The organism is Pantoea sp. ICBG 985, from assembly GCF_002928365.1.
GTDB classification, from domain to species: domain Bacteria; phylum Pseudomonadota; class Gammaproteobacteria; order Enterobacterales; family Enterobacteriaceae; genus Pantoea; species Pantoea dispersa.
Map to the genome: position 1 here is coordinate 1 of NZ_POWM01000007.1, position 52,089 is coordinate 52,089.

Below are 52,089 nucleotides of genomic sequence, written 5' to 3' on the forward strand. Positions count from 1 at the left end.
TCAATCTGAGCCATGATCAAACTCTTCAATTTAAAGTTTGATTTGCTGCAACGAGTGCAGCGATGCTCTGTGAATTAAACTTCGTAATGAATTACGTGTTCACTCAGCAAAGACTTGATATTTTTTACGTCCGGAGACGCTGATATCAATCCTGCGAGTGCCCACACAGATTGTCTGATAAATTGTTAAAGAGCGGTGCGACGCGGCGTTCGGCCTTCTGTCGCGAGGTGGCGTATATTACGCTTTCCTCCTTCAGAGTCAAACACTTTTTTCAGCGTTTTTCTCCGGCGGGGTGAATCACTTCACGCCCTGCTGAGCCGCCTGCGTTGCCGCTTTGCCGTCTCAGTGGTGGCGCATTATAGGGATCCGGATTTTTTGCACAACCCCTTTTTTCGATCTTTTTTATCGACTGGCGAGTTTTCACTCTTTTCGCTGCGATCGCGAGCGATCCGCGCAAAAATCAGCTTGTTTACCCGCACCGGAAGCCGCAGGCTAGCGGGAAACATCAGAAAAGGAGAAATAGAATGTCTGTAGCCCTGCGCCCTTATAAGCAACATATTCCTCATACCGGCGAGCGTGTGATGGTGGATAGCAGTAGCGTGGTCGTTGGCGAAGTCGAGCTGGCTGATGATGTCAGCATCTGGCCACTGGTAGCAATCCGCGGTGACGTGAATAAAGTGGTGATTGGTAAACGCAGCAATATCCAGGATGGCAGCGTGCTGCACGTTACGCATAAATCCAGCAGTAATCCCGATGGCTTTCCATTGATCATCGGTGAAGACGTGACGGTGGGCCATAAAGCAATTCTGCACGGCTGCACCATTGGCAACCGCGTGCTGGTGGGTATGGGCTCGATCCTGCTGGATGGCGCGATCGTCGAAGATGAGGTGATGATTGGCGCCGGCAGCCTGGTGCCACCCGGTAAACGCCTGCAAAGCGGCTATCTCTATTTAGGCAGCCCGGTGAAGCAGATTCGGCCGCTAAGCGAAGCGGAAATAGCCGGACTGCTTTATTCGGCCAGTAATTATGTCGGCTGGAAAGATGAATATCTGGCTCAGGGCAGCCACAGCCAGCCCTGATCGTCGGCCTGCTCCGCCCGGAGCAGCTGCTCGGCCTCTTCCTCCAGATCCCAGCGATGCGCGCTAAACAGCGCCATCGCCTCTCCGGCACCAAAGCGCTGCTGCAGCGCCGGCAGCGATATTGCGCAGGTTAGTCCCATACCATTCACTAATACCGGGAACAGCACCGCCTGCCGGACTGCGTCCCAGCTTTCCCGATCGGGAAACTGGATAGCCTGATTCATGCCTGCATCGCCTGTTTAAGTTGATCGATGACCGGCGCGATCTCCGGCATAACGCCATGCCACAGCTGAAACGCATGCGCCGCCTGACCCACCAGCATGCCGAGTCCATCCGCCAGCTGCTGTGTGCCGTGCTGCTGGCACCACGCCAGAAATGGCGTCAGCCCCTGCTGATAAAACATGTCGTAACAGCGCACCTGCGCATCAATCAGCGTAACCGGCAGCGGCGGCACGTCGCCCGCTACGCCGCTGGAGGTGGCATTGATGATCAGATCAAAACGTTCGCCGGCCAGTTGATCAAAGCTCATCGCCTGGATCGCCCCACTGTGCTGGAATAGCTCAGCCAGCTGTTGCGCGCGTTCCGGCGTGCGGTTAACCACCACCAGCGCGCAGCCCGTCGAGAGCAGCGGCAGGATCACCCCACGCGCCGCGCCGCCCGCGCCCACCAGCAGAATACGATCGCCCGGCCGGATCAGCTGCAGCCGTTGCAGATCGCTCAGCAGGCCGATGCCGTCCGTGTTATCACCCAGAATCGAACCATCGGCTCGCTTCTTTAAGGTATTTACCGCGCCGGATAATGCCGCGCGTTCGCTGAGCTCATCCGCGAACTCCCATGCCTGCTGTTTAAACGGCAGCGTAACATTGGCGCCTTTGCCACCGGCCGCAAAAAACGCCTCTATCGCCTGCGGGAACCCTTCCAGCGGTGCGCAGATGCGTCCGTAAGGATGTTCAATACCGGTCTGCTCAGCAAAAGCGGCGTGAATAAACGGAGATTTGCTGTGGGCGATGGGATGACCAAAAACGGCAAACTTTTCCATAATCAGCCCTGACGAATGAGTTCACCGCTGATGGCATCGCGGATTTCAGAAGGATTCAGGCGACCGCCGGTGGCCGCCTGCAACACCGGGAACTGCGAGCCAAACTGCTCTGCCACTTCGGCGGCGCTGCGGCACGGCGGCTGACCGGTTAAATTCGCGCTGGTTGAGACCAGCGGCTTGCCAAACCCGCGGCACAGCGCCTGAACCTGCGGATGATCGCTGACGCGAATCGCCAGCGAATCAAAGCGGCCGGTTAACCAGCGCGGCGTATGCGGCGAAGCAGGCACCACATAGGTGACCGGACCCGGCCAGCTGGCAAACATACGTTCGCGCTGCAGCACGGTGAGTTCGCGATCGGCAATATAAGGCTCGAGCTGCGCATAATCAGCGGCGATCAGGATCAGCCCCTTTTCTACCGGGCGCTGTTTCAGCTCCAGCAGGGCCATCACCGCGCTTTCGCTGTCCGGATCGCAGCCAAGGCCGAATACGGCTTCGGTAGGGTAAGCAATCACTTGCTGTTGCTGAAGTTGTTCGATGCAGAAGTCGAGGCTTCCGGGTGCATGCTGGCTCTGGTTCATGATCACTCTTCATCCTGGGCGATGGGCTTGCCGCAGCGTTTGCTGGCGCAGAAGCGCTTCATGCCCTGTGCGGTTTTCTTTTCTATTAATAACGGGAACTGGCAATGGGGGCAGACACCTTCCAGCGGCGTGGCGTTGATCGCGAACTGGCAGTCGGGATATCGATCGCAGGCATGGAAGGTTTTGCCATAGCGTGAACGGCGCTGCACCAGCTTGCCGCTGGCGCACTGCGGGCAGGCAATTGCGGTTTCGTCCGGCTTATCGATGGTTTCCGTGTAATCACACTCCGGATAGTGGCTACAGCCGACAAACATGCCGAATCGCCCCTGGCGCAGCACTTTGTCCGCACCACACTGCGGGCAGGCATGGCCTTCCAGCACTTTGACAATATGGCCATCACCCTGACTTTTCAGCGGGCGGATATAGTCACAGGTTGGATAATTCACACAGCCGAGAAAAGGCCCGTGTTTGCCGGCACGTATCACTAATTCTGCCCCGCAGGCGGGGCAGGGATCGTGTTTACGCACGGTAAATAGTGCTGATTTACTCATATTACCGAATGCATTAATCGCAAATTAATGCAGCATACCTTCATTGACGTCGAATAACAGTTCTTCCATCTGCTGATAGGCATTTTCACACCCGGGGATGTTAAACAGCACCATCAGCACCACCCATTTGAGATCTTCCAGATCGAATTCCAGCGTATCAAGCGCCATAACCCGTTCGATGACCATTTCGCGCGTTTCCATATTCAGCACCTGGATTTGTTCCAGGAACAGAATAAAACCACGACACTCGGCATCTAAACGCTGGCTCTCTTCTTCCGTGTAGATTCGCATGGAGAGCGGATCGTTAGCCAGCAACACTGGCGCGACCAGGCCATCCTGATAATCCGCTAACCGCTCAAGCCAATTCAACGCATTGTAGATATCTTCGCGATGAAAACCGGCATCGGTTAAGTCATCGGTCAATTTATCCTGGTCAACGCGCATTTCAGCCTCGTTGTGGATATACGTCTCAAACAAGTACATAAGTACGTCGAACATGGCATGCCCTCCTCAATCGGACATAGCCGCCGGGTACAGCTGCGATCCATCCTGCTAACTCCAGCTCCAGCAATTGCGCTGCGATAACTGGCACAGGTTGGCCGGCACGTTCAGCGACGACGTCAACAGGTGTAACCTCATCACCTACGTTAGCCAACACGCTGGGAAATGGCAATGGCACATCATCACTGAGTTGTGAATATATTGTTTCTGAGATGCTGGCCGGCAACCATTGCAGGGCAGAATGCAGATCCTCAAGGATATTGTTGGGATGCGCCACCAGTAGCGCCCCCTGCTGAATCAGCCAGTGCGTGCCTTCACAGCCAGGATTACCCAGCGCGCCAGGCAACGCATACACGTTACGGTTTTGTTCCAGCGCATACCGCGCCGTTACCAGCGAGCCACTCTTCAGTGACGCTTCAACCACCAGCACGCCATGACTCAGGCCGCTGATAATACGATTACGCCGCGGAAAATTTACCGCATGGGGCGCCATCGACAGCGGCAGTTCTGAAACCAGCGCGCCGCCGCTGGCGATGATCTCCTGTGCCAGCGGCTGATGGCTTTTCGGATAGAGATGATTCAGCCCGCTGCCCAGCACGGCCAGAGTTTTGCCCTGCACTTCCAGCGCGGCACGATGCGCCACGCCATCAATACCGCGCGCCAGCCCGCTGGTGATGGTCAAACCGCTTAGCGCCAGCTGCTGGGTAAACCAGCTGCCCCATTCTCTGCCATACGGCGAACAGTGACGACTGCCGACCACCGCCAGCTGCGGTGTCGCGAGTGCAGAGAGGTCACCCGCTATATAAAGGGCAGCCGGATAGCGGCTGATTTCCCGCAGCCGGGCGGGATAATGTGCATCGGCGCAGGCAATCAGATGATGTTGCGCCTGTTGCAGCCAACGCTGCGTTTTTTCCAGCTGGCGTGGACAGAGGGCGAGAAACTGCTGCCGCTGCGTGTCGTCCAGCCCGTGCTGCTGCAGCCACGCGTCGTCAACGTGGCTGGCGGCCAGAAGCGCCATGATGAACTGATGGGCGCGCTCACCGCTTAAACCCCAGACGTAAGTCAGCCTGATAATCCTTTCACTGCGTTCCATGCTGCGCTCCCTGTCAGCCGTGCTCTGATGCGGCACAATGCTGTCAATCAGGCCCCAAAAAGTCTACAATATGAGGCAGTAATCTTTTCTTTAACGCATACAGATCTGGATATTTATGTCAGTTTTGCAGGTATTACATTTCCCTGACGATCGCCTTCGCAAAATTGCTGCACCCGTTGCGGCTGTGAATGCTGACGTTCAGCGTATTGTCGACGATATGTTTGAGACCATGTACGCCGAAGAAGGCATTGGTCTGGCGGCGACGCAGGTGGATATTCACCAGCGCATCATCGTGATTGATGTTTCTGAAAGCCGCGAAGAGCGCCTGGTGCTGATTAACCCGGAGCTGCTGGAAAAAAGCGGCGAAACTGGTATCGAAGAGGGTTGCCTGTCGATCCCGGAACAGCGGGCGTTTGTGCCGCGTGCCGAGCGGGTCAAAGTGCGCGCGCTGGATCGCGACGGTAACAGCTTCGAGCTGGAAACCGATGGTCTGCTGGCGATCTGCATTCAGCATGAGATCGACCATCTCGACGGTAAACTGTTTATTGATTATCTGTCGCCGCTGAAGCGTCAGCGTATTAAACAGAAACTGGAAAAACTGGCCCGCCAGAATGCGCGCGCATCCTGAGAGCGAACAGAAGGTTGAACTGTGTCTGCACCGTTAAAAATCATCTTTGCCGGTACTCCTGACTTCGCAGCGCGTCATCTCGACGCGCTGCTTGCTTCTGAGCATCAGGTGGTTGGCGTCTTTACTCAGCCCGACCGCCCTGCCGGACGTGGCAATAAACTCACGCCGGGCCCGGTAAAAGTGCTGGCTCAGGCGCATGATATCCCCGTGTTTCAGCCAAAGTCCCTGAAGCCGGAAGAGAATCAGCAGCTGGTTGCCGGGCTACAGGCCGATGTGATGGTAGTGGTCGCTTATGGTCTGATCCTGCCTCAGGCGGTGCTGACGATGCCGCGTCTTGGCTGCATCAACGTACACGGCTCGCTGCTGCCGCGCTGGCGCGGTGCGGCACCGATTCAGCGCTCACTGTGGGCCGGCGATAACGAAACCGGTGTGACCATCATGCAGATGGACGTGGGTCTGGATACCGGCGATATGCTGCACAAAATAACCTGCCCGATTAATGCCGACGATACCAGCGCATCGCTGTACGACAAGCTGGCGCAGCTGGGCCCGCAGGGGATGCTGACCACGCTCAGTCTGCTGGCCGCCGGCAGCGCGCAGCCCGAAGTGCAGGATGAGACCCTGGTAACTTACGCGGAAAAGCTCAGCAAAGAAGAGGCACGTCTTGACTGGTCGCTCTCTGCTGTTCAGCTGGAACGGTGCATTCGCGCCTTCAATCCGTGGCCGGTAAGTTATTTCCTTATCGACGATCAGCCGGTCAAAGTCTGGCAGGCCAGCGTGTTACCGCACCGCAGCGCCCAGCCGGGAGAAATTCTGCAGGCTGACAAACACGGCATCCAGATCGCGACCGCTGATGGCGTGCTGAATCTGCTCTCATTGCAGCCTGCCGGCAAAAAAGCCATGGCGGCGCAGGATCTGCTCAATTCGCGTCGTGAATGGTTTACACCCGGCACCGTTCTGGCCTGATTCTCCAGCCCGGTCTTCGCCGGGCTTTTTGTTTGATGAATGAATATGAAAAAAGCGACCAACCTGCGCAGCCTTGCCGCGCAACTGATTGAACGCGTAGTGGATAAAGGGGAATCGCTGAGCGCGATTCTGCCCGCTGCGCAAAAAACGCTGGCAAACAACGATGGCGCGCTGCTGCAGGAGTTGTGTTTTGGCGTGACGCGCACGCTGCCGCAGCTGGAAGCGTTAATTAACAAGCTGATGGCGCGGCCGTTAACCGGCAAACAGCGCGTGCTGCACTATCTGATCATGGTGGGCCTGTATCAGCTGCTGTATACCCGCGTTCCGCCGCACGCCGCGCTGGCCGAAACCGTGGCCGGGGCTGAAGCACTGAAGCGGGCAAATCTGAAAGGCTTACTTAACGGCGTGCTGCGTCAGTTCCAGCGTCAGCAGGACGCACTGCTGGCAGAGGTCAATCAGGGCCCGCAGCGCTACTGGCATCCGGGCTGGCTGCTGAAACGGTTGCAGACCGCGTGGCCGGAGCAGTGGCAGCAGATTGTGGAAGCAAACAATCAGCGACCGCCAATGTGGCTGCGCGTGAATCGTCAGCATCACAGCCGTGACGCCTGGCTGGCGTTATTAACCCAGCAGAATCAAAATGCGTTTAGTGCTGACGCGCCGGATGCGCTGCGTCTTGAAGCACCGGCTCCGGTCAGTCAGCTGCCAGGCTTTGAGCAGGGCTGGGTGACGGTGCAGGATCTCTCTGCTCAGCGTTGTGCCCTGCTGCTGGCGCCGGAAAACGGCGAAACCATTCTCGACCTGTGCGCTGCGCCCGGCGGCAAAACCACCCATATTCTCGAAATTGCGCCGCAGGCCCGCGTGATGGCGGTGGATATCGATGCGCAGCGCCTGTCGCGCGTGACGGAAAACCTGCAGCGTCTGGGGATGCAGGCTGATGTGCGTCAGGGCGATGGCCGCACGCCAGCGGCCTGGTGCGACGAGCAGCAATTCGACCGCATCCTGCTGGATGCGCCCTGCTCGGCCACCGGCGTTATTCGACGCCATCCGGATATCAAATGGCTACGCCGCGATTGTGATATAGACGAACTCGCCGCGCTACAGCGTGAGATTCTGGCGGCCATCTGGCCACGCCTGAAATCGGGCGGTACGCTGCTTTATGCCACCTGCTCAGTGCTGCCGCAGGAGAACCAGCAGCAGATCGATGCTTTCCTCGCGACGCATGACGATGCGGTGCCGCAGGCACTGCCACAGGGGCAACTTAACGGCTGGCAGGTTTTCCCTGCCATCGATGGCGGCGACGGTTTCTTCTACGCTAAGCTGATGAAAAAATAGTGCAGCGCACAGTGACAAGAGCAACGTATCCATGAAAATTATTATCCTCGGCGCCGGCCAGGTGGGCGGCACGCTTGCTGAAAACCTGGTGGGCGAAAATAATGACATCACCGTGGTTGATAGCGATCCCTCACGCTTACGCGTGCTGCAGGATAAGTTTGACCTGCGCGTGGTGCAGGGCCATGGTTCGCACCCGCGCGTGTTGCGTGAAGCCGGCGCCGAAGATGCGGATATGCTGGTGGCGGTCACCAGTTCTGACGAAACCAACATGATTGCCTGTCAGATTGCTTACTCGCTGTTTAACACGCCAAACCGCATTGCCCGTATCCGCGCCGCCGATTATCTGCGCGATGCGGAAAAGCTGTTCGTGCCGGAAGCGGTACCCATCGACCATTTGATCTCGCCTGAACAGCTGGTAATCGACAACATCTATCGGCTCATTCAGTACCCTGGCGCGTTACAGGTGGTGAATTTTGCCGAGGGCAAAGTCAGCCTGGCGGTGGTCAAAGCCTATTACGGCGGACCACTGGTGGGCAATCCGCTGTCGATCCTGCGTGAGCACATGCCGCATATCGATACCCGCGTAGCCGCGATTTTCCGTCAGGATCGCCCGATCCGCCCGCAGGGATCGACGATCGTCGAAGCTGGCGATGAAGTGTTTTTTATTGCCGCCAGTCAGCATATTCGTGCGGTGATGAGCGAGATGCAGCGGCTCGAAAAGCCCTATAAACGCATTATGCTGGTCGGCGGCGGTAATATCGGCTTTGGCCTGGCGCAGCGGCTGGAAAAGCAGTACAGCGTTAAGCTGATTGAGCGTAATCAGCAGCGCGCGGCTGAACTGGCTGAACATCTGCAGGATACCATCGTGTTCTATGGCGATGCCTCGGATCAGGAACTGCTGGCAGAAGAGCATGTCGATCAGGTCGATCTGTTTATCGCCGTCACTAACGACGATGAAGCCAATATCATGTCAGCGATGCTGGCCAAAAAGATGGGCGCGAAAAAGGTGATGGTGCTGATCCAGCGTCGCGCCTATGTCGATCTGGTGCAGGGCAGCGTGATCGACATTGCGATCTCTCCGCAGCAGGCCACAATTTCTGCGCTGCTTGGCCACGTGCGCAAAGCCGATATTGTCGGCGTCTCTTCACTGCGCCGCGGTATTGCGGAAGCCATCGAGGCCATTGCCCACGGTGATGAAACCACTTCGCGCGTGGTCGGCCGCCTGATTGAAGATATTAAACTGCCGCCGGGCACAATTATCGGCGCGGTGGTGCGTGGTGATGACGTGATCATCGCCAATGATAATGTGCGTATTGAGCAAGGCGACCACGTGATCATGTTCCTCACCGACAAAAAGTTTGTGCCGGACGTTGAGCGTCTGTTCCAGCCGAGCCCGTTCTTCCTGTAACGGGTTGTGATTGGGCTGCAGTGAGAGTGGTGTTTAATCCATTGTTATAATGGCAATTACACGAAGGTTTGTTAGACTTTAGCCACTGGCCAAGGCAAGGAGATAACAATGAGTTTATTCAAAGAGTTTCGTGATTTTGCGATGCGCGGCAACGTGGTGGACCTGGCGGTCGGTGTGATCATCGGTGCTGCGTTCGGTAAGATCGTATCGTCACTGGTTGCGAACATCATTATGCCACCGCTCGGTTTACTGATTGGCGGCGTCGACTTTAAGCAGTTTAAATGGGTACTCAAGCCAGCAGAGGGCGATATTCCAGCGGTGGTGATGGAGTACGGTAACTTTATTCAGACGGTATTTGACTTCATCATCGTGGCGTTTGCTATCTTCATTGCCATCAAAGTAATGAATAAACTGTATAAAAAGAAAGAAGTGGAAAAACCAGCGCCTAAACCGACTAATGAAGAAGTGCTGCTGACCGAGATTCGCGACCTGCTTAAGCAACAAAATAATAAAGTGTGATAAATAAAAGCCGCCAGTTTCAGGCGGCTTTTTTATCACTAAAGCAGAAGGCCAGAGGTAAACACTGTTGCTTACCGCTGGCCTCCTGATTCGCTCCCTTCGCGTGTTTATCTTTACGCCGGTAGCTGCCTTTCCCCTTCTGATTGCGCTCAACACGCTGGCGATACAGCGGATCGTGTAATAGGGCTTCCAGGGCGTTATCGTTAATTTTGCCTTTTCGATGCTGATAGTGACTCATATCGTCCTCCGGTTAGTGATGGCGCAACTATAGTCCCTGCGCGCCAGAATTCAATCCTTGCTACAACAAATTTCAGGATGCGGATCTTCACCGGTTTCCAGTGCCTCGAGGATCGAACAGCAGGCGCTACTGTGCCGGTCGCCACAACAGGTTTCCGCCAGCCGTTGCAGTGAGCGCTGAATGGTTTGCAGTTCGCCAATCATACTGTTCACCTCATCCAGCCGTTTCGCCACGATCGCTTTTGACTCTTCACAGGTATGATGCTCTGGATCGATGCGGATCGACAGCAGGTCGCGGATCGATTCCAGGCTGAAACCAAGCTGCCGGCCGTAACGGATAAAACGCAGGCGCTGCAGATCGTTATCGCTGTACAGGCGGAAGCCGCCCTCGGTGCGTACCTCATGATCCATCATCTGCTGCTTTTCATAAAAGCGGATGGTGTCCGGCGTCACGTCCGCCAGTTTTGCCAGCTGGCCAATGCGATACATACTATTTCTCCTGCTGTAGCCGCTGACCGATCGCCGGGCGGTATTCGCCACGCAGAAAATCGGTGCTCATGCCAGCCTGCTGCAGTTTCATCTCCAGCAGCGTCAGGCGTTTGGCCAGTTCGCGCGCCTCGCAGTCATCAGGATCGAGTTCGCGAAGCAGATCGCTCAGTGCCAGCGCGTCGCGGCGCATCTCCAGTTCCGGAGGGAGATAGCCGGCGTTTTTCAGCAGTCGCCAGGCACTGCGCAATTCCGCCGGCACACCACTGTCATCGTCCAGCGCGAGCGGCGCACCCTCACCAGGCAGATTGCTCAGCTCACCCTTTTCCTGAGCGGCGCGGATGTGTTGCTCAGCCAGCTGATCGATAAGCCACATAGAAACCTCCTGCAGGCATGTCTGCCAACAGCATAGCGAATGGAGGGGAAATAGGAAGAAATGACAGGCAATAAAAAACCCGCCGAAGCGGGTTTTTTACGTTACTGCAAATTACTCTGCAGCAGCTTCTGCTTGAGCTTCTGGACGATCAACCAGCTCGATGTATGCCATCGGAGCGTTGTCACCAGCACGGAAGCCACACTTCAGAATGCGAGTGTAACCACCGGCACGGCTCGCGAAACGCGGGCCCAGCTCGTTAAACAGTTTTGCCACGATCTCGTTATCACGAGTACGGGCGAATGCCAGACGACGATTAGCTACGCTGTCGGTCTTGGCAAGAGTAATCAGCGGCTCAACTACGCGACGCAGCTCTTTGGCTTTCGGCAGAGTCGTCTTAATGATCTCATGACGAACCAGAGAACCAGCCATGTTGCGGAACATAGCCTGACGATGGCTGCTGTTGCGGTTCAGTTGACGACCACTCTTACGATGGCGCATGACCTTATCCTTCTCAGTGAAACCTTAACCTGCGATCCGGTTATTCATCAGCAATGCTTGCCGGTGGCCAGTTTTCCAGGCGCATGCCCAGAGACAGACCACGTGATGCGAGCACGTCTTTAATCTCGGTAAGAGATTTTTTACCTAGGTTAGGCGTTTTAAGCAGCTCAACCTCGGTACGCTGTACCAGATCACCGATGTAGTGGATAGCTTCTGCCTTGAGGCAGTTAGCAGAGCGGACAGTCAATTCCAGATCGTCAACAGGGCGCAGCAGGATCGGATCGAATTCTGGTTTCTCTTCTTTGACTTCCGGCTGACGTACATCACGTAAGTCAACGAAAGCTTCCAGTTGTTCTGCCAGGATGGTCGCCGCACGACGAATCGCCTCTTCAGGATCGATTGTGCCGTTGGTTTCCATTTCGATGACCAGCTTGTCCAGGTCGGTGCGCTGTTCTACACGCGCTGCTTCAACATTGTAGGCGATACGGTCTACAGGGCTGTAGCAAGCGTCAACCAACAGACGGCCGATTGGGCGCTCATCTTCTTCCGAATGAATTCGGGCAGAAGCCGGCACATAACCACGACCACGCTGAACTTTGATACGCATGCTAATAGACGCGTTTTCATCGGTCAGATGGCAGATCACATGCTGCGGCTTGACGATTTCGACATCACCGTCGTGGGTAATGTCGGCTGCAGTCACAGGGCCAATGCCAGATTTATTCAGAGTGAGGATGACTTCATCTTTACCCTGAACTCTTACCGCCAGCCCTTTCAGATTGAGCAGGATTTCCAGGATATCTTCCTGTACGCCCTCTTTGGTGGAGTACTCGTGCAGCACGCCATCAATCTCAACCTCGGTCACCGCGCAACCCGGCATGGAAGAAAGCAGAATACGGCGCAGTGCGTTACCAAGAGTATGGCCAAAGCCACGCTCTAACGGCTCAAGGGTCACCTTGGCGTGCGTCGAACTCACTTGCTCGATATCTACCAGGCGCGGTTTTAGAAACTCTGTCACAGAACCCTGCATTGTGTCCTCTCTTTGGTACTAAGCTTTACTTAGAGTAAAGCTCGACGATCAGGTGTTCGTTAATGTCCGCAGACAGATCGGTACGCTCAGGAATACGCTTGAACACACCTTCCATCTTAGTCGCATCAACTTCCAGCCAGGTTGGCTTTTCACGCTGCTCAGCCAGCTCCAGAGCGGCCTTCACGCGAGATTGCTTTTTGGCTTTCTCACGGATGCTTACGACATCATTCGGAGATACCTGATAAGAAGCGATGTTAACAACGCGACCGTTTACCATTACAGATTTGTGGCTAACCAGCTGACGTGCTTCTGCACGAGTGGCACCAAAGCCCATACGGTAAACTACGTTATCCAGACGACCTTCCAGCAGAGCTAACAGGTTTTCACCGGTGTTGCCTTTCAGACGCGCTGCTTCTTTATAGTAGTTACGGAACTGACGCTCCAGCACGCCGTAGATACGACGAACTTTTTGCTTTTCACGTAACTGGCCGCCGTAATCAGACAGACGCGGTTTACGCGCACCATGCTGACCAGGGGCTTGTTCAATTTTGCACTTGGAATCAATCGCGCGAACGCCAGACTTAAGGAATAAGTCAGTGCCCTCACGACGGCTCAGCTTGAGCTTAGGACCCAAATATCTTGCCATTTTCTTTCTCCAACTAACCTAAAAAACGGAACGTTAAACGCGACGTTTTTTCGGCGGACGACAACCGTTGTGAGGGATCGGAGTCACATCAGTAATATTAGTGATGCGGAAACCAGCGGCGTTCAGAGCACGAATAGTAGATTCGCGGCCTGGACCCGGACCCTTAACCATAACTTCCAGGTTCTTAATACCGTAATCTTTCACCGCTTCTGCACAGCGCTCTGCAGCGACCTGAGCAGCAAACGGAGTAGATTTACGTGAACCGCGGAAACCGGAACCACCGGCGGTTGCCCAACCCAGTGCGTTACCCTGACGATCAGTAATAGTAACGATGGTGTTGTTAAAAGACGCATGGACATGAGCCACGCCATCTGAGACTTGTTTTCTTACACGCTTACGTGCACGAACTGGTGCCTTTGCCATTATTTACTCACCCCGATTATTTCTTGATCGGTTTACGCGGACCCTTACGGGTACGTGCGTTGGTCTTAGTACGCTGACCGCGCACCGGCAGACCACGACGATGGCGTAAACCACGGTAGCAACCAAGGTCCATCAGACGCTTGATGCTCAGGGTGATTTCACGGCGCAGATCACCTTCAACAACGAATTTACCAACTGCTTCACGCAGCTGATCAATTTGTTCTTCAGACAGCTCACTGATCTTAACATTTTCAGCGATGCCCGTTTCAGCACAGATGGCTTTAGAACGGGTTTTGCCGATACCGAAGATCGAAGTTAATGCGATAACGGTATGTTTTTGATCAGGAATGTTAATGCCTGCTATACGGGCCACTATGCACTCCTATAATTAAATAAATGCGTACCATGCTGAAAAGCCCGTTTTCAGGATACTCAAATGGAAACGCATCGACATACAAAAGATTGGCTGGCTAATCTAGCCAGCTCAACCCGACTTTGCAAGAAAAATATGTGACTTAATCAGCCCTGGCGCTGTTTATGCTTAGGCTCGGAGCTGCAGATCACACGTACGACACCGTCGCGACGAATGATTTTGCAGTTACGACATAATTTCTTGACGGAAGCACGAACTTTCATTTTTACTCTCCGTAACTTCTCAAGCTACTGAATTAACGGCCATAGCCTTTCAGGTTAGCTTTCTTCAATGCAGACTCGTACTGACTGGACATCATCAGAGTTTGCACTTGAGCCATAAAGTCCATGATGACAACCACTACAATCAGCAGCGAGGTGCCGCCAAAGTAGAAGGGAACCTTCATGGCATCACGCATGAACTCCGGGATCAGGCAGATAAAAGTAATATACAGTGCGCCGATTAAGGTCAGACGTGTCATTACTTTATCGATGTACTTCGCCGTTTGCTCTCCCGGACGAATTCCCGGTACGAATGCACCAGACTTCTTCAGGTTATCTGCTGTTTCACGCGGGTTGAAAACCAACGCCGTGTAGAAGAAACAGAAGAAGATGATTGCAGTCGCATAGAGTAGCACATAAAGCGGCTGTCCTGGCTGCAAATACAGCGAAATTGTTGTCAGCCAGTTCCAACCGGTACCGCCCCCGAACCAGGATGCTATCGTCGCCGGGAACAGGATAATGCTGGAAGCAAAGATGGCTGGGATTACGCCCGCCATGTTCACTTTCAACGGTAAATGTGTGCTCTGTGCAGCATATACACGACGACCTTGCTGACGTTTAGCGTAGTTGACCACAATGCGGCGCTGGCCACGCTCAACGAAAATAACAAAGAACGTCACTGCAAATACAAGAACTGCAACCAACAGCAACAGAAGGAAGTGCAGGTCGCCTTGCCGCGCTTGCTCGATGGTATGGCCAATGGCCGGCGGTAAACCCGCAACAATACCCGCGAAGATAATGATCGAAATACCGTTACCGATACCTCGTTCAGTAATCTGTTCGCCCAGCCACATCAGGAACATAGTTCCGGTAACCAGACTTACAACAGCGGTAAAGTAGAAAGCAAAGCCTGGATTTAATACCAGGCCCTGCATTCCAGGCATATTCGGCAGACCGGTAGCAATACCGATCGACTGGAATATAGCCAGAACCAGTGTGCCGTAGCGAGTGTACTGGCTGATCTTACGACGACCAGCTTCACCCTCTTTCTTAATCTCGGCCAACGCGGGATGAACCACCGTCAGCAGCTGGATAATAATAGAGGCCGAAATATACGGCATAATACCCAGCGCGAAGATTGAGGCACGACTGAGAGCACCACCAGAGAACATGTTAAACATTTCAATGATGGTGCCACGCTGTTGCTCAAGCAGTTTGGCAAGTACAGTGGCATCGATACCGGGGATTGGAATAAAAGAGCCAATACGGAAGACAATCAGTGCACCGATTACAAACAACAGTCTGCGCTTCAGTTCACCAAAGCCACCTTTGGCACTTTGAAAATCTAATCCCGGTTGCTTTGCCATCTGCTACTTATTCCTCGATTTTACCGCCAGCAGCTTCGATTGCAGCACGAGCACCTTTGGTGACACGCAGACCACGAATCGTAACAGGTGCAGATACTTCACCAGACAGGATCACTTTCGCGAACTCAATCTGTACACCGATGATGTTAGCTGCTTTCAGCGTGTTCAGGTCGACGATACCGCCTTCCACTTTCGCCAGATCAGACAGACGCACTTCTGCAGTCACGAATGATTTGCGCGAGGTGAAGCCGAACTTCGGCAGACGACGGTACAGAGGCATCTGACCACCCTCGAAACCACGACGTACGCCACCGCCAGAACGAGACTTCTGACCTTTGTGACCACGACCGCCGGTTTTACCGAGGCCAGAACCGATACCACGGCCCAGACGCTTGGAAGCGTGTTTAGACCCTTCGGCCGGAGACAGAGTGTTTAAACGCATCTCTTACTCCTCCACTTTCAGCATGTAAGAAATCGCGTTGATCATACCGCGTACAGCTGGCGTGTCTTCACGCTCAACGGTGTGACCAATACGACGCAGACCCAGACCAACCAGAGTGGCTTTGTGCTTAGGCAGGCGGCCGATTGAGCTACGGGTTTGTGTAATTTTGATTGTCTTAGCCATCGTGATTACCCCAGAATTTCTTCAACGGATTTACCACGCTTGGCAGCAACCATATCCGGAGACTTCATATTGCCCAGGCCGTCGATAGTTGCACGAACCACGTTGATCGGGTTGGTGGAACCATAGGCTTTAGCCAGAACGTTATGAACTCCAGCGACTTCCAGAACGGCGCGCATTGCACCGCCGGCGATGATACCGGTACCTTCAGAAGCCGGCTGCATGAACACACGAGAACCCGTGTGCGCACCTTTAACCGGGTGCTGCAGGGTGCCGTGAGTCAGCGCGACATTAACCATATTGCGACGAGCTTTTTCCATCGCTTTCTGGATCGCTGCTGGAACTTCACGCGCTTTACCGTAACCAAAACCAACGCGGCCGTTACCATCACCCACTACAGTCAGAGCGGTGAAGGAGAAAATACGACCACCTTTCACAGTTTTAGAGACACGGTTTACCGCGATCAGTTTTTCCTGCAGGTCGCCAGCTTGTTTCTCGATGTGTGCCATCTTAGACCTCTACCTTAGAACTGAAGGCCAGCTTCACGAGCAGCATCTGCAAGTGCCTGGACGCGACCATGATATTGGAAACCGGAACGGTCGAAAGAAACATCTTTGATGCCTTTTTCGATAGCGCGCTCAGCCAGAGCTTTACCTACAGCTGCAGCGGCGTCTTTGTTACCGGTATACTTCAGTTGTTCAGCGATAGCTTTTTCTACAGTAGAAGCAGCAACCAGAACTTCGGAACCGTTCGGGGCGATTACCTGTGCGTAAATGTGACGCGGGGTACGATGTACCACCAGGCGAGTAGCACCCAGCTCTTTGAGCTTGCGACGTGCACGGGTCGCACGACGGATACGAGCAGATTTCTTATCCATAGTGTTACCTTACTTCTTCTTAGCCTCTTTGGTACGCACGACTTCGTCGGCGTAACGAACACCCTTGCCTTTGTAAGGCTCAGGACGACGGTAGGCGCGCAGATCAGCTGCAACCTGACCAATCAGCTGTTTATCAGCGCCTTTCAGCACGATCTCAGTCTGAGTTGGACATTCAGCAGTGATGCCGGCCGGCAGTGCATGGTCAACCGGGTGAGAGAAGCCCAGGGCCAGACTCACAGAGTTGCCTTTAACAGCTGCACGATAACCAACACCAACCAGTTGCAGCTTCTTGGTGAAGCCTTCGGTAACACCGATAACCATGCCGTTCAGCAGCGCACGGGCAGTACCTGCCTGTGCCCAACCATCCGCATAACCTTCGCGTGGAGCGAAAGTCAGGGCGTTGTCTGCATGCTTAACTTCTACAGCACTGTTAATAGTACGAGTCAGCTCGCCGTTTTTGCCTTTGATCGAAACTTCCTGACCGTTGAGTTTTACCTCTACGCCGGCAGGAACAACGACAGGTGCTTTTGCAACACGAGACATTTTATCCTCCGATTACGCTACGTAGCAGATAATTTCGCCACCAAGACCAGCCTGGCGCGCTGCACGATCAGTCATGACACCTTTAGAGGTAGAAATTACAGCAATGCCCAGACCGGCCATAACTTTTGGCAGCTCATCTTTTTTCTTATAGATGCGCAGACCTGGACGGCTAACACGCTGAATGCTTTCTACAACAGCTTTACCCTGGAAGTACTTAAGAGTCAGTTCCAGTTCCGGCTTGATGTCGCCTTCGATTTTAAAATCTTGAATATAGCCTTCTTCCTTCAGCACGTTGGCAATTGCCACTTTCAGCTTGGAGGAAGGCATAGAGACCGCAACTTTGTTCGCGGCCTGACCGTTACGGATACGGGTCAGCATATCCGCGATCGGATCTTGCATGCTCATCTGTGTTACTCCCGTGATTCAAATGGTGACAATTACCAGCTAGCCTTTTTCAGACCCGGGATTTCACCGCGCATTGCGGCTTCACGGACCTTGATACGGCTCAACCCAAACTTCCGCAGGAAACCGTGCGGACGACCTGTCTGACGGCAGCGGTTACGCTGACGTGAAGGGCTGGAATCACGCGGCAGACTCTGCAGCTTGAGAACGGCGTTCCAACGGTCTTCGTCGGATGCGTTCACATCAGAAATGATCGCTTTCAGTTCAGCGCGTTTTGCGAAGAACTTGTCTGCTAATTTCACACGCTTAACTTCGCGTGCTTTCATAGATTGCTTAGCCATTAAGTAACCCTACCTTACTTGCGGAACGGGAAGTCAAAGGCAGCCAGCAGAGCACGGCCTTCATCATCAGATTTCGCAGTAGTGGTAATGGTGATATCCAAACCACGAACGCGATCGACTTTGTCGTAGTCGATTTCTGGGAAGATGATCTGCTCACGAACGCCCATGCTGTAGTTACCACGACCGTCGAAAGACTTCGCGGACAGACCACGGAAGTCACGGATACGCGGTACAGCAATAGTGATCAGACGCTCAAAGAACTCCCACATGCGCTCGCCACGCAGAGTTACTTTACAGCCGATCGGATAGCCCTGACGGATTTTGAAGCCTGCAACTGATTTGCGTGCTTTGGTGATCAGCGGTTTTTGACCGGAGATTGCTGCCAGGTCAGCTGCTGCGTTATCCAGCAGTTTCTTGTCAGCGATCGCTTCACCAACACCCATGTTCAGGGTGATCTTCTCGACCCGAGGGACTTGCATGACAGAATTGTAGCCAAACTCTGTCATGAGTTTCTGGACTACTTCGTCTTTGTAGTAATCATGCAGTTTCGCCATCGTACTACTCCAAATTACTTGATAGTTTCGCTGTTAGACTTGAAGAAACGGACTTTTTTACCGTCTTCGAATCTAAAGCCTACACGGTCAGCCTTGCCGGTTGCCGCATTGAAGATTGCAACGTTAGAAACCTGAATAGCAGCTTCTTTTTCAACGATGCCGCCTGGTTGGTTCAGAGCCGGAACCGGCTTCTGGTGTTTCTTAACCAGGTTGATACCTTCAACGATGACCTTACCAGAAGTCAGGACATTCTTTACTTTACCGCGTTTACCTTTGTCTTTACCGGTAAGCACGATAACTTCGTCGTTACGACGGATTTTCGCTGCCATTGTTCGCTCCTTAGAGTACTTCTGGTGCCAGAGAGATAATTTTCATGAACTTTTCAGTACGAAGTTCACGAGTTACCGGCCCAAAAATACGCGTTCCGATAGGCTGCTCGCTGTTATTGTTCAGAATAACGCATGCATTACCATCGAAGCGAATGACAGAACCGTCCGGGCGACGAACACCCTTCCTGGTGCGCACCACTACCGCTTTCAGGACATCACCTTTTTTCACCTTGCCACGCGGAATTGCTTCCTTGATGGTCACTTTGATGATATCGCCGACGCCTGCGTAGCGACGGTGCGAGCCACCCAGAACCTTGATACACATTACGCGACGTGCACCGGAGTTGTCGGCGACGTTCAGCATAGTCTGTTCTTGGATCATTTTAGTGCTCCGCTAATGTCAACTACTACTTCGGGACCCAAACCTCAGGTCGTTAAAAAGCCCCATAATTGAGGGCGCGGCATTATAACACCGGTTCTCGCAGATGGGTAGAAAAAATGAACGGCTCCATAGAGCCGTTCATTTTGTTTTTAGAGGAAGCGGATTCTATTACAGAATCGCTTTCTCTACAACGCGAACCAGAGTCCAGGACTTAGTCTTGGACAGTGGACGGGTTTCGCGGATTTCAACCACGTCACCAATTCCACACTCGTTGTTCTCGTCATGGATGTGCAGCTTAGTCGTACGCTTAATGAATTTACCGTAGATCGGGTGCTTCACGAAACGCTCGATAGCAACAACAGCAGATTTCTGCATTTTGTCACTAACAACACGACCCTGCAGAGTACGGATTTTATCGGTCATTACGCCGCCTTCTCAGTCAGTAAAGTCTTAACGCGTGCAACATCACGGCGAACTTGCTTCAGCAGATGGGTCTGCTGCAGCTGGCCAGATGCTGCCTGCATGCGCAGGTTAAACTGCTCGCGCAGGAGGTTAAGCAGCTCAGTGTTCAGCTCTTCAACGCTTTTTTCACGCAGCTCAGTTGCTTTCATTACATCACCGTCTTAGTTACAAAGGTGGTTTTGATAGGCAGTTTTGCTGCTGCCAGCTTGAATGCTTCACGGGCCAGCTCTTCCGGTACACCGTCCATTTCATACAGGACTTTACCAGGCTGGATCAGGGCAACCCAATACTCCACGTTACCCTTACCTTTACCCATACGCACTTCCAGCGGCTTCTCGGTGATTGGTTTGTCCGGGAATACACGGATCCAAATCTTACCTTGACGCTTAACTGCACGGGTCATAGCACGACGTGCTGCTTCGATCTGACGAGCAGTCAGACGACCACGGCCAACAGCTTTCAGACCGAAAGTACCGAAGCTAACATCCGTACCCTGCGCCAGACCGCGGTTACGGCCTTTGTGCACTTTACGGAATTTCGTACGCTTTGGTTGTAACATCAGCGACTCTCCTTACTTACGGCCTTTACGCTGCTGCTTTTTAGGTTGAGCAGCCGGTTCCGGTTGTTCAACAGCAGCCATACCACCCAGGATCTCACCTTTGAAGATCCATACCTTAACGCCGATTACACCATAAGTGGTGTGCGCTTCAGAGGTGTTGTAGTCAATGTCAGCACGCAGAGTGTGCAGCGGTACACGACCTTCACGGTACCATTCGGTACGTGCGATCTCAGCACCGCCCAGACGGCCGCTAACTTCAACTTTGATACCTTTAGCGCCCAGACGCATTGCGTTCTGTACAGCACGCTTCATCGCACGACGGAACATCACACGACGCTCCAGCTGTGAAGTGATGCTGTCAGCAACCAGTTTTGCGTCCAGTTCCGGTTTACGGACTTCGGCGATATTGATCTGTGCAGGAACGCCAGCGATGTTCGCTACGACCGTGCGCAGTTTTTCAACGTCTTCACCTTTTTTACCGATAACGATACCCGGGCGAGCGGTGTGAATGGTCACACGGATGCTCTTAGCCGGACGCTCGATAACGATGCGAGATACAGACGCTTTTGCCAGTTCTTTGTTCAGGAACTGACGTACTTTAAAGTCGCTGTCCAGGTTGTCAGCGAATTCTTTGGTGTTCGCAAACCAGGTAGAGTTCCATGGTTTTACAATACCCAGGCGAATACCATTAGGATGTACTTTCTGACCCATTGCTAGTCTCCAGAGTCTCAGCGATCGGACACAACCACAGTAATGTGGCTGGTGCGCTTCAGGATGCGATCTGCACGACCTTTAGCACGCGGCATAATGCGCTTCATGCTAGGGCCTTCATCTACGAAAATTTTCGCAACTTTCAGATCGTCGATATCAGCGCCATCGTTGTGTTCGGCGTTAGCAATGGCAGATTCCAGGACTTTCTTAACCAGTACAGCCGCTTTCTTGTTGGTGTAAGTCAGAATATCCAGAGCCTGCGACACTTTCTTACCGCGAATCAGGTCAGCAACAAGGCGAACCTTCTGAGCAGAAGAACGAGCATGGCGATGTTGAGCAATAGTTTCCATCTCTTCCTCCTACTTATTTCTTCTTGGCTTTCTTATCAGCAGCGTGGCCGCGATAAGTACGTGTCGGTGCAAATTCACCCAGCTTGTGGCCGACCATTTCGTCGGAAACAAAGACAGGAACGTGCTGACGACCATTATGGACAGCGATGGTCAAACCGATCATGTTAGGGAAGATCGTTGAACGACGGGACCAAGTGCGCAGGGGCTTCTTGTCACCGCTTTCCACCGCTTTCTCTACCTTCTTCAGCAAGTGCAGGTCAATAAAAGGACCTTTCTTGAGAGAACGTGGCATGGCTTATCCTCTAAAATTATTTGCTACGGCGACGTACGATAAATTTATCAGTACGCTTGTTGCTACGGGTCTTCTTACCTTTGGTCTGAACGCCCCACGGAGTTACCGGGTGCTTACCAAAGTTACGACCTTCACCACCACCGTGCGGGTGATCGACTGGGTTCATCGCAGTACCGCGAACGGTAGGACGAACACCACGCCAACGGGTTGCACCGGCTTTACCCAGAACGCGCAGCATGTGCTCAGCGTTACCGACTTCGCCCAGGGTTGCGCGGCAGTCAGCTTCGACTTTACGCATTTCGCCTGAACGCAGACGCAGGGTAACGTAGGAACCTTCACGCGCAACGATCTGCACGTAAGCACCAGCAGAACGGGCAATCTGACCGCCTTTACCTGGTTTCATTTCTACGTTGTGCACGGTTGAACCAACCGGGATGTTACGCATCGGCAGGGTGTTACCTGCTTTGATCGCAGCATCAACGCCAGACTGAATCTGGTCGCCAGCTTTCAGGCCTTTAGGGGCCAGGATGTAACGGCGCTCGCCATCTTTGTACAGAACCAGTGCGATGTTCGCAGAACGGTTCGGATCGTACTCAAGACGCTCAACAACTGCCGGGATACCATCTTTGTTGCGTTTGAAGTCAACAATACGGTAAGCCTGCTTGTGACCACCACCGATATGACGGGTAGTGATACGACCATTGTTGTTACGACCACCGGATTTGCTGTTTTTTTCAACCAGCGCGGCAAAAGGCTTGCCTTTGTGCAGCTCAGGGTTCACCACTTTAACAACGTGACGACGACCCGGAGATGTCGGTTTACATTTAACAACTGCCATTGTCTTTCTCCTCCGACTTACTCAGCGCCGCCGACGAAGTCCAGGTTCTGGCCTTCTTTCAGGGTGACGTAAGCTTTTTTCCAGTCGCTACGACGACCGATACGCTGTCCGTGACGCTTAACTTTACCCTTAACAACCAGGGTGTTTACGTCTTTCACTTCTACTTCGAACAGTTTCTCAACAGCAGCAACGATCTCTGCTTTGGTCGCGTCTTTGGCAACTTTGAGAACGATGGTATTGGTTTTTTCCATCGCGGTTGATGCTTTTTCAGATACGTGCGGCGCGCGCAGTACTTTCAGCAGACGTTCTTCACGGATCATGCCAGCATCTCCTCAACTTGCTTAACTGCTTCTGCAGTCATAACGACTTTGTCGAAGGCGATCAGGCTAACTGGGTCGATACCCGCTGCATCACGCACGTCAACCTTGTACAGGTTACGCGCAGCCAGGAACAGATTCTCATCCAGTTCACCGGTGATGATCAGCACGTCTTCCAGCGCCATGTCTTTCAGTTTCTGTACCAGCAGCTTAGTTTTAGGCGCTTCAACAGAGAACGACTCGACAACGATCAGACGGTCCTGACGTACCAACTCGGACAGGATGCTTTTCAGCGCGCCGCGGTACATCTTTTTGTTAACTTTTTGACTGTGGTCCTGTGGACGCGCAGCGAAGGTCACGCCACCTGAACGCCAGATCGGGCTCTTGATAGAACCTGAACGCGCACGGCCGGTGCCTTTCTGACGCCATGGCTTTTTGCCTGAACCAGTTACTTCAGCACGAGTTTTCTGCGCGCGAGTACCCTGACGAGCACCTGCAGCGTAAGCAACAACAACCTGGTGAACCAGCGCTTCGTTGAAATCACGACCGAAGGTAGTTTCGGAAACAGTCAGCGCGCTCTGCGCGTCTTTCAGTACTAATTCCATTGCTATCCCCTTACGCCTTCACAGCTGGTTTAACAATCAGGTCGCTGCCGGTTGCACCCGGGACAGCACCTTTGACCAGCAGCAGGTTGCGCTCAGCGTCAACACGTACTACTTCCAGGCTCTGAACGGTTACGCGCTCATTACCCAGCTGACCAGCCATTTTCTTGCCTTTGAACACTTTGCCCGGAGTCTGGTTCTGACCGATAGAACCCGGAACGCGGTGAGACAAGGAGTTACCGTGTGTAGCGTCCTGGGTACGGAAGTTCCAGCGCTTAACGGTACCTGCGAAACCTTTACCTTTAGAGGTACCGGTAACGTCTACTTTTTTAACGTCAGCGAAAATTTCAACACTGATGCTCTGGCCAACAGAGTATTCTTCACCTTCGGTGCGGAATTCCCACAGACCACGGCCAGCTTCAACGCCAGCTTTAGCAAAATGACCTGCTTCCGGCTTACCAACACGGTTTGCTTTTTTCGCACCGGTGGTAACCTGGATCGCCTGGTAACCATCGTTTTCCAGACCTTTGACCTGGGTAACGCGGTTTGCTTCAACTTCGATTACGGTTACTGGGATTGAAACGCCTTCTTCAGTGAAGATGCGCGTCATGCCCACTTTTTTACCGACTAAACCAATCATTGTATCAACCTCTCAATCGCTCGATGACCTGATTAACCCAGGCTGATCTGCACGTCAACACCGGCAGCCAGATCCAGACGCATCAGAGCATCAACGGTTTTTTCAGTTGGCTCAACGATGTCTACCAGACGCTTGTGAGTGCGGATTTCGTACTGATCACGCGCATCTTTGTTAACGTGCGGAGAGATCAGAACGGTGAAGCGCTCTTTGCGAGTCGGCAGCGGGATCGGACCACGTACCTGCGCACCAGTGCGCTTGGCAGTCTCGACGATTTCCGCGGTTGATTGATCGATCAGGCGATGATCAAACGCTTTAAGACGGATACGGATTCTTTGGTTCGACATGAGACCAAGGCTCCAAACATTTTATAAACGAAAAAAATTACTACCCGCACCCATTACGATTGATGGGGGAGTGTAATCGTTCAGCATATAACTCCCCAATCGGGAGTATTGTCAGGCGATACACTAATCGCTATCGCCTGCGATTCTGCTCGAATCGCGCCACACCAATATCGGCAGGCCCGCGCATTATACGCAAATCTGTTCAGGAAGCAACCCATGCTGCGTTTTTAACCGCAAAAGCGCGCACCAGTAAAAAAGCCCGCACGGGGCGGGCTGCAATCAACAGGTGGAACGGCACGGCAAACGCTACTTATCGCCCTCTTCTTTCAGTTGGGCCTGCAGATAGTTTTGCAGACCCAATTTCTGAATCAGGTCGAGCTCAGTTTCCAGCCAGTCGATATGGTGCTCTTCATCCGCCAGAATCTCGATCATCATGTCGCGGCTGACGTAATCATGAACTTTATCGGCGTACGCAATCGCTTCGCGTAAGTCTTTCGCCCCTTCCAGTTCGAGCGTCAGGTCCGACTGCAGCATTTCCGGCACGTCTTCACCGATGCGCAGCCGGCCGAGATCCTGCAGATTAGGAATGCCTTCGAGAAACAAAATGCGTTCGATGTACTTGTCCGCATGTTTCATTTCATCAATGGATTCATGGTATTCAACATCGTTGAGGCGGATTAAGCCCCAGTTTTTGAACATGCGCGCATGTAGAAAGTACTGGTTGATTGCAACCAGTTCATTTCCCAGCAATTTATTGAGGTGAGTAATGATTTTGCCGTCGCCCTTCATTGTGCTTCCTCCGCTTGCAGATAAATAGAGCGTAGATGCGGATAAAAAGAAGTCAAAAAAACGCGACAGTTTTTGGGGTTATTCAGGCGAAGCGCATGCGCAGTTACGCTATCTCTTTGTAAAGAGGCACGTTTTGCATTTCATCATCCATAATTTCGCGCGCCACGCGAATACACTTGCCGCACTGCTTGCCGATAGGCACCAGCTGGCGCAGTTGCTGAATCGATTTGGGTTGATAACGGCGGACAACTTCACGCAGGGTTCGGTCGCTTACGGCATTACACAGACAGACGTACATTTACAGCCCACTCCAGTACAATTTCTGATCAAAGTGTAAATGAGAATGGTTTTTATTTCAACGTAGCTTTTGTGTGGGATTAGGCGTGCCGGTCAATGCAAAGCAAAAAAAAAGAGCACCGAAGTGCTCTTTTTCATGCTGCGGTGGCAACCGAAGTTACCACCGTTATTAACGCAATTAAGCGAGAACTTCAGCAACAACGCCCGCGCCAACGGTACGGCCGCCTTCGCGGATTGCGAAACGCAGACCCTGGTCCATCGCGATTGGGTGGATCAGCTCAACGGTCATTTTGATGTTGTCGCCTGGCATTACCATCTCAACGCCTTCTGGCAGTTCGATGTTGCCGGTCACATCAGTAGTACGGAAGTAGAACTGTGGACGGTAGCCTTTGAAGAACGGAGTATGACGGCCGCCTTCGTCTTTAGACAGTACGTACACTTCTGATACGAACTTGGTGTGTGGCTTGATGGTGCCTGGCTTAGCCAGAACCTGACCACGCTGGATCTCTTCACGCTTGATACCGCGCAGCAGAACACCACAGTTCTCGCCTGCCTGACCCTGGTCCAGCAGTTTGCGGAACATTTCAACACCGGTACAGGTAGACTTGGCAGTCGCTTTGATACCAACGATTTCTACTTCGTCGCCCACTTTCACGATGCCGCGCTCAACACGACCGGTAACAACGGTACCACGGCCAGAGATTGAGAATACGTCTTCGATTGGCAGCAGGAACGGCAGATCGATAGCACGTACTGGATCTGGAATGTAAGTATCCAGGTGACCAGCCAGCTCAACGACTTTCGCTTCCCACTCAGCGTCGCCTTCCAGCGCTTTCAGCGCAGAACCGCGTACGATTGGGGTATCGTCGCCTGGGAAGTCGTACTGAGACAGCAGATCGCGAACTTCCATCTCAACCAGTTCCAGCAGCTCTTCGTCATCAACCATGTCGCACTTGTTCAGGAACACGATGATGTAAGGAACGCCAACCTGACGGCCCAGCAGGATGTGCTCACGGGTCTGTGGCATTGGGCCATCAGTCGCAGCAACAACCAGGATCGCGCCGTCCATCTGCGCAGCACCGGTGATCATGTTTTTCACATAGTCGGCGTGGCCTGGGCAGTCAACGTGTGCGTAGTGACGGGTCGGGGTTTCATATTCAACGTGAGAGGTGTTGATGGTGATACCACGAGCCTTCTCTTCTGGCGCGTTATCGATCTGATCGAATGCACGAGCCTGGCCGCCGTAGGTTTTAGCCAGAACGGTGGTGATGGCTGCAGTCAGGGTGGTTTTACCGTGGTCAACGTGACCGATGGTGCCCACGTTTACGTGCAGTTTGTTACGTTGAAATTGCTCTTTCGCCATGGCGATAATCCTTACGTTATGCCTTCATCAGTGATGAAGGCATCAGTTCACAATTTTTAAACCGTAGCCTTATTTGCTACGAGCTTCAATAACGGCCTGAGCGACGTTGTTCGGCGCATCATCGTACTTCAGGAACTCCATGGAGTAAGAAGCACGGCCTTTGGTCAGAGAACGCAACTGAGTCGCGTATCCGAACATTTCAGACAGCGGAACTTCAGCGTGAATCTGAACGCCAGTCGCGTTAGATTCCTGACCTTTCAGCATACCACGACGGCGGCTCAGGTCACCGATAACGTCACCGGTGTTCTCTTCTGGGGTTTCTACTTCAACCTTCATGATTGGCTCAAGCAGAACCGGCTGTGCTTTCTTAAAGCCATCTTTGAAGGCGATAGAAGCGGCCAGTTTAAACGCCAGCTCAGAGGAGTCAACGTCATGGTAAGAACCGAAGTGCAGGCGCACGCCCAGATCAACTACCGGGTAACCGGCCAGTGGACCAGACTTCAGCTGCTCCTGGATACCTTTATCAACCGCAGGGATGTATTCACCAGGAATCACACCACCTTTGATATCGTTGACAAATTCGTAGCCTTTCGGATTCGAACCCGGCTCCAGTGGGTACATGTCGATAACAACATGACCGTACTGACCACGACCACCAGACTGCTTGGCGTGTTTACCTTCGATATCGGTAACTTTAGAGCGAATCGCTTCGCGGTAAGCAACCTGAGGTTTACCGACGTTCGCTTCAACGTTGAATTCACGCTTCATGCGGTCAACGATGATGTCGAGGTGCAGCTCACCCATACCAGCGATGATGGTCTGGTTAGACTCTTCGTCAGTCCATACGCGGAATGACGGGTCTTCTTTCGCCAGACGACCCAGAGCCAGACCCATTTTTTCCTGGTCAGCTTTGGTTTTCGGCTCAACGGCGATAGAAATTACCGGCTCAGGGAATTCCATACGCTCCAGAATGATCGGGTTAGATGGATCACACAGGGTATCACCGGTGATCACGTCTTTCAGACCGATTGCTGCAGCGATGTCGCCTGCGCGAACTTCGCTGATCTCTTCACGTTTGTTGGCGTGCATCTGAACGATACGACCGAAACGCTCACGTGCAGATTTCACGGAGTTCAGTACGGTATCGCCCGAGTTAACCACACCCGAGTAAACGCGGAAGAAGGTCAGGTTACCTACGAACGGGTCGTTGGCAATTTTGAACGCCAGCGCAGAGAACGGCTCGTCGTCAGTTGCGTGACGCTCAGCCGGGGTATCTTTACCGTCGTCCAGGATACCGTTGATCGCCGGAACGTCAGTTGGTGCTGGCAGATATTCAACGACTGCATCCAGCATCGCCTGAACACCTTTGTTCTTAAATGCAGAACCACAGGTCACGAGGATGATCTCGTTGTTCAGTACGCGCTTACGCAGAGCAGATTTGATCTCTTCTTCAGACAGTTCTTCACCGCTAAAGAATTTCTCCATCAGCTCTTCAGAAGCTTCAGCAGCTGCTTCAATCAGCTTGCCACGCCACTCTTCAGCCAGTTCCTGCAACTCAGCACGGATATCTTCGTAAACGAAGGTAGTACCCTGATCGGCGTCGTTCCAGTTGATCTCTTTCATCTTGATCAGGTCAACAACACCGGTGAAGTTCTCTTCTGCGCCGATAGCCAGCTGCAGTGGAACCGGAGTCGCGCCCAGACGTGATTCGATCTGACCAACAACTTTCAGGAAGTTCGCACCCATACGGTCCATTTTGTTAACGAACGCGATACGTGGAACTTTATATTTGTTTGCCTGACGCCATACGGTTTCAGACTGCGGCTGCACGCCACCTACTGCACAGTAAACCATTACTGCGCCGTCGAGCACACGCATAGAACGTTCTACTTCGATGGTGAAGTCAACGTGTCCCGGGGTGTCGATGATGTTGATGCGGTGCGGCTCAAACTGCTTCGCCATACCTGACCAGAACGCAGTGGTCGCTGCAGAGGTGATGGTAATACCACGCTCCTGCTCCTGCGCCATCCAGTCCATGGTTGCAGCGCCATCGTGCACTTCACCGATTTTGTGGTTAACACCGGTGTAGAATAGGATACGCTCGGTGGTAGTGGTTTTACCGGCGTCAATGTGTGCGCTGATACCGATGTTACGGTAGCGCGCAATGGGTGTTGTACGAGCCATTTGATTCCTCTGATTCTCGGACGTTCAATGTAAGTCGACCCCAGCGGGTTGGCTGAATGAGCGCCCGCTGGTTTAACAACAACTACGTGGCGATTACCAGCGGTAGTGTGCGAACGCCTTGTTGGCTTCAGCCATACGGTGAACGTCTTCACGTTTCTTCACTGCAGTACCTTTGTTTTCTGCAGCGTCAGAAAGTTCGTTCGCCAGGCGGAGAGCCATCGATTTATCACCGCGTTTACGAGCAGCTTCTACGATCCAACGCATTGCCAGGGCATTACGACGAACCGGACGGACTTCAACTGGAACCTGGTAGGTTGAACCACCAACGCGACGTGACTTAACTTCGACAGTCGGACGTACGTTTTCGAGTGCAACTTCGAAAGCTTCCAGACCATCTTTACCAGCACGTTGAGCCAGGGTATCAAGTGCGGTATAGACGATTGATTCAGCAGTAGATTTTTTACCATCTACCATCAGGATATTTACAAATTTAGCCAGCAGCTCTGATCCGAACTTAGGATCCGGCAGAATTTTACGCTGACCAATGACGCGACGACGTGGCATGGAAATACTCCGTTGTTAATTCAGGATTGTCCAAAACTCTACGAGTTTATTTTGACATTAAAGTTAAAACGTTTGGCCTTACTTAACGGAGAACCATTAAGCCTTTGGCTTCTTCACGCCGTACTTGGAGCGAGCCTGCTTACGGTCTTTAACACCTGAGCAGTCCAGCGCGCCACGAACGGTGTGGTAACGCACACCTGGCAGGTCTTTTACACGACCGCCACGGATCAGGATCACGGAGTGCTCCTGCAGGTTATGACCTTCACCGCCGATGTAGGAGGTGACTTCAAAACCGTTAGTCAAACGCACACGGCAGACTTTACGCAGTGCGGAGTTTGGTTTTTTCGGGGTAGTGGTGTAAACACGAGTACAAACACCACGTTTTTGCGGGCAAGCTTCCAGCGCCGGCACGTTGCTTTTAGCAACCTGACGAACGCGTGGTTTGCGAACCAGCTGGTTAACTGTTGCCATTAAATAGCTCCTGGATTTAGCTTTTGCTTCGTAAACACGTAATAAATCGCCTCGTATTACTACGAGGAGGCAGAATTTTAGGGCTGTGCCCATAGGGTGTCAAGAAATAACCAGGTTTTACCCTTCACCAGGCCACTTGTTGTGGATGCTTCGTCGTCAGCGTAACGAAACCAGTATAGTTCAGACGCGACACATTGGTCGAAATTTGCGCAGTCAGCCCGCGCGCCATCACGTCTTCTTCTAATACCCACAGCGTGGCGGGCGATGCCAGCAGCTGCTGCAGCTTCTCACTGCCTGCCAGCGCGGCCGTCACACCATCCTGTAACAGCAGCACGTCATCGCCCTCCTGCAACAGCAGCAGCAGGCTATCGAAATCGCATTGCCAGGGAGAGTGCAGCAGGGTGTAGAGCATGGTCAGTTCTCAGAAACGGAGGATACGGTCATAAGTTGCCAGCGTCTGACGCAACGCGGCAGGTTCCAGCAGCTGCGCATCCAGCACGCGCGCTGCCGTGAGGCTCAGGCCACGTGCCAGCAGTGACGCCTGACAGATATAGCAGCGATCGATGTCGTATAGCGCCAGCACGCCAAAGGTCGCAATATAGTCACGCGCCAGAATCTGCGCCGGCTGCTGATCGCGGTTGAGCTGCAGCACGCCGTCGCCAATAAAGAACAGGCCGATATCCTCACTCAGCGCGCCGGTCGCCAGCACGGCATCCAGCCCTTCCCGGCCAGCACTGCTGCCGTGCGGAGCCTGCGTAAACAGAAACGCCACACGGTTCATCAGAATTGCACCAGTCGATCGCAGCTCAGGGCGGCTTCCGCCAGCGCGCCCAGGCCGCTAAGGGTAAATCCGGGCTGCAGATTGCTGCCCGCCAGCTGCAGGCGCGCTGCCTCCTGCGCATCGGTCACGCCGCGCCGCAACGCGGCTGCCACACAGATATTCAGTGCCGCGCCACTGTCGTCGCGCAGCTGCTGCCAGGCGCGCACCATGTCCACTTCATCGCTGGCCGGCGCGCTGAGCTGGTTAGCATTCAGCACGCCTTCGCGGTAAAAGAACACGCTTTCCAGCTGATGTCCCTGTGCCAGCAGCGCACGGGCAAACAGCAGCGCGCTACTGGCGTGCTGTGTGCCGTAAGCCGGCCCGGTGACCAGCAGCGTGTAGCGCATTAGCGTTCCTGCCCCTGCAGATCGCCACTCTTAAACTGGCGGATATACAGATACACGGTGTGCTTAGAAATATTGAGGCGATCGGCCACCTGGTTAATGGCGTCCTTGATATCGAAAATGCCCTTCTCGTACAGATTGAGGACGATCTGGCGATTCTTGGCGTTATTCGACACGTTGCGATCGGCGCTCACCTCTTCAATAGTGAACTCCAGCGTCTGGGTGACCAGATCCTCTACCGAGCTGGCAAAGTTGACGTTGGAATCCACCTGCTGCGTCTCCGGCGGCATGAAAGTCGACATAATCTGCGAAAACGGTACGTCCAGGTTCATATTGATGCACAGCAGGCCAATCACCCGCTGCTGCCGGTTACGAATCGCAATGGTTACCGACTTCATCAGCACGCCACTTTTGGCTCGCGTGAAGTAGGCGCGGGACACATTGCTCTCCGCGCCGTGCATATCATGCAGCATGCGCAGCGCCAGATCGGTAATCGGGGAACCCACTTTGCGGCCGGTATGTTCGCCGTTGGCGATACGCACGGCGGAGCATTTAAGATCTTCCAGCGAGTGCAGCACGATTTCGCAGTGCGAGCCAATCAGCATCGCCAGACCGTCGACCACCGCTTCGTAGGATTTAAGAATATCGTAGTCTGCTTGTTCGAACGGACGCTGCTCCAGTAAATCGAAGTCAGTCAGTTCGCCGGGATTGAATGGATTAGACATCGAAGACATTACCCTAAATGGCTGGAGCCTGTCTCGACAGCATTGGGGCAGACTCATCTTATGATCATTGTGCAGGCGCTAGTCTGGCAAATGTCGCCGTTTTTAGCCAGAGCTTTACTCATCGCGCCGCAAATTCAGGATGAGCGAAAACAAAACCGCCGCCCGAAGGCGGCGGTGCAAGTCAGCTTACTGCGCTTTCTTGTCAGCAGCGGCCGGAGCCTGCGCTTTCTCATCGGCTTTCGGCGCCGGCTTGATGTCGAGCAGCTCAACATCGAACACCAGCGTTGAGTTGGCCGGAATACCCGGCACGCCGTTTTTGCCGTAAGCCAGGTTCGGTGGGATCACCAGCTTGATCTTACCGCCTTTCTTCACGTGCTTCAGACCTTCGGTCCAGCCCGGGATTACGCCGTCCAGACGGAACGACAGTGGCTCGCCGCGCGTGTAAGAGTTGTCGAACTCGGTGCCGTCAATCAGCGTACCTTTGTAGTTAACCACTACGGTATCGCTGTCTTTCGGGGTTTCACCGCTGCCCTCTTTCTCTACCTGATACAGCAGGCCAGATTCGGTTTTCTTCACGCCCTTCTCTTTGGCGAACTTGTCTGCGTAAGCGGTGCCTTTGTCGGCATTCTCTTTCGCGTCTTTTTCCATCTTCGCCTGAGCGGCCCCTTTCACGCGGCCTTCAAACGCCTGCAGCGTCTGCTCAATCTCTTCGTCAGACAGCTTGCTCTTGCCGCCAAACGCATCCTGAACACCGGCAATCAGCTGGTCTTTGTCCAGTTTGATACCCAGTTTCTCCTGCTCCTTCAGAGAGTTGTCCATGTAGCGACCCAGGGAGGCGCCCAGCGCATAGGCTGACTGCTGGTCTTCGTTTTTGAAGGCAGCATTTTTCGGCGCCTGTGGCGCAGCCTGCGCTGCGTCAGCCGGTGCCGCAGTGGTTTCTGCTGCCATTGCCAGCGGTGCATTCAGCGCGACGGCCATGGTGGTAGCTAACAATGTGACTTTAAACAGTGATTTCATCCTTTCTCCAAAACCGAAGCTTCAAAACCTCGGGAATCATTGCGGACAGTGGCCCACACTATAACTTTACGTGGCAGTGGCGAACACTCCCACAGTGTAATTACCCGGTCAACCTCCGACCTTTTTTGCTTCAGGAAGTTTCATCAGAGATATAGGCGCAACGCGGGAATTCAATGCATACGCCAGACCGAAGGTGAAATATCAGGTGATTCTGACACGAAAGACCGTAGAATCACGCCCGACAAGATCAACGCGCAGCACCGTGACAGGAGGAGTGATGATGCAACAACCAGAATGGGATCAACGCCTTGAGGCGCTGGAGAGCAAGCTGGCTTTCCAGGAACATACCATTGAGCAGCTCAATCAGACGGTGGTTCAGCACGAGCTGGAAATGAGTAAACTGCGTGAGCAGGTGCGTCTGCTGGTGGATAAAGTGAAGGCCGCCGCCCCGTCCATGGTCGCTTCGCAAGCGGAAGAGACCCCGCCGCCGCACTATTAATGTCGCGCGCTTTGCTGCCCAATAAAAAGGCCACCCGCAGGTGGCCTTTTTACGCTTAGTGGTTGCAGCCGCAACCACCGTGGCCGCCGCAGCCGCCATGACCGTGCTCATGATCGTGACCATGATCGTGATGATGGCCGTCAGCGCCATGAACGTGGCCGTGAGCGATCTCTTCTTCCGTGGCTTCACGGATAGCAACCACTTCCACATTGAAGTTCAGGTTCTGACCCGCCAGCATGTGGTTACCATCAACCACCACGTGCTCATCTTCCACTTCGGTGATCTCGACCGGCACCGGGCCCTGGTCGGTTTCTGCCAGGAAGCGCATGCCAACCTGCAGCTCGTCAACGCCCATGAACACGTCTTTCGGTACACGCTGCACCAGGTTGTCATCGTACTGGCCGTACGCGTCGTTTGCCGGGATATGCACGTCAAACTTGTCGCCGACCGCGTGATTTTCCAGCGCTTTTTCCAGACCAGAAATCAGGGAACCATGACCGTGCAGATAATCCAACGGCGCACTCACCGGTGACTCGTCAACCAACACACCGTCTTCGGTACGAACCTGATACGCCAGGCTCACCACCAGGTCTTTTGCTACTTTCATGATATCTCCTAACCGTTGAGAACAAAGAATCCCGTCTCATTGGTCTATTCTCGCGTGCAATAACCAACCAGAAAGGTTCAGTACTGAGGATGCCAACAGTGCTGTTGGACCATACTGCTCAGCGTTAATGGCGCCGATTGTAGCGGAATTCAATACCGCTGTAAGGCTAAGCTTAAAAAAAGCTGCGCCATCGCGCTACTCCGGATGAAAAATGCCAATCACTTGCTCAGTGCTGCGAACCTGATCGCGCGCCTGCTTGTCCGCCTCACGCATCTGGTGGCCGCACTTCACGCACTCCACCACATCGACATTGTTTTCACGCCACATCGCCAGCGTGTCTTTCTCCTGACAGTGCGGACAAACCGCACCGGCAATAAAACGTTTACGCATAGTGTTTCCTGCCCGTCATCAGAACGGATACGTTAAGTGTAGCCTTACTCATCATCCCAGCCGTCAAACTGCCGTTTTTCATGCTGCATTTCACGCTGGAAAATGTCCTCCAGCTCGCGTCGCGCCTCACGCACGCGTGAAACCTGCACGCTGTCGTCGTGGCTCGGCACCAGTTCACGCAGCATGCGCATATCCAGCCGGCGGAAGTGCTGCTGCGCGCGCTGCGCCTGATGCGGATGCATGCCCAGCGATATCAGCGCTTTGCGGCCTAACTCCAGCGCGCTGGAGAAGGTTTCACGCGAGAACAGCGTGACGCCCGCCTGCAGCAGCTCATGCGCCTCGACACGACCGCGCGCCCGCGCCAGAATCTCCAGCTGCGGGAAGTGCTGCTGGCACAAGTGCACGATGGTCATCGAATCTTCCGGATCGTTACAGGTGATGACGATCGACTGCGCATTCTCCGCCCCGGCGGCACGCAGCAGCTCGAGCTCGGTGGCATCGCCATAGTAAACCTTGTAGCCATATTTGCGCATCAGGCTGACCGCCGAGATATCGCGCTCCAGCACGGTGATGCGCTTGTTGTTGGCCATCAGCAAACGCCCGACCACCTGACCAAAACGGCCAAAGCCCACCACAATCACCTGGGGCTGATCGTCCTCGACAAACGGCTTTTCACCGTCCTCTTCCGGTTCGTTGAAGCGGCGCGCCAGAATCTTATCCACGCCCTGCATCAGCAGCGGCGTGGTCATCATCGACAGCGTCACCGTGACCAGCAGCAGCGGCAGCTGATCGCCACTGAACAGTTTTGCCGACGACGCCGCCGAAAACAGCACGAAGGCGAATTCACCGCCCTGACTCAGCACGCCGGCAAACTGCAGGCGCTCCGAACTGCGCAGACCATAAATGCGCGCCAGCACGTAGAGCACCAGCGTTTTCACCGCCACCAGCAGCACCACGCCAATCAGAATTTCGAGGATGTGGGTATAAAGCACGCCGAGGTTGAGCGCCATGCCCACCGAAATAAAGAACAGCCCGAGCAGCAGCCCTTTAAACGGTTCAATGGCGACTTCCAGTTCGTGGCGATACTCACTCTCTGCCAGCAGAATACCGGCGATGAACGTCCCCAGCGCCATCGACAGGCCCAGCGCATCCATAAACAGCGCCGAACCGAGCACCAGCAGCAGCGAGGCGGCGGTAAACACTTCCCGCACGCCGGACGCGGCGATGAAACGGAAAATCGGCCGCAGCAGATAGCGTCCGCCCACCAGCATACCGGCGAATGCCAGCACCTTCATGCCCACCTTGAGCCAGTCGACGTGGCCACTGTCGCTGCCGGCCAGTAGCGGCACCAGCGCCAGCGCCGGAATCACCGCCAGGTCCTGGAACAGCAGCACCGAGAAGCCCAGCTGGCCCGCTTCGCTGCGGTTCATGCCTTTGTCGCGCATCAGCTGCAGCGCCATGGCGGTCGAGGACATCGCCAGGCCGATACCGCCAATCACCGCGGCCTGCCAGCTGAAGTCGGTCAGCCACAGCAGTACGCCGAGGATCGCTGCCGAAACCAGCACCTGCGCGGCACCGACGCCAAAAATAGAGCGCCGCAGCGCCCACAGCTTGGCCGGGTTCAGCTCCAGCCCGATGATAAACATCAGGAACACCACGCCAAGCTCCGAGAAGTGCAGAATCTCGTCCACATCGCTGATGAAGCCCAGCCCCCACGGGCCGATGGCGATACCGGCCAGCAGATAGCCCAGCACCGCACCAATGCCGAGCCGGGCGGCAATCGGCACTACCAGCACCGCCGCCACCAGATAAATCACGCCGGCGGTGAGTAACGTTTCGCCTTGCATCACACTCCTCCGTTCGGCAGCGGTGACGCCAGCCAGTCGCCATAGGCGCGCGCAAAATTGCGCAGCACCTCGGGTGTCTGACGACGCGCCCAGTAAATTACCATCGGCGTCAGCCAGTGCATGCGACACATCTGCGCCGTCAGCTCAAACGGTCGCATAATGTCGCTCATCGGGTAGCGATTGAGGCCGCTGTGGTGATACGCCGTCTCCGGCTCACCGGTGGTTACCACGCTGCGCCAGTATTTACCTTCCAGCGCATTACCGTCCTGGCCGCTGGCAAAGCCGCGCGACAGCACGCGATCCAGCCACTCTTTCAGCAGTGCCGGACAGCTATAGGTATAAAGTGGATGCTGAAACACCACGATTTGATGGTCGCGCAGCAGTTGCTGCTCGTAATGAATATCAATAAAGAAATCCGGATAGTGGGCGTATAAATCGTGCACCGTGACGTGGTCCAGTTCCATAGCCGACTGCAGCAAAACCCGATTAGCAATCGAATCCTGTGATTCCGGATGGGCGTAAAGCAGCAATATTTTGGGCGGCTGCGACATCGTTCCCCTCCAAAGCGTCGTCACCGCGGCGGAATTCCGCTACCATGCTCGACGCAACAAACATTATCGAATTATGTTGCCGATAAATTAACATATTCTGACGATACGGCGCTTATGATTGTCTTTTCCGCATTACAAATCCGTCGCGGCACCAATGTGCTGCTGGATAACGCAACGGCCACCATTAACCCGGGGCAAAAAGTCGGCCTGGTGGGTAAAAACGGCTGCGGTAAATCCACGCTGCTGTCACTGCTGAAGGGTGAAATCAGCAGCGATGCCGGCAACGTCACCTTTCCCGGCAACTGGGCGCTGGCGTGGGTGAATCAGGAAACCCCGGCGCTGAGTAAAGCCGCGCTGGAATATGTTATCGACGGCGACCGCGAATATCGTCAGCTCGAATCCGAATTAGCGGCAGCCAATGCGCGCGACGATGGCAACGCCATTGCGCTGCTGCACGGCAAGCTGGACGCTATTCAGGCGTGGAGCATACACGCACGCGCCGCCAGTCTGCTGCACGGATTGGGCTTCAGCCAGGAACAATTAATGCGGCCGGTGAGCGATTTCTCCGGCGGCTGGCGCATGCGTCTCAATCTTGCTCAGGCACTGGTATGCCGTTCCGACCTGCTGCTGCTCGATGAACCGACCAACCACCTCGATCTCGACGCGGTGATCTGGCTGGAGCGCTGGCTGAAGAGCTATACCGGCACGCTGATCCTGATCTCGCACGACCGCGACTTCCTCGACCCGGTGGTGGACAAAATCATCCATATCGAACAGCAGACGATGTTCGAATACACCGGCAACTACAGCTCGTTCGAGCGTCAGCGTGTGGCCAAACTGGCGCAGCAGCAGGCGCTGTACCAGAGCCAGCAGGAAAAAGTCACGCACCTGCAAAAGTACATCGATCGCTTCCGCGCGCAGGCCACCAAAGCCAAACAGGCGCAGAGCCGCATCAAGATGCTGGAGCGCATGGAGCTGATTGCCCCGGCGCACGTCGATAACCCGTTCAGCTTCAGCTTCCGCGCGCCAGAAAGCTTGCCTAACCCAATCCTGAAAATGGAGCAGGTTTCGGCGGGGTACGGTGAGCGGGTGATTCTGGATGCCATCAAACTCAATCTGGTGCCGGGCTCACGCATCGGCCTGCTGGGGCGTAACGGCGCCGGTAAGTCCACGCTGATCAAACTGCTGGCGGGCGAGCTGGAGCCGCTGGCGGGCAAGGTGGGTCTGGCGAAAGGGATCAAGCTGGGTTACTTCGCGCAGCATCAGCTTGAGTATCTGCGCGCCGATGAGTCGCCGCTGCAGCATCTGGCGCGCATCGCCCCGAAAACGCTGGAGCAGCAGCTGCGTGACTACCTGGGTGGCTTTGGTTTTCAGGGCGATAAAGTCAGCGAAGCCACCGAGCGTTTCTCCGGCGGCGAGAAAGCGCGGCTGGTGCTGGCGCTGATCGTCTGGCAGCGGCCGAATCTGCTGCTGCTCGACGAACCGACCAACCACCTCGATTTGGATATGCGCCAGGCGCTGACCGAAGCGCTGATCGACTTTGAAGGCGCACTGGTGGTGGTGTCGCACGATCGTCATCTTCTGCGTTCAACCACCGACGATCTTTACCTGGTGCACGACCGCAAAGTGGATGTATTCGAGGGCGATCTGGATGATTATCAGCAGTGGCTGAGCGACCTGCAGAAGCAGGAAACGCAGCAGGATGCCGCGCCAAAGCAGGACAACGCCAACAGCGCGCAGTCCCGCAAAGATCAGAAGCGCCGCGACGCCGAGCTGCGCGCGCAGACGCAGCCGCTGCGCAAAGAGATCGAAAAGCTGGAGAAGCAGATGGCCAAATGGCAGACGCAGCTCAGCGAAGCCGAAGCACAGCTGGCCGACAGCGCCATTTACGAGCAAAACCGTAAGGCCGATTTAACCGCCGCCCTGCAGCGCCAGGCGGAGAGCAAATCGGCGCTGGAAGAGGTCGAAATGGCGTGGCTGGAGGCGCAGGAGCAGCTGGAGCAGATGCTCGCGGGGTAAAGGTGCGCGATGAGGTCATAGAGGGTGCGCGATGATGCCCTCACCCTGACCCTCTCCCATAGGGAGAGGGAATAAACCTTACTCCCGCGCTGGAACAGCCTCCTCCCACAGGAGAGGGAACAAACCTTAATCCGCCTTACCTGCTACGCACGGTCGGCCCCCTCTCCCGCTGGCGGGAGAGGGTTGGGGTGAGGGCAATCAACGCTCCGAAATCACACCGGCACATCCCCTAACACCGTCGCGCGATGCATCACGCGCCGCGCCGGATAATAATCCGCATTGGCATAATGCTGCGTCACGCGGTTATCCCAGATTGCCACGTCGTTCGGCTGCCAGCGCCAGCGCACCTGAAACTCCGGTTTGGTGGCGTGCGCAAACAGATAGCCCAGCAGCGCCTCGCTCTCCTTCTCGCTTACGCCGAGCAGCCTGGTGGTAAAACCTTCATTAACAAACAGCGCCTTGCGTCCGCTCACCGGATGGGTGCGGATCACCGGATGCTGCACCGGCGGATGCTTCGCCACGGCCTGCTGCCAGCGCTGATGCTCCTCTTCCGTCTTACGGTACTTATACTCCTGGAACGATTTCTTAAAGTCGTGCTCCGCCTGCAGGCCACTCAGCAGCTGTTTGAACGGCTCTGACAGCGCCTCGTAAGCGGCAATCCCGCTGGTCCACAGCGTATCGCCACCGCTCTCCGGCAGCAGCTTTGAGGCCAGAATGGCGATCGCCGGCGGCGTCTGAATAAAGGTGACGTCGGTATGCCAGTTATCGTTGTCAGGCGGATTATCCTGATGCGTATCCAGCACGATAATCTCTTCCACGCCTTCGGCATGCGGATAAACCGGATGAATGTGCAGATCGCCGAAGCGGATCGCCAGCGCGCGCTGCTGCTCCGGCGTAATGCGCTGATCGCGCAGAAACAGCACCTGATGACGCAGCAGACCGTGGTAAAGCTGCTCAAACTGCGCGTCACTCAGCGGACGGCTGAGATCAACATCGCTGACCTGCGCCCCGATATACGGACCCAGCGCGGTAAAATTCACTCGTTCGTTCATTGCTGTTCTCCATTCCAGGGCGTCAGTCGGCGCTGTAGCGCACGTAAACCCAGTTCTAAACTAAAGGCAATCAGGGCGATCACCGCGATGCCCGCCAGCACCACATCGGTGGCGAGAAACTCCCCAGCCGACTGCACCATAAAGCCCAGTCCGCGCGTCGCGGCAATCAGTTCGGCCGCCACCAGCGTGGACCAGCCCACACCAAGACCGATGCGCAGGCCGGTGAGAATCTCCGGCAATGCTCCGGGCAGAATGACAAAACGCAGCAGCTGCCCGCGCGTCGCCCCCAGCGCCTGAGCGGCACGGATCCGCACCTGCTGCGTATTCTTCACGCCGGCCAGGGTGGATAAAGTCACCGGCGCGAAAATTGCCAGATAAATCAGTAAAATCTTTGAGGTTTCGCCAATGCCAAACCAAATCACCATCAGCGGCAAATAGGCCAGCGGCGGCACTGGTCGATAGAGTTCAATCAGCGGATCGAGCAGCCCGCGCACCGCCGGACTAAGCCCCATGGCAATGCCCACCGGAATGCCGATCAGCGCGGCAAAGAACAGCGCCACCAGCATGCGCGTCAGGCTGGCACCAAGGTGCTGCCATAGCGTGGCATCCATAAAGCCCTGCGGACCAGCAATAACCAGCAGCTTATGTAGCACCTGCTGTGGCGGCGGCAGAAACAAGGGCGCAATCAGCCCCAGCGCGGTCACGCCCCACCACAGCAGCAGCAGCACGGCCACGCTCAGCAGGCTCAGCGACAGCTGGCGGGAAAACGGCCAGCGCAGGCGACGAACGCGGGACGTCCGGCGCTTGTCATCAATAACGGCACTCATACAAACGCCTCCCGCTGCGCGAACACCTGGTTCAGGACATACTCACGTCGTTCGATAAATGCCGGATCGGATTTGATGCTGCGGCACGGCTCGCCTGCGGCGAAGCGCTGGCCAAAGTCGAGCTTCAGGCGTTCCACTACGCGACCCGGACCCGGCGACAGCAGCACCAGTTCGCTGGCGAGAAAGACGGCTTCTTCGATGTCATGGGTGATCAGCAGAATCTGCTTGCCGGTATCGCGCCATAACGTCAGCAGCAGCGTCTGCATTTGCTCGCGCGTGAAGGCATCCAGCGCACCGAACGGCTCATCTAACAGCAGCAGCTGCGGATCAGCGGCCAGCGCACGGGCAATCCCCACGCGCTGACGCTGACCCCCAGAGAGCTGCCAGATAAAACGCTTTTCTGCGCCCTCGAGCCCGACCTTACGGATCAGACGGCGGGCGATCGCGTGCCGTTCAGCTTTTGCCATGCCCGCCAGCTGCAGGCCGAACGCCACGTTATCGATGACGTTACGCCACGGTAGTAGCCCTTCGTTCTGAAAGACCACGCCGCGCTCTGCGCCCGGTCCGCGTACCGGCTTGCCATCCAACGTGATACTGCCGGACTCCAGCGGCAGAAAGCCGGCGATCAAGTTCAGCAGCGTGGTTTTGCCACAGCCGGACGGCCCCAGCACCACCAGCAATTCGCGGCTGGCCAGCTGCAGATTGATATCCTGCAGCGCCGGTTGCCCGGCGTAACGTGCGTTGAGATGGGTGATGCTGAGCATAAGGCCTCCGTTATTTGGCTAAGGGGGCAACAAAGCGCGTGGTGACAAAGCTGCTGTAGTCACTGGCGGCATCCGGCACTTTGCCCTGCTCTTTCAGAAACTGTGCGGTATCGACAATCGCCTTGTTGACTGGTTTGCCCAGCTGTTCCACCTGCTGCTGCGCCGTCAGGTAGGTGTTGCCTTTCACCAGTCCGGGAACGTCACTTTCCGGCACGCCGCTCAGGCGCGACAGCTTGCTGAGGTTATCCGGCTGCTGCAGCCACTGTTCCGGATTGGCGATATAGGCCTGCTGCGCGGCAATCGCGCTGCGGGCGAAAGCGGTGACCACTTCAGGATGCTGCCGGGCAAAATCCTTGCGCACCACCCAGACGTCGAGCGTCGGTGAGCCCCACTGCCCGACCTGCGACGAGTCGGTCAGCACCTTGCCGTCTTTCTCCAGTTCATTGACGGCGGGTGCCCAGACATAGGCGCCGTCGATATCACCGCGCTGCCAGGCAGCAATGATCGCCGGTGGCTGCAGATTAACCAGTTGCACCTGGGTCGGTTTGATGCCCCAGTGTTTCAGCGCAGCCAGCAGGCTGTAATGGGTGGTGGAGATGAAGGGAACAGCAATGCGTTTGCCGATCAAATCTTTGGGTGAGCTGATGCCTTTTTTCACCACCAGCGCTTCAGAATTGCCCAGCTGTGAAGCCAGCAGGAAAGCTTCAATCGGCAGCTGTTGCGTGGCGGCCACCGCCAGCGGGCTGGAACCGATGTTGCCAATTTGCACATCGCCCGAGGCTAACGCGCGCAGGACGCTGGCGCCGCTGTCGAATTTGCGCCAGTCAACCGTGGCACCGCTCTCTTTGGCAAAGGTATTGTCAGCCTGCGCCACTTTGGCCGGTTCCGCCGACGTCTGATAAGCCACGGTCACATTGACCGCCTGCGCCTGAAAGGTCATCAGCGCTAACGCGGCTGCTACCGCGCTTATTGTTTTGGTTACTGCCATCATCATGCACCCCAATGTTGAGTCGTGACGGCAGTGTCGCCAGCAGCAATGATTTCATAAAGGAATTAAAAATTATCCCTAATAAAAATCGGTTCTTAGATCAACATCGGTTAACGCTATGCAAAAAGTGCAAATACAAAACCGCTGGTTCGGAACAAATATGTCAGGCGCTCACATGCCGACTGTGGTATTGATCTCGTCTTGATTTTTTCCCCCTTTTACAGCGGTACTGGCCTCCATGTCGATTGAGAAAGTTGCGCGCCTCGCGGGCGTGTCGAAAGCCACGGTTTCACGGGTGTTGAACCAGCATCCTGGCGTCCGGCCAGATACGCGTAAACGGGTGCTGGCCGCAATTAATGTGTGCGAATACCAGCCCAACCTGCTGGCGCGCCAGCTGCGTACCGCGCAAAGCAACATGTTGCTGGTGCTGATTTCCGATATCACCAATCCGTTCTGTTCACGGGTGGTGCAGGGCATTGAGGCGGAGGCCGAAGCGCACGGCTATCACATCCTGTTATGTAATTCCGCGTCACAGCTGCGGCGGGAAACCGCCTATCTGGCGCTGCTGGCCGGCAAAGTGGTGGATGGGGTGATCACCATGGACGCCGCGGCCTGTCTGCAGGGACTGAAAGAGTTGATTGGTGATGCGCCGTGGGTGCAGTGTGCGGAGTACGATCCCTCGGTGAACGCCTCCAGCGTCACCATCGATAACCGTCAGGCGGCCTATGACACGGTGCATTATCTGGCCGGCAAAGGGCGTCAGCGCATTGCGCTGGTCAACTGCGATATGCGCTATCTCTATTCGCACCAGCGCGAAAGCGGCTATCGCGACGCCATCACGCAGCTGGGGCTTGACTGGCACGGCGTCGCTTACGCCAGCGACATCTCCTGCGAAGCGGGCAGCGCGGCGCTGCGCGAACTGCTAACGCAGCCAGAGCGGCCGGATGCGGTGTTTGCGGTATCAGACGTGCTGGCGGTTGGCGTGATTCACGCTGCTCTGGAAGCCGGACTGCGCGTGCCAGAGGATCTGGCGGTGGTCGGCTTTGACGGCATTCCGTTCACCAGCAGCATCAACCCGCCGCTGACCACCATTGCCCAGCCGATGAACCAGATGGGTGCGCGCAGCGTGCAGCTGCTGCTGGCGCGCATCCGTCAGCGCCAGGCGGCCGTGGTGCATGAAGTGCTGCCGTGGACGCGCATTGAGCGCGCCTCCAGCTGACTCAGTGCCAGATCAACAGCACGCAGGCTGCGGTCAGCGCACCCATGGCGAGGTTGAAGATTTTCCACGCGCGCGGGCTGCGCAGCAGGCGGCCAATCAGCGAGCCGAAACCCATCCAGATCACGCCGGAAACCACGTTCACCAGCGCCATACCGATGCTGATCGCCACCACGGAATGCAGATAGGCGCTGCCGGCAAGGCTAAAGCTGGCGACCGCACCCAGCGCCATCAGCCACGCTTTCGGGTTGATCAGTTGCAGTAACCCGCCCTGCCAGAAAGGCATCTGCTTCACGCTGGCATCGTCGGTCTCCAGCGTTTCGTATTCGGCGGTGGCAATTTTCCACGCCAGCCACAGCAGGTAGAGGCTACCGGCCACTTTCAGTACCAGATGCAGTGAGGGATAGAGCAGAATCAGGCTGCCGATGCCAAACGCCACCATCAGCAACATCACCTGCATGCCAATCATGATACCAATCAGCAGTGGAAAGGTGCGCAGGAAGCCAAAATTAGCACCTGAGGCGGTAAGTAACATATTATTGGGCCCTGGCGTGATGGCCGCGACCCAGAGAAAGCCCAGCATTGATAAAAAAAGACTCAGTTCCATGTATATTCGGGTGCTCCTCACCCAGAAAAGCGAACAACCCATCGAAGCTATCAGCGAGTTATGCATCAGACAAGTACTATCCCAGGCTATTTTGATCGCCCGAGCGGCGAGCGCTTTACCCCGCTGCGCGGCTTCGGCAATGCGCATCTGCAAACGCTGCTGCCGCGCCTGCTGCGCCGGCGCGTCACGCTGCGCCCGCACTGGCAGCGCCTCGATCTGCCAGACGGCGACTTCGTCGATCTGGCGTGGAGCGAAGATCCGGCACAGGCACGTCACAAGCCGCGCATGGTGCTGTTCCACGGGCTGGAAGGCAGTTTCCGCAGCCCGTATGCCCATGGGCTGATGCAGGCGTGTCAGGCGCGCGGCTGGCTGGCGGTGATCATGCACTTCCGCGGCTGCAGCGGCGAGCCTAACCGTCTGCAGCGCATCTATCACTCCGGTGAAACTGAAGATGCGACCTATTTTCTGCACTGGCTGCAGCGCGAATGGGGCACGGTGCCGACTGCGGCGGTCGGCGTTTCGCTTGGCGGCAATATGCTGGCCTGTCTGCTGGGGCTGCAGGGCACGTCGGCCCCGCTGGATGCCGCGGTCGCCATTTCCGCGCCGCTGGCGCTGGAGCCGTGCAGCCAGAAGCTGGACGTGGGCTTTTCACGCTTTTATCAGCACTACCTGCTGACCCAGCTGAAGAAAAACGCCACGCGCAAACTGCGCGCCTGGCCAGGCACGCTGCCGGTCGATCTGACGCAGCTGCGCGCCTTCCGCCGGCTGCGTGAGTTTGATGATGCGATTACCGCCCGCGCCCACGGTTTTATTGATGCGCGCGACTATTATCAGCGCGCCAGCGCCATGCCATTGCTGACCGGCGTGCGCAAGCCGCTGCTGATCATCCATGCTAAAGACGATCCCTTCATGACCGATGCGGTGATCCCGCAGCCGCAGCAGTTGTCTGCCACAATTGAGTATCAGCTGACGCAGCAAGGCGGTCACGTCGGCTTCGTGGGCGGCAGCCTGCTGCGACCCAAAATGTGGCTGGAGCAGCGCGTGCCGGACTGGCTCTCAACTTATCTGGATATGTAATTGTGATTATTCCCTGGCAAGAACTCGACCCGACAACGCTGGAAAACCTGATAGAAAGTTTTGTGCTGCGTGAAGGCACCGATTATGGCGAGCAGGAGCGCAGCCTGACGCAGAAAGTGGCCGACGTGCGCCGCCAGCTCGAGCAGGGCGAAGTGGTACTGGTGTGGTCAGAATTGCATGAATCGGTCAATATTATGCCGCGGCGTGAATTTCGCGGCTGATGCGTCAGGCGGCAATTCGTGGTAACAATGCTCATCGCCGGACTTCACAGGGAGCGCTGTTATGTCAGCCAGGCATCCAGTCATAGCCGTTACCGGTTCCAGCGGCGCCGGAACCACCACCACCAGTCTCGCCTTCCGTAAAATTTTCCAGCAGCTGGATCTGCACGCGGCGGAAATAGAAGGCGACAGTTTCCATCGCTATACCCGTCCGGAAATGGACATGGCGATTCGTAAGGCGCGCGACCTCGGGCGTCACATCAGCTACTTTGGCCCGGAAGCCAACGACTTCGGCCTGCTGGAGCAGACTTTCCGCGACTATGGCCAGAGCGGACTCGGCCAGTCGCGCAAATATCTGCACACCTACGATGAAGCGGTGCCGTGGAATCAGGTGCCGGGCACGTTTACACCCTGGCAGCCGCTGCCGGAAAACACCGATGTGCTGTTCTATGAAGGCCTGCACGGCGGCGTGGTGACGCAGCAACATAACGTGGCGGAACACGTCGATCTGCTGGTTGGCGTGGTACCGATTGTTAATCTGGAGTGGATTCAGAAACTGGTGCGCGACACCAGTGAGCGCGGCCATTCGCGCGAAGCGGTGATGGATTCGGTGGTGCGTTCGATGGAAGACTACATCAACTACATCACGCCGCAGTTTTCCCGCACGCACCTCAACTTCCAGCGCGTGCCGACCGTGGATACCTCGAACCCGTTTGCCGCGCGCGAGATCCCGTCGCTGGATGAGAGCTTTGTGGTGATCCATTTTCGCGGCCTGGAGGGCATCGCTTTTCCTTATCTACTGGCGATGATCCAGGGCTCGTTTATTTCCCACATGAATACGCTGGTGGTGCCGGGCGGCAAGATGGGACTGGCGATGGAGTTGATCATGACGCCGCTGGTGCAGCGGTTGATTGAAGGAAAACGTATTGAATAGCGCAGGCTAACGCGCCAGTTTCGGCGAAAGGAACTGAGATCGGGAGCGCAGGGCCGCGCTCCCGGCTGGATTACAGCTCCACCACTTCGTAGCTGTGCGTTATCTCGACGCCCTTGCCCAGCATGATCGCCACCGAGCAGTACTTCTCCGCGGACAGATCCACCGCGCGCGCCACCGCTTTATCGCTCAGCGCTTTGCCGCTGACAATAAAATGCAGATTGATATGCGTAAAAATGCGTGGCGCTTCTTCGCGGCGTTCCGAGGTCAGTTTGACTTCACAATCGGCGACATCGTTGCGCCCCTTTTGCAGAATCGACACCACGTCAATCGCGCTGCAGCCGCCCGCAGCCATCAACACCATCTCCATCGGGCTGGGCGCTTTATCACCGGAATTGCCGTCCATTAATACCTGATGACCGGATGAGGATTCTCCGAGAAAGGTCAGCCCTTCCACCCATTTCACTCGTGCCTGCATTATTCTTTCTCCTGAAGCGGCGGTTTTGCCGCCAGAGTACGCTTTCACCTGACAAACAGCAATGCAGACGCATCCCCCACCTGCTGAAGCGAGACAACAGGAGACAGGTTGCAAAAGCTATGCTACAAACAGTGCTGAAAATATTTTCGTCACGAAAGACGAAAGCGGGACGAATCAAAAGCATCGCTTACGAATCCACCCCCGAATAACTGTCCCTCACGGGAAACGCTGGACGATTTCACCGCCTGACAGGGAAAACTGCCCCCTGTATTTTGGGCACGATTACAACAGAGGATAATAGCGAATGGTTCTCGGCAAACCGCAAACAGACCCTACACTCGAATGGTTCCTGTCCCATTGCCATATTCACAAATATCCATCCAAAAGCACCCTCATCCATCAGGGTGAGAAAGCGGAAACGCTGTACTACATCGTGAAAGGTTCCGTCGCGGTACTGATTAAAGATGAAGAAGGCAAAGAGATGATTCTCTCCTACCTCAATCAGGGGGATTTCATCGGTGAGCTCGGCCTGTTTGAAGAGGGCCAGGAGCGTAGCGCCTGGGTACGTGCGAAAACCGCCTGCGAAGTGGCTGAAATTTCCTACAAAAAATTCCGTCAGCTGATTCAGGTCAATCCGGATATTTTAATGCGCCTGTCGGCGCAGATGGCGCGTCGCCTGCAGGTAACATCTGAAAAAGTCGGCAACCTTGCCTTCCTCGATGTGACCGGCCGTATCGCGCAGACGCTGCTCAACCTGGCGAAACAGCCTGACGCCATGACGCACCCGGACGGTATGCAGATTAAAATCACCCGTCAGGAGATTGGTCAGATCGTGGGCTGCTCACGCGAAACCGTGGGTCGTATCCTGAAAATGCTGGAAGATCAGAACCTGATCTCCGCACACGGCAAAACCATCGTCGTTTACGGCACCCGCTGATTTCTTCTCACCCACGGCGTGATGGCAACATCGCGCCGTTTCTGTTTACGATGAGCTGATGTGGCGTCGAATCATCTATCATCCGGAAGTTAACTATGCGCTGCGGCAAACGCTGGTGCTGTGCCTGCCTGTGGCGCTCGGCTGGCTGTTTGGCGATCTGCAAAAAGGGCTGCTGTTCTCCCTGGTGCCGGCCTGCTGCAACATCGCCGGTCTGGATACGCCACACAAGCGGTTCTTCAAACGGCTGATTGTCGGCGGCGCACTGTTCGCCAGCGGCAGTTTTCTGATTCAGTACCTCACGGCTTACGCTGTGCCGCTGCCGCTGATTCTGCTGGTGTTGCCGCTGCTGGTGGGCGTGACCGGTGAAATCAGCCCGCTGCATGGCCGTTTGCTGCCCGGCACGCTCATCGCCGCCATCTTTACCTTAAGCCTCGTCGGCCGAATGCCGATGTGGGTCCCGCCGCTGCTGTATATCGGCGGGACGCTGTGGTACGGGCTATTTAACTGGTTGTGGTTCTGGCTGTGGAAAGAGCAGCCGATGCGCGAGACCCTCAGCCTGCTGTACCGCGAGCTGGCCGATTACTGCGACGCCAAATATACCCTGCTGACGCAGCTGACCGATCCGGAAAAAGCGCTGCCGCCGCTACTGGCGCGTCAGCAGAAAGCGGTCGATCTGATCACCACCTGCTACCAGCAGATGCATATGCTGTCGGCCAGCCGTGATAACAGCCATAAACGCCTGACGCGTGCCTTTCAGGTTGCGCTCGATCTGCAGGAGCACATCTCGGTCAGCCTGCACCAGCCGGAAGAGGTGCAAAAGCTGGTGGAGCAGAGCCACGCCGAGGCGGTGATCCGCTGGAACGCGAAAATCATTTCGGCACGGCTACGCGTGCTGGCCGATGCCATTCTCTATCACCAGCTGCCGGAACGCTTCCACATGGAGAAGCCGCTCGGCGCGCTGGAGAAAATTGCCCGGCAGCACCCGGATAATCCGGTCGGTAATTTCTGCCTCTACCATTTCAGCCGCATTGCGCGCGTGCTGCGCACGCAGAAGCCGCTGTACACCCGCGACCTGATGGCCGATCGCCAGCGCCGCCTGCCGCTGTTGCCGGCGCTGCGCAGCTACCTGTCGCTGAAATCTGCCGCGCTGCGGACGGCGGCGCGCTTCGCCGTGATGCTGATGTTCGGCAGCGCGCTGGCGCTGTTCTTCAATATTCCCAAGCCATACTGGATTCTGATGACCATCATGTTTGTCAGCCAGAACGGCTACAGCGCCACGCGCGTGCGCATTCAGCACCGCGCGCTCGGCACCTTCGCCGGCTTACTGATCGCCGCGGCGTCGCTGCGCTTTGCTGTTCCGGAGTCGATTGCCCTGCTGACCATGCTGGTCATCACGCTCGCCAGCTATCTGATCACGCGTAAATATTATGGCTGGTCGATGATTGGCTTTACGGTAACGGCGGTGTATTCGCTGCAGCTGCTGTCGCTGAACGGCGCACAGTTCCTGCTGCCGCGCATGATGGATACGCTGATGGGCTGCCTGATCGCCTTCGCCGGCATGATCTGGCTGTGGCCGCAGTGGCAGAGCGGGCTGCTGCGCAATAACGCGCACGATGCGCTGGAGGCGTATCAGGAGGCGCTGCGCCTGCTGCTCGGTCCGGAGCAGGCGCCGGAGAAGCTGGCGTATCAGCGCGTCAAGGTTAACCAGGCGCACAACGCGCTGTTTAACTCGCTCAACCAGGCGTCCACTGAGCCGGGCTTTAACTTCCAGTATCTGAAAGATATGCGCCTGTGGGTGACTCACAGCCAGTTTATCGTCGAGCACATCAACGCCATGACCATTCTGGCGCGCGAGCACACCATGCTGACGCCAAAGCTGGCAGAGCGCTATTTGCAGTCCTGTGAAATCGCGCTGCAGCGCTGTCAGCAGCGGCTGGCTTACGACGGGCCGGGCAACGACAGCAATATTCTGGAAGCGCCGGAGAATCTGAATGAGGGGCCGGTGACGATTGTCGAACAGCATGTGAAGCGCATTCTGCAGCACCTCAATGTGATGCACACCATTTCTTCACTGGCGTGGAGCCAGCGCCCGCATCACGGCCGCTGGCTCAGCGTGCTGAAGCCGAAAGGTTAGTTCAGGACTTTCGCGATCGCCCGGGCGAAGCGCGCCATGCCTTCTGCGATATCGGTCGACTCAATCACCAGCGACGGCACAAAGCGAATCACATCGCTGCCGGCGGTCAGTACCATCAGGCCTTCAGCGGCGGAAGCGTTGAGGATATCGCGCGCTTTGCTGGCGTGCTGCGCGTTGAGTACGGCACCCAGCAGCAGGCCTTTGCCCCGAATTTCACTGAAGATGTCGAACTGCTGATTGATCTTCTGCAGCGCCGAGACAAACTGCTCACGGCGCGCGTCGACACCATTCAGCACCTCGGGCGTATTGATGATATCCAGCGCGGTTTCGGCAATCGCACAGGCCAGCGGGTTGCCGCCGTAGGTGGTGCCGTGCACGCCTGGTGCCATCACCGAGGCGATTTCATGGGTGGTCAGCATCGCGCTCACCGGGAAACCGCCGCCCAGCGCTTTAGCGGTGGTGATGATATCTGGCTTGATACCATAGTGTTCGTAAGCAAACAGCTTACCGCTGCGGCCCATGCCGCTCTGCACTTCATCCAGCACCAGCAGCGCGTTGTGCTGATCGCACAGCGCACGCAATCCCTGCATGAATTCCGGCGTTGCCGGCATCACGCCGCCTTCCCCCTGAATCGGCTCCACCACAATCGCGCAGGTGTGGTCGTCAATTACCGCCTTCACCGCGGCCAGATCGTTAAACGGCACATGGACGATATCCGCCGGCTTCGGGCCAAAGCCATCGGAGTATTTTGGCTGACCGCCCACCGAGACGGTGAACAGCGTGCGGCCGTGGAAGGCGTTGTGGAAAGCGATAATTTTGCTTTTGAACGGGCTGTGCTTTTTGCAGGCGTAGTAGCGCGCCAGTTTGAACGCCGCTTCGTTCGCTTCGGCACCGGAGTTACCGAAGAATACCCGCTCGGCGAAGGTCGCCGCGATCAGTTTACTGGCGAGGCGCAGTGCCGGCTCATTGGTGAACACGTTACTGGTGTGCCACAGGGTTTCGCCCTGGCTTTTCAGCGTTTCCACCAGCACCGGATGACAATGGCCAAGCGCGGTGACCGCGATACCACCAGAGAAATCGATATACTCTTTGCCCTGCTGATCCCACACGCGGCTGCCTTTGCCTTTGACCGGCACAAACTGCGCAGGTGCATAAACAGGCAAAATAACGTTATCGAACGTTTCCCGGCTTACCGCTAGATTTTCCGCTGCCATTGATGACCTCATCGGGTTATTTGTTGAGCTGATGTGAAATTATAATCACAAAATATGCATAAAAAATCATGCGATGGCAAACGGAAGTTACGTATTGAGGAAATTCGCCAGCAGCTGATGTCCCTGCTCACTGAGAATGCTCTCCGGATGGAACTGCACGCCCTCCAGTGGCAGCGTACGATGGCGGAAGCCCATGATCTCATCGGCAACGCCATCGCGCAGGCTCCAGGCGGTGACTTCAAACTCCGGCGGCAGCGTGTCGCGCGCCACAATCAGCGAGTGATAGCGCGTGACGGTCAGCGGATTATTCAGGTTGCGGAATACGCCCTGGCCGGTGTGCTGCACCGCAGAGGTTTTGCCGTGCATCACCTGGCGCGCGCGCACCACCTGCGCACCGTAGGCCTGCGCAATCGCCTGATGGCCAAGACAGACACCAAGAATCGGCAGCCGTCCGGCAAAGTGGCGGATCGCTGCCAGCGAGATGCCGGACTGATCCGGCGTGCAGGGGCCCGGCGAGATCACCAGATGGCTCAGCGGCAGCGCCGTCATCTCTTCCAGCGTCATTGCATCGTTGCGCACCACACGCACCTGCGCGCCCAGTTCA

74 protein-coding genes (1 of these 74 only partly in view) are annotated in these 52,089 nt (G+C 55.5%); 14 read left to right on the forward strand and 60 right to left on the reverse strand.

Features of this window, described 5'->3' with window-relative positions:
- Positions 1-524: 524 nt before the first annotated feature.
- Positions 525-1,079 (forward strand): gamma carbonic anhydrase family protein, encoded by a 555-nt coding sequence (locus tag C1Y42_RS18865; protein WP_104094135.1) that lies wholly within the window; start codon positions 525-527, stop codon positions 1,077-1,079.
- On the opposite strand, the gene C1Y42_RS18870 is transcribed toward C1Y42_RS18865, so the two are convergent.
- Genes C1Y42_RS18870 through dprA form a run of 6 tightly spaced genes read right to left on the reverse strand, consistent with a single transcriptional unit; the run spans position 1,055 to position 4,841 of the window.
- Complete coding sequence (locus C1Y42_RS18870; RefSeq protein ID WP_058759902.1) at positions 1,055-1,303, reverse strand: DUF1488 domain-containing protein; 249 nt, start codon at positions 1,301-1,303, stop codon at positions 1,055-1,057. The genes C1Y42_RS18865 and C1Y42_RS18870 overlap by 25 nt on opposite strands.
- Positions 1,300-2,118 carry a shikimate dehydrogenase gene (gene aroE, locus C1Y42_RS18875; RefSeq protein ID WP_104094136.1) on the reverse strand — a complete coding sequence of 273 codons (819 nt, stop codon included), beginning with the start codon at positions 2,116-2,118 and terminating at the stop codon, positions 1,300-1,302. The genes C1Y42_RS18870 and aroE overlap by 4 nt, the downstream gene beginning before the upstream one ends.
- A 2-nt stretch (positions 2,119-2,120) precedes the next feature.
- A complete protein-coding gene (tsaC, locus tag C1Y42_RS18880) occupies positions 2,121-2,696 on the reverse strand; it encodes an L-threonylcarbamoyladenylate synthase type 1 TsaC (RefSeq protein WP_104094137.1) in 576 nt (191 codons plus the stop codon).
- 2 nt (positions 2,697-2,698) lie between these two features.
- On the reverse strand, positions 2,699-3,247 hold the full coding sequence (locus C1Y42_RS18885; protein WP_058782020.1) for a type I DNA topoisomerase: 549 nt from the start codon (positions 3,245-3,247) through the stop codon (positions 2,699-2,701).
- A 24-nt stretch (positions 3,248-3,271) separates the two neighbouring features.
- A complete protein-coding gene (gene smg / locus C1Y42_RS18890) occupies positions 3,272-3,745 on the reverse strand; it encodes a DUF494 family protein Smg (RefSeq protein ID WP_031279836.1) in 474 nt (157 codons plus the stop codon).
- Positions 3,717-4,841, reverse strand: a complete 1,125-nt coding sequence (dprA, locus tag C1Y42_RS18895) for a DNA-protecting protein DprA (protein ID WP_104094138.1) — start codon at positions 4,839-4,841, stop codon at positions 3,717-3,719. The genes smg and dprA overlap by 29 nt, the downstream gene beginning before the upstream one ends.
- A gap of 115 nt (positions 4,842-4,956) precedes the next feature.
- Here dprA and def point away from each other — a divergent pair, with 115 nt between their 5' ends.
- From def to mscL, 5 genes are all read left to right on the forward strand, one after another.
- Entirely contained in the window at positions 4,957-5,469 is a 513-nt protein-coding gene (def, locus tag C1Y42_RS18900; RefSeq protein ID WP_021508231.1) for a peptide deformylase, read from the forward strand.
- A gap of 21 nt (positions 5,470-5,490) precedes the next feature.
- Positions 5,491-6,435: a methionyl-tRNA formyltransferase gene (fmt, locus tag C1Y42_RS18905; RefSeq protein ID WP_058759898.1), complete on the forward strand. Its 945-nt coding sequence runs from the start codon at positions 5,491-5,493 to the stop codon at positions 6,433-6,435.
- Positions 6,436-6,480: 45 nt separating this feature from the next.
- A complete protein-coding gene (gene rsmB, locus C1Y42_RS18910; protein ID WP_104094139.1) occupies positions 6,481-7,767 on the forward strand; it encodes a 16S rRNA (cytosine(967)-C(5))-methyltransferase RsmB in 1,287 nt (428 codons plus the stop codon).
- Positions 7,768-7,798: 31 nt separating this feature from the next.
- Positions 7,799-9,175: a Trk system potassium transporter TrkA gene (gene trkA, locus C1Y42_RS18915; protein WP_021508228.1), complete on the forward strand. Its 1,377-nt coding sequence runs from the start codon at positions 7,799-7,801 to the stop codon at positions 9,173-9,175.
- A 108-nt stretch (positions 9,176-9,283) separates the two neighbouring features.
- Complete coding sequence (mscL, locus tag C1Y42_RS18920) at positions 9,284-9,694, forward strand: large-conductance mechanosensitive channel protein MscL (protein WP_021508227.1); 411 nt, start codon at positions 9,284-9,286, stop codon at positions 9,692-9,694.
- Between the two features lie 19 nt (positions 9,695-9,713).
- Here the strand turns inward: mscL and C1Y42_RS18925 are convergent, their stop codons facing one another.
- The 42 genes from C1Y42_RS18925 to fkpA all read right to left on the reverse strand — a co-directional run bounded on the left by C1Y42_RS18925 (position 9,714) and on the right by fkpA (position 33,129).
- Positions 9,714-9,932 (reverse strand): alternative ribosome-rescue factor A, encoded by a 219-nt coding sequence (locus C1Y42_RS18925; RefSeq protein ID WP_021508226.1) that lies wholly within the window; start codon positions 9,930-9,932, stop codon positions 9,714-9,716.
- 50 nt (positions 9,933-9,982) lie between these two features.
- Positions 9,983-10,420: a Zn(2+)-responsive transcriptional regulator gene (gene zntR / locus C1Y42_RS18930; RefSeq protein WP_021508225.1), complete on the reverse strand. Its 438-nt coding sequence runs from the start codon at positions 10,418-10,420 to the stop codon at positions 9,983-9,985.
- Position 10,421: 1 nt separating this feature from the next.
- Entirely contained in the window at positions 10,422-10,793 is a 372-nt protein-coding gene (locus C1Y42_RS18935; protein ID WP_104094140.1) for a DUF1992 domain-containing protein, read from the reverse strand.
- Between the two features lie 111 nt (positions 10,794-10,904).
- Positions 10,905-11,291, reverse strand: coding sequence for a 50S ribosomal protein L17 (gene rplQ / locus C1Y42_RS18940; RefSeq protein WP_003850180.1), 387 nt, complete (start codon positions 11,289-11,291; stop codon positions 10,905-10,907).
- Positions 11,292-11,331: 40 nt separating this feature from the next.
- Positions 11,332-12,321, reverse strand: coding sequence for a DNA-directed RNA polymerase subunit alpha (gene rpoA / locus C1Y42_RS18945; RefSeq protein WP_007891688.1), 990 nt, complete (start codon positions 12,319-12,321; stop codon positions 11,332-11,334).
- Positions 12,322-12,346: 25 nt separating this feature from the next.
- Positions 12,347-12,967 carry a 30S ribosomal protein S4 gene (gene rpsD, locus C1Y42_RS18950; protein ID WP_010618555.1) on the reverse strand — a complete coding sequence of 207 codons (621 nt, stop codon included), beginning with the start codon at positions 12,965-12,967 and terminating at the stop codon, positions 12,347-12,349.
- Between the two features lie 33 nt (positions 12,968-13,000).
- On the reverse strand, positions 13,001-13,390 hold the full coding sequence (rpsK, locus tag C1Y42_RS18955) for a 30S ribosomal protein S11 (protein WP_004160563.1): 390 nt from the start codon (positions 13,388-13,390) through the stop codon (positions 13,001-13,003).
- Positions 13,391-13,406: 16 nt separating this feature from the next.
- A complete protein-coding gene (rpsM, locus tag C1Y42_RS18960; protein ID WP_021508223.1) occupies positions 13,407-13,763 on the reverse strand; it encodes a 30S ribosomal protein S13 in 357 nt (118 codons plus the stop codon).
- A 146-nt stretch (positions 13,764-13,909) separates the two neighbouring features.
- Entirely contained in the window at positions 13,910-14,026 is a 117-nt protein-coding gene (gene rpmJ / locus C1Y42_RS18965) for a 50S ribosomal protein L36 (RefSeq protein ID WP_071813610.1), read from the reverse strand.
- A 32-nt stretch (positions 14,027-14,058) separates the two neighbouring features.
- Positions 14,059-15,390, reverse strand: coding sequence for a preprotein translocase subunit SecY (gene secY / locus C1Y42_RS18970; protein ID WP_021508222.1), 1,332 nt, complete (start codon positions 15,388-15,390; stop codon positions 14,059-14,061).
- Positions 15,391-15,397: 7 nt separating this feature from the next.
- The gene (gene rplO / locus C1Y42_RS18975) at positions 15,398-15,832 is read right to left on the reverse strand and encodes a 50S ribosomal protein L15 (RefSeq protein ID WP_021508221.1); all 435 of its coding nucleotides are present in this window, start codon (positions 15,830-15,832) and stop codon (positions 15,398-15,400) included.
- Between the two features lie 3 nt (positions 15,833-15,835).
- Positions 15,836-16,015, reverse strand: a complete 180-nt coding sequence (gene rpmD, locus C1Y42_RS18980) for a 50S ribosomal protein L30 (protein WP_013510758.1) — start codon at positions 16,013-16,015, stop codon at positions 15,836-15,838.
- A gap of 5 nt (positions 16,016-16,020) precedes the next feature.
- A complete protein-coding gene (gene rpsE / locus C1Y42_RS18985) occupies positions 16,021-16,521 on the reverse strand; it encodes a 30S ribosomal protein S5 (RefSeq protein WP_010618560.1) in 501 nt (166 codons plus the stop codon).
- A 14-nt stretch (positions 16,522-16,535) separates the two neighbouring features.
- Positions 16,536-16,889: a 50S ribosomal protein L18 gene (gene rplR, locus C1Y42_RS18990; protein ID WP_013510760.1), complete on the reverse strand. Its 354-nt coding sequence runs from the start codon at positions 16,887-16,889 to the stop codon at positions 16,536-16,538.
- Between the two features lie 9 nt (positions 16,890-16,898).
- Positions 16,899-17,432, reverse strand: a complete 534-nt coding sequence (gene rplF / locus C1Y42_RS18995; RefSeq protein ID WP_007891676.1) for a 50S ribosomal protein L6 — start codon at positions 17,430-17,432, stop codon at positions 16,899-16,901.
- Positions 17,433-17,444: 12 nt separating this feature from the next.
- Positions 17,445-17,837, reverse strand: a complete 393-nt coding sequence (rpsH, locus tag C1Y42_RS19000; RefSeq protein ID WP_021508220.1) for a 30S ribosomal protein S8 — start codon at positions 17,835-17,837, stop codon at positions 17,445-17,447.
- Between the two features lie 32 nt (positions 17,838-17,869).
- Complete coding sequence (gene rpsN, locus C1Y42_RS19005) at positions 17,870-18,175, reverse strand: 30S ribosomal protein S14 (RefSeq protein ID WP_010618564.1); 306 nt, start codon at positions 18,173-18,175, stop codon at positions 17,870-17,872.
- A 14-nt stretch (positions 18,176-18,189) separates the two neighbouring features.
- Positions 18,190-18,729, reverse strand: a complete 540-nt coding sequence (rplE, locus tag C1Y42_RS19010) for a 50S ribosomal protein L5 (protein ID WP_013510763.1) — start codon at positions 18,727-18,729, stop codon at positions 18,190-18,192.
- Between the two features lie 14 nt (positions 18,730-18,743).
- Positions 18,744-19,058, reverse strand: a complete 315-nt coding sequence (gene rplX / locus C1Y42_RS19015; RefSeq protein WP_021508218.1) for a 50S ribosomal protein L24 — start codon at positions 19,056-19,058, stop codon at positions 18,744-18,746.
- 10 nt (positions 19,059-19,068) lie between these two features.
- Positions 19,069-19,440: a 50S ribosomal protein L14 gene (gene rplN / locus C1Y42_RS19020; RefSeq protein WP_006120590.1), complete on the reverse strand. Its 372-nt coding sequence runs from the start codon at positions 19,438-19,440 to the stop codon at positions 19,069-19,071.
- A 168-nt stretch (positions 19,441-19,608) separates the two neighbouring features.
- A complete protein-coding gene (gene rpsQ, locus C1Y42_RS19025; protein ID WP_010618568.1) occupies positions 19,609-19,863 on the reverse strand; it encodes a 30S ribosomal protein S17 in 255 nt (84 codons plus the stop codon).
- Positions 19,863-20,051 (reverse strand): 50S ribosomal protein L29, encoded by a 189-nt coding sequence (gene rpmC / locus C1Y42_RS19030; protein ID WP_021508217.1) that lies wholly within the window; start codon positions 20,049-20,051, stop codon positions 19,863-19,865. The genes rpsQ and rpmC overlap by 1 nt, the downstream gene beginning before the upstream one ends.
- On the reverse strand, positions 20,051-20,461 hold the full coding sequence (gene rplP / locus C1Y42_RS19035) for a 50S ribosomal protein L16 (RefSeq protein WP_002438716.1): 411 nt from the start codon (positions 20,459-20,461) through the stop codon (positions 20,051-20,053). Before rplP ends, rpmC begins: the two co-directional genes overlap by 1 nt.
- A 12-nt stretch (positions 20,462-20,473) precedes the next feature.
- Positions 20,474-21,172: a 30S ribosomal protein S3 gene (gene rpsC, locus C1Y42_RS19040; protein ID WP_021508216.1), complete on the reverse strand. Its 699-nt coding sequence runs from the start codon at positions 21,170-21,172 to the stop codon at positions 20,474-20,476.
- 17 nt (positions 21,173-21,189) lie between these two features.
- Entirely contained in the window at positions 21,190-21,522 is a 333-nt protein-coding gene (gene rplV / locus C1Y42_RS19045) for a 50S ribosomal protein L22 (RefSeq protein ID WP_007891659.1), read from the reverse strand.
- 13 nt (positions 21,523-21,535) lie between these two features.
- Positions 21,536-21,814: a 30S ribosomal protein S19 gene (gene rpsS, locus C1Y42_RS19050; protein WP_001138115.1), complete on the reverse strand. Its 279-nt coding sequence runs from the start codon at positions 21,812-21,814 to the stop codon at positions 21,536-21,538.
- Positions 21,815-21,830: 16 nt separating this feature from the next.
- On the reverse strand, positions 21,831-22,652 hold the full coding sequence (gene rplB, locus C1Y42_RS19055; protein ID WP_010618573.1) for a 50S ribosomal protein L2: 822 nt from the start codon (positions 22,650-22,652) through the stop codon (positions 21,831-21,833).
- 17 nt (positions 22,653-22,669) lie between these two features.
- The gene (rplW, locus tag C1Y42_RS19060) at positions 22,670-22,972 is read right to left on the reverse strand and encodes a 50S ribosomal protein L23 (protein WP_010618574.1); all 303 of its coding nucleotides are present in this window, start codon (positions 22,970-22,972) and stop codon (positions 22,670-22,672) included.
- Positions 22,969-23,574 (reverse strand): 50S ribosomal protein L4, encoded by a 606-nt coding sequence (rplD, locus tag C1Y42_RS19065; protein WP_021508215.1) that lies wholly within the window; start codon positions 23,572-23,574, stop codon positions 22,969-22,971. The genes rplW and rplD overlap by 4 nt, the downstream gene beginning before the upstream one ends.
- A 10-nt stretch (positions 23,575-23,584) precedes the next feature.
- Positions 23,585-24,211, reverse strand: a complete 627-nt coding sequence (rplC, locus tag C1Y42_RS19070; protein WP_021508214.1) for a 50S ribosomal protein L3 — start codon at positions 24,209-24,211, stop codon at positions 23,585-23,587.
- Positions 24,212-24,243: 32 nt separating this feature from the next.
- On the reverse strand, positions 24,244-24,555 hold the full coding sequence (gene rpsJ, locus C1Y42_RS19075; RefSeq protein WP_006120582.1) for a 30S ribosomal protein S10: 312 nt from the start codon (positions 24,553-24,555) through the stop codon (positions 24,244-24,246).
- A gap of 306 nt (positions 24,556-24,861) precedes the next feature.
- The gene (gene bfr / locus C1Y42_RS19080; RefSeq protein WP_021508213.1) at positions 24,862-25,344 is read right to left on the reverse strand and encodes a bacterioferritin; all 483 of its coding nucleotides are present in this window, start codon (positions 25,342-25,344) and stop codon (positions 24,862-24,864) included.
- Between the two features lie 103 nt (positions 25,345-25,447).
- Positions 25,448-25,642 (reverse strand): bacterioferritin-associated ferredoxin, encoded by a 195-nt coding sequence (bfd, locus tag C1Y42_RS19085; protein WP_021508212.1) that lies wholly within the window; start codon positions 25,640-25,642, stop codon positions 25,448-25,450.
- 177 nt (positions 25,643-25,819) lie between these two features.
- Positions 25,820-27,004 (reverse strand): elongation factor Tu, encoded by a 1,185-nt coding sequence (gene tuf / locus C1Y42_RS19090; protein WP_058770981.1) that lies wholly within the window; start codon positions 27,002-27,004, stop codon positions 25,820-25,822.
- Positions 27,005-27,073: 69 nt separating this feature from the next.
- Positions 27,074-29,188, reverse strand: coding sequence for an elongation factor G (gene fusA, locus C1Y42_RS19095; RefSeq protein WP_021507461.1), 2,115 nt, complete (start codon positions 29,186-29,188; stop codon positions 27,074-27,076).
- A 93-nt stretch (positions 29,189-29,281) separates the two neighbouring features.
- A complete protein-coding gene (gene rpsG, locus C1Y42_RS19100) occupies positions 29,282-29,752 on the reverse strand; it encodes a 30S ribosomal protein S7 (RefSeq protein WP_007886246.1) in 471 nt (156 codons plus the stop codon).
- Between the two features lie 96 nt (positions 29,753-29,848).
- Complete coding sequence (gene rpsL, locus C1Y42_RS19105) at positions 29,849-30,223, reverse strand: 30S ribosomal protein S12 (RefSeq protein ID WP_010616440.1); 375 nt, start codon at positions 30,221-30,223, stop codon at positions 29,849-29,851.
- A gap of 124 nt (positions 30,224-30,347) precedes the next feature.
- Positions 30,348-30,635, reverse strand: a complete 288-nt coding sequence (gene tusB / locus C1Y42_RS19110; RefSeq protein WP_058759912.1) for a sulfurtransferase complex subunit TusB — start codon at positions 30,633-30,635, stop codon at positions 30,348-30,350.
- 9 nt (positions 30,636-30,644) lie between these two features.
- Positions 30,645-31,004, reverse strand: coding sequence for a sulfurtransferase complex subunit TusC (tusC, locus tag C1Y42_RS19115; RefSeq protein ID WP_058770980.1), 360 nt, complete (start codon positions 31,002-31,004; stop codon positions 30,645-30,647).
- The gene (gene tusD, locus C1Y42_RS19120) at positions 31,004-31,390 is read right to left on the reverse strand and encodes a sulfurtransferase complex subunit TusD (RefSeq protein ID WP_021507458.1); all 387 of its coding nucleotides are present in this window, start codon (positions 31,388-31,390) and stop codon (positions 31,004-31,006) included. Before tusD ends, tusC begins: the two co-directional genes overlap by 1 nt.
- Positions 31,390-32,112, reverse strand: a complete 723-nt coding sequence (locus C1Y42_RS19125; protein ID WP_104094141.1) for a transcriptional regulator — start codon at positions 32,110-32,112, stop codon at positions 31,390-31,392. The genes tusD and C1Y42_RS19125 overlap by 1 nt, the downstream gene beginning before the upstream one ends.
- A 186-nt stretch (positions 32,113-32,298) precedes the next feature.
- Positions 32,299-33,129, reverse strand: a complete 831-nt coding sequence (fkpA, locus tag C1Y42_RS19130; protein WP_021507456.1) for an FKBP-type peptidyl-prolyl cis-trans isomerase — start codon at positions 33,127-33,129, stop codon at positions 32,299-32,301.
- A gap of 280 nt (positions 33,130-33,409) precedes the next feature.
- Between fkpA and C1Y42_RS19135 the strand changes: the two genes are divergently transcribed.
- Positions 33,410-33,628, forward strand: coding sequence for a SlyX family protein (locus C1Y42_RS19135; RefSeq protein ID WP_010616434.1), 219 nt, complete (start codon positions 33,410-33,412; stop codon positions 33,626-33,628).
- Between the two features lie 55 nt (positions 33,629-33,683).
- Here C1Y42_RS19135 and slyD read toward each other — a convergent pair whose 3' ends face one another.
- From slyD to kefG, 4 genes are all read right to left on the reverse strand, one after another.
- Positions 33,684-34,235, reverse strand: coding sequence for a peptidylprolyl isomerase (gene slyD, locus C1Y42_RS19140; protein WP_104094142.1), 552 nt, complete (start codon positions 34,233-34,235; stop codon positions 33,684-33,686).
- Positions 34,236-34,430: 195 nt separating this feature from the next.
- Positions 34,431-34,625, reverse strand: a complete 195-nt coding sequence (locus C1Y42_RS19145) for a YheV family putative zinc ribbon protein (RefSeq protein ID WP_021507453.1) — start codon at positions 34,623-34,625, stop codon at positions 34,431-34,433.
- Positions 34,626-34,669: 44 nt separating this feature from the next.
- Positions 34,670-36,472 carry a glutathione-regulated potassium-efflux system protein KefB gene (kefB, locus tag C1Y42_RS19150; RefSeq protein WP_021507452.1) on the reverse strand — a complete coding sequence of 601 codons (1,803 nt, stop codon included), beginning with the start codon at positions 36,470-36,472 and terminating at the stop codon, positions 34,670-34,672.
- The gene (kefG, locus tag C1Y42_RS19155; protein ID WP_021507451.1) at positions 36,472-37,023 is read right to left on the reverse strand and encodes a glutathione-regulated potassium-efflux system ancillary protein KefG; all 552 of its coding nucleotides are present in this window, start codon (positions 37,021-37,023) and stop codon (positions 36,472-36,474) included. Before kefG ends, kefB begins: the two co-directional genes overlap by 1 nt.
- A 114-nt stretch (positions 37,024-37,137) precedes the next feature.
- On the opposite strand from kefG, the gene C1Y42_RS19160 reads away from it, so the two are divergent.
- Positions 37,138-39,042, forward strand: a complete 1,905-nt coding sequence (locus tag C1Y42_RS19160) for an ABC transporter ATP-binding protein (RefSeq protein ID WP_021507450.1) — start codon at positions 37,138-37,140, stop codon at positions 39,040-39,042.
- 212 nt (positions 39,043-39,254) lie between these two features.
- Here C1Y42_RS19160 and tauD read toward each other — a convergent pair whose 3' ends face one another.
- From tauD to tauA, 4 genes are read right to left on the reverse strand one after another with little or no spacing between them, the layout of a single operon-like run.
- Complete coding sequence (gene tauD / locus C1Y42_RS19165; protein WP_021507449.1) at positions 39,255-40,094, reverse strand: taurine dioxygenase; 840 nt, start codon at positions 40,092-40,094, stop codon at positions 39,255-39,257.
- Complete coding sequence (gene tauC, locus C1Y42_RS19170; protein ID WP_021507448.1) at positions 40,091-40,921, reverse strand: taurine ABC transporter permease TauC; 831 nt, start codon at positions 40,919-40,921, stop codon at positions 40,091-40,093. Before tauC ends, tauD begins: the two co-directional genes overlap by 4 nt.
- A complete protein-coding gene (gene tauB / locus C1Y42_RS19175; RefSeq protein WP_021507447.1) occupies positions 40,918-41,685 on the reverse strand; it encodes a taurine ABC transporter ATP-binding subunit in 768 nt (255 codons plus the stop codon). The genes tauC and tauB overlap by 4 nt, the downstream gene beginning before the upstream one ends.
- Positions 41,686-41,695: 10 nt before the next feature.
- Complete coding sequence (gene tauA, locus C1Y42_RS19180; RefSeq protein ID WP_040679688.1) at positions 41,696-42,676, reverse strand: taurine ABC transporter substrate-binding protein; 981 nt, start codon at positions 42,674-42,676, stop codon at positions 41,696-41,698.
- A 235-nt stretch (positions 42,677-42,911) separates the two neighbouring features.
- On the opposite strand from tauA, the gene C1Y42_RS19185 reads away from it, so the two are divergent.
- A complete protein-coding gene (locus C1Y42_RS19185) occupies positions 42,912-43,892 on the forward strand; it encodes a LacI family DNA-binding transcriptional regulator (RefSeq protein ID WP_021507445.1) in 981 nt (326 codons plus the stop codon).
- A 1-nt stretch (position 43,893) separates the two neighbouring features.
- On the opposite strand, the gene C1Y42_RS19190 is transcribed toward C1Y42_RS19185, so the two are convergent.
- Entirely contained in the window at positions 43,894-44,496 is a 603-nt protein-coding gene (locus tag C1Y42_RS19190; RefSeq protein WP_031279689.1) for a LysE family translocator, read from the reverse strand.
- Positions 44,497-44,556: 60 nt separating this feature from the next.
- On the opposite strand from C1Y42_RS19190, the gene C1Y42_RS19195 reads away from it, so the two are divergent.
- From C1Y42_RS19195 to C1Y42_RS19205, 3 genes are all read left to right on the forward strand, one after another.
- On the forward strand, positions 44,557-45,573 hold the full coding sequence (locus C1Y42_RS19195) for a hydrolase (RefSeq protein WP_058759291.1): 1,017 nt from the start codon (positions 44,557-44,559) through the stop codon (positions 45,571-45,573).
- Positions 45,574-45,575: 2 nt separating this feature from the next.
- Positions 45,576-45,794, forward strand: a complete 219-nt coding sequence (locus tag C1Y42_RS19200) for a YheU family protein (protein WP_021507442.1) — start codon at positions 45,576-45,578, stop codon at positions 45,792-45,794.
- A gap of 61 nt (positions 45,795-45,855) precedes the next feature.
- The gene (locus tag C1Y42_RS19205) at positions 45,856-46,725 is read left to right on the forward strand and encodes a phosphoribulokinase (protein ID WP_058780169.1); all 870 of its coding nucleotides are present in this window, start codon (positions 45,856-45,858) and stop codon (positions 46,723-46,725) included.
- Between the two features lie 70 nt (positions 46,726-46,795).
- Here C1Y42_RS19205 and C1Y42_RS19210 read toward each other — a convergent pair whose 3' ends face one another.
- The gene (locus tag C1Y42_RS19210; protein WP_021507440.1) at positions 46,796-47,200 is read right to left on the reverse strand and encodes an OsmC family protein; all 405 of its coding nucleotides are present in this window, start codon (positions 47,198-47,200) and stop codon (positions 46,796-46,798) included.
- 304 nt (positions 47,201-47,504) lie between these two features.
- Here C1Y42_RS19210 and crp point away from each other — a divergent pair, with 304 nt between their 5' ends.
- Entirely contained in the window at positions 47,505-48,137 is a 633-nt protein-coding gene (crp, locus tag C1Y42_RS19215; protein WP_000242755.1) for a cAMP-activated global transcriptional regulator CRP, read from the forward strand.
- A gap of 58 nt (positions 48,138-48,195) precedes the next feature.
- Positions 48,196-50,271: a YccS/YhfK family putative transporter gene (locus C1Y42_RS19220; RefSeq protein ID WP_104094143.1), complete on the forward strand. Its 2,076-nt coding sequence runs from the start codon at positions 48,196-48,198 to the stop codon at positions 50,269-50,271.
- Here the strand turns inward: C1Y42_RS19220 and C1Y42_RS19225 are convergent.
- Together C1Y42_RS19225 and C1Y42_RS19230 are read right to left on the reverse strand one after the other, a co-directional pair.
- Complete coding sequence (locus C1Y42_RS19225; RefSeq protein WP_104094144.1) at positions 50,268-51,485, reverse strand: aspartate aminotransferase family protein; 1,218 nt, start codon at positions 51,483-51,485, stop codon at positions 50,268-50,270. The two genes, C1Y42_RS19220 and C1Y42_RS19225, sit on opposite strands and share 4 nt — an antisense overlap.
- An 87-nt stretch (positions 51,486-51,572) precedes the next feature.
- Positions 51,573-52,089, reverse strand: partial view of an aminodeoxychorismate synthase component II gene (locus C1Y42_RS19230; RefSeq protein ID WP_021507437.1) — the 3' portion only. 59 nt of this gene lie beyond the right edge of the window; 517 of the gene's 576 nt are visible here — the last part of the coding sequence; its start codon lies off the right edge, out of view; the stop codon is at positions 51,573-51,575.

Bases quoted from the DNA above. Each gene is read 5' to 3' on its own strand.
- C1Y42_RS18865 (WP_104094135.1), top strand. From the start codon at position 525: ATGTCTGTAGCCCTGCGCCCTTATAAGCAACATATTCCTCATACCGGC.
- C1Y42_RS18870 (WP_058759902.1), bottom strand. From the start codon at position 1,303: ATGAATCAGGCTATCCAGTTTCCCGATCGGGAAAGCTGGGACGCAGTC.
- aroE (WP_104094136.1), bottom strand. From the start codon at position 2,118: ATGGAAAAGTTTGCCGTTTTTGGTCATCCCATCGCCCACAGCAAATCT.
- tsaC (WP_104094137.1), bottom strand. From the start codon at position 2,696: ATGAACCAGAGCCAGCATGCACCCGGAAGCCTCGACTTCTGCATCGAA.
- C1Y42_RS18885 (WP_058782020.1), bottom strand. From the start codon at position 3,247: ATGAGTAAATCAGCACTATTTACCGTGCGTAAACACGATCCCTGCCCC.
- smg (WP_031279836.1), bottom strand. From the start codon at position 3,745: ATGTTCGACGTACTTATGTACTTGTTTGAGACGTATATCCACAACGAG.
- dprA (WP_104094138.1), bottom strand. From the start codon at position 4,841: ATGGAACGCAGTGAAAGGATTATCAGGCTGACTTACGTCTGGGGTTTA.
- def (WP_021508231.1), top strand. From the start codon at position 4,957: ATGTCAGTTTTGCAGGTATTACATTTCCCTGACGATCGCCTTCGCAAA.
- rsmB (WP_104094139.1), top strand. From the start codon at position 6,481: ATGAAAAAAGCGACCAACCTGCGCAGCCTTGCCGCGCAACTGATTGAA.
- trkA (WP_021508228.1), top strand. From the start codon at position 7,799: ATGAAAATTATTATCCTCGGCGCCGGCCAGGTGGGCGGCACGCTTGCT.
- mscL (WP_021508227.1), top strand. From the start codon at position 9,284: ATGAGTTTATTCAAAGAGTTTCGTGATTTTGCGATGCGCGGCAACGTG.
- C1Y42_RS18925 (WP_021508226.1), bottom strand. From the start codon at position 9,932: ATGAGTCACTATCAGCATCGAAAAGGCAAAATTAACGATAACGCCCTG.
- zntR (WP_021508225.1), bottom strand. From the start codon at position 10,420: ATGTATCGCATTGGCCAGCTGGCAAAACTGGCGGACGTGACGCCGGAC.
- C1Y42_RS18935 (WP_104094140.1), bottom strand. From the start codon at position 10,793: ATGTGGCTTATCGATCAGCTGGCTGAGCAACACATCCGCGCCGCTCAG.
- rplQ (WP_003850180.1), bottom strand. From the start codon at position 11,291: ATGCGCCATCGTAAGAGTGGTCGTCAACTGAACCGCAACAGCAGCCAT.
- rpoA (WP_007891688.1), bottom strand. From the start codon at position 12,321: ATGCAGGGTTCTGTGACAGAGTTTCTAAAACCGCGCCTGGTAGATATC.
- rpsD (WP_010618555.1), bottom strand. From the start codon at position 12,967: ATGGCAAGATATTTGGGTCCTAAGCTCAAGCTGAGCCGTCGTGAGGGC.
- rpsK (WP_004160563.1), bottom strand. From the start codon at position 13,390: ATGGCAAAGGCACCAGTTCGTGCACGTAAGCGTGTAAGAAAACAAGTC.
- rpmJ (WP_071813610.1), bottom strand. From the start codon at position 14,026: ATGAAAGTTCGTGCTTCCGTCAAGAAATTATGTCGTAACTGCAAAATC.
- secY (WP_021508222.1), bottom strand. From the start codon at position 15,390: ATGGCAAAGCAACCGGGATTAGATTTTCAAAGTGCCAAAGGTGGCTTT.
- rplO (WP_021508221.1), bottom strand. From the start codon at position 15,832: ATGCGTTTAAACACTCTGTCTCCGGCCGAAGGGTCTAAACACGCTTCC.
- rpmD (WP_013510758.1), bottom strand. From the start codon at position 16,015: ATGGCTAAGACAATCAAAATTACACAAACCCGTAGCTCAATCGGCCGC.
- rpsE (WP_010618560.1), bottom strand. From the start codon at position 16,521: ATGGCACACATCGAGAAACAAGCTGGCGACCTGCAGGAAAAACTGATC.
- rplR (WP_013510760.1), bottom strand. From the start codon at position 16,889: ATGGATAAGAAATCTGCTCGTATCCGTCGTGCGACCCGTGCACGTCGC.
- rplF (WP_007891676.1), bottom strand. From the start codon at position 17,432: ATGTCTCGTGTTGCAAAAGCACCTGTCGTTGTTCCTGCCGGCGTAGAG.
- rpsH (WP_021508220.1), bottom strand. From the start codon at position 17,837: ATGAGCATGCAAGATCCGATCGCGGATATGCTGACCCGTATCCGTAAC.
- rpsN (WP_010618564.1), bottom strand. From the start codon at position 18,175: ATGGCTAAGCAATCTATGAAAGCACGCGAAGTTAAGCGTGTGAAATTA.
- rplE (WP_013510763.1), bottom strand. From the start codon at position 18,729: ATGGCGAAACTGCATGATTACTACAAAGACGAAGTAGTCCAGAAACTC.
- rplX (WP_021508218.1), bottom strand. From the start codon at position 19,058: ATGGCAGCGAAAATCCGTCGTAACGACGAAGTTATCGTGCTTACCGGT.
- rplN (WP_006120590.1), bottom strand. From the start codon at position 19,440: ATGATCCAAGAACAGACTATGCTGAACGTCGCCGACAACTCCGGTGCA.
- rpsQ (WP_010618568.1), bottom strand. From the start codon at position 19,863: ATGACCGATAAAATCCGTACTCTGCAGGGTCGTGTTGTTAGTGACAAA.
- rpmC (WP_021508217.1), bottom strand. From the start codon at position 20,051: ATGAAAGCAACTGAGCTGCGTGAAAAAAGCGTTGAAGAGCTGAACACT.
- rplP (WP_002438716.1), bottom strand. From the start codon at position 20,461: ATGTTACAACCAAAGCGTACGAAATTCCGTAAAGTGCACAAAGGCCGT.
- rpsC (WP_021508216.1), bottom strand. From the start codon at position 21,172: ATGGGTCAGAAAGTACATCCTAATGGTATTCGCCTGGGTATTGTAAAA.
- rplV (WP_007891659.1), bottom strand. From the start codon at position 21,522: ATGGAAACTATTGCTCAACATCGCCATGCTCGTTCTTCTGCTCAGAAG.
- rpsS (WP_001138115.1), bottom strand. From the start codon at position 21,814: ATGCCACGTTCTCTCAAGAAAGGTCCTTTTATTGACCTGCACTTGCTG.
- rplB (WP_010618573.1), bottom strand. From the start codon at position 22,652: ATGGCAGTTGTTAAATGTAAACCGACATCTCCGGGTCGTCGTCACGTT.
- rplW (WP_010618574.1), bottom strand. From the start codon at position 22,972: ATGATCCGTGAAGAACGTCTGCTGAAAGTACTGCGCGCGCCGCACGTA.
- rplD (WP_021508215.1), bottom strand. From the start codon at position 23,574: ATGGAATTAGTACTGAAAGACGCGCAGAGCGCGCTGACTGTTTCCGAA.
- rplC (WP_021508214.1), bottom strand. From the start codon at position 24,211: ATGATTGGTTTAGTCGGTAAAAAAGTGGGCATGACGCGCATCTTCACT.
- rpsJ (WP_006120582.1), bottom strand. From the start codon at position 24,555: ATGTCGAACCAAAGAATCCGTATCCGTCTTAAAGCGTTTGATCATCGC.
- bfr (WP_021508213.1), bottom strand. From the start codon at position 25,344: ATGAAGGGCGACGGCAAAATCATTACTCACCTCAATAAATTGCTGGGA.
- bfd (WP_021508212.1), bottom strand. From the start codon at position 25,642: ATGTACGTCTGTCTGTGTAATGCCGTAAGCGACCGAACCCTGCGTGAA.
- tuf (WP_058770981.1), bottom strand. From the start codon at position 27,004: ATGGCGAAAGAGCAATTTCAACGTAACAAACTGCACGTAAACGTGGGC.
- fusA (WP_021507461.1), bottom strand. From the start codon at position 29,188: ATGGCTCGTACAACACCCATTGCGCGCTACCGTAACATCGGTATCAGC.
- rpsG (WP_007886246.1), bottom strand. From the start codon at position 29,752: ATGCCACGTCGTCGCGTCATTGGTCAGCGTAAAATTCTGCCGGATCCT.
- rpsL (WP_010616440.1), bottom strand. From the start codon at position 30,223: ATGGCAACAGTTAACCAGCTGGTTCGCAAACCACGCGTTCGTCAGGTT.
- tusB (WP_058759912.1), bottom strand. From the start codon at position 30,635: ATGCTCTACACCCTGCTGCACTCTCCCTGGCAATGCGATTTCGATAGC.
- tusC (WP_058770980.1), bottom strand. From the start codon at position 31,004: ATGAACCGTGTGGCGTTTCTGTTTACGCAGGCTCCGCACGGCAGCAGT.
- tusD (WP_021507458.1), bottom strand. From the start codon at position 31,390: ATGCGCTACACGCTGCTGGTCACCGGGCCGGCTTACGGCACACAGCAC.
- C1Y42_RS19125 (WP_104094141.1), bottom strand. From the start codon at position 32,112: ATGTCTAATCCATTCAATCCCGGCGAACTGACTGACTTCGATTTACTG.
- fkpA (WP_021507456.1), bottom strand. From the start codon at position 33,129: ATGAAATCACTGTTTAAAGTCACATTGTTAGCTACCACCATGGCCGTC.
- C1Y42_RS19135 (WP_010616434.1), top strand. From the start codon at position 33,410: ATGCAACAACCAGAATGGGATCAACGCCTTGAGGCGCTGGAGAGCAAG.
- slyD (WP_104094142.1), bottom strand. From the start codon at position 34,235: ATGAAAGTAGCAAAAGACCTGGTGGTGAGCCTGGCGTATCAGGTTCGT.
- C1Y42_RS19145 (WP_021507453.1), bottom strand. From the start codon at position 34,625: ATGCGTAAACGTTTTATTGCCGGTGCGGTTTGTCCGCACTGTCAGGAG.
- kefB (WP_021507452.1), bottom strand. From the start codon at position 36,472: ATGCAAGGCGAAACGTTACTCACCGCCGGCGTGATTTATCTGGTGGCG.
- kefG (WP_021507451.1), bottom strand. From the start codon at position 37,023: ATGTCGCAGCCGCCCAAAATATTGCTGCTTTACGCCCATCCGGAATCA.
- C1Y42_RS19160 (WP_021507450.1), top strand. From the start codon at position 37,138: ATGATTGTCTTTTCCGCATTACAAATCCGTCGCGGCACCAATGTGCTG.
- tauD (WP_021507449.1), bottom strand. From the start codon at position 40,094: ATGAACGAACGAGTGAATTTTACCGCGCTGGGTCCGTATATCGGGGCG.
- tauC (WP_021507448.1), bottom strand. From the start codon at position 40,921: ATGAGTGCCGTTATTGATGACAAGCGCCGGACGTCCCGCGTTCGTCGC.
- tauB (WP_021507447.1), bottom strand. From the start codon at position 41,685: ATGCTCAGCATCACCCATCTCAACGCACGTTACGCCGGGCAACCGGCG.
- tauA (WP_040679688.1), bottom strand. From the start codon at position 42,676: ATGATGGCAGTAACCAAAACAATAAGCGCGGTAGCAGCCGCGTTAGCG.
- C1Y42_RS19185 (WP_021507445.1), top strand. From the start codon at position 42,912: ATGTCGATTGAGAAAGTTGCGCGCCTCGCGGGCGTGTCGAAAGCCACG.
- C1Y42_RS19190 (WP_031279689.1), bottom strand. From the start codon at position 44,496: ATGGAACTGAGTCTTTTTTTATCAATGCTGGGCTTTCTCTGGGTCGCG.
- C1Y42_RS19195 (WP_058759291.1), top strand. From the start codon at position 44,557: ATGCATCAGACAAGTACTATCCCAGGCTATTTTGATCGCCCGAGCGGC.
- C1Y42_RS19205 (WP_058780169.1), top strand. From the start codon at position 45,856: ATGTCAGCCAGGCATCCAGTCATAGCCGTTACCGGTTCCAGCGGCGCC.
- C1Y42_RS19210 (WP_021507440.1), bottom strand. From the start codon at position 47,200: ATGCAGGCACGAGTGAAATGGGTGGAAGGGCTGACCTTTCTCGGAGAA.
- crp (WP_000242755.1), top strand. From the start codon at position 47,505: ATGGTTCTCGGCAAACCGCAAACAGACCCTACACTCGAATGGTTCCTG.
- C1Y42_RS19220 (WP_104094143.1), top strand. From the start codon at position 48,196: ATGTGGCGTCGAATCATCTATCATCCGGAAGTTAACTATGCGCTGCGG.
- C1Y42_RS19225 (WP_104094144.1), bottom strand. From the start codon at position 51,485: ATGGCAGCGGAAAATCTAGCGGTAAGCCGGGAAACGTTCGATAACGTT.